The organism is Mammaliicoccus fleurettii (assembly GCF_002018435.1).
Classification (GTDB): Bacteria; Bacillota; Bacilli; order Staphylococcales; family Staphylococcaceae; genus Mammaliicoccus; species Mammaliicoccus fleurettii.
The window spans coordinates 57,672-115,342 of the sequence record NZ_MWJM01000005.1; the positions used below are offsets into that span (position 1 = coordinate 57,672).

Below are 57,671 nucleotides of genomic sequence, written 5' to 3' on the forward strand. Positions count from 1 at the left end.
GTACTCTTCCATCCAGTTTTCGGATCTTTCCAAGTTTGTCGACCTTTGACTTTTTGGATTCACTAGCCTGAGTGCTAGATGGTTTTGTTATACGTTATATATTATTATTCTTTGCTATACGCTAATTTTAGACACACTCACATATATTCAAAACCTTTTAATATCAATAGTTATAAAGGGTTAGTCTAAAAGTTGTAAGATATAATATTTACCTTTGACCTGCCATAATGATTCGTTAAGTCGGCTTATGACATCATTAGTAATATGATTTTAAATCGCCTTAAAACTTGTTCAAAGTTATCTAACAATATTATATGATTAAATTGAGTATGGATTGTATTGTTGAGATAATATAATTTGTTTTAAATAATTAATACACTTAAGAACAAATAGTTAACAGTTAAGGAATATTAAACATTTCTGAATTTAGCTATACTATAATAAACTTGTATTCAAAATATAATCTATAGTGGTATTTATAGATAAGTTTAAAGTATTTTGAAGTTTCATGGCATTATTTATTTTTGTTTCTAGTATTTTTTCTAATCCTGTTAATACTGAAATGAAAAGTGGAGATTATTATCAAGATCTAGGAGTTAAAATTTTAAATGGAAATTATAATAATTAGCTTATATATATTATTCGGCCTTAGTTGCTTTGCTTTAGTTCTCATATCAATATTGACTATATTTAAAATTCTAAAATTATATGAAATGAACATAAATTATCGATTGATATGGATCGTTACTTTGAGTATTCTCTTTATCTCTTTGATCATTTTAATATTATTAGGATATTTAGTTTAAATGTAAATATTATATAAAAATAACCCTCTAGCCTGAGTGCTAGAGGGTTTTGTTATATGTTATATATTATTGTTCTTCTTTGCTATACGGTAATTTTAGACATACCCACGCATATTCAATAACCTTTAATATCAGTAGTTATAAGAGGTAAGTCTAAAAAATACGAGATATGAATATTCATGTTAGTCCGCAACTTTGCGGATTTATTGTGGATTAAATTATCTCTTTTTATTAGACACATAAACTACTACTCATTTTTGAGTAACAGACATTTTTGTCCGTAAACTATTCTTTTTATATTGAACTTGCTCAAAATTGAGCGTGTTCCCCTATCACTCAAAGCGATTTCTAGGCGAGTTAGCATATAACTACCCACATAATAAGTATTAACTGTCCTTTTAATCACAATGAGCGAACGGTATTTATAATCTAAAGTCGCACTACCCTTGACCTGTCGTAGCAATTTGTGACGTCAGCTTATGAGGTCGTGATTTGCCCACCTACAACCTCACTATAATCTCACTATTATATACCCATCATTTATTACTAAACCTTGCACAAACCTTATCATTTTTTATCCCTATTTCATACCACTAAACCTTTGGTAAACCTTTTGATTTTCATATGCCAATTTATTTAAAACAATCATTCGCTTATAACTGTTGGTATGCTTGAGTTATACGCTTATTTTTCAATTATTAAATCCCTCTAAAAATTAGCATAAATTGACTTTAAATTATATGATATACCTATCCTAAAACTTTCCTATACACACATACTTTACTATAAATAAAAGAGATCACCATTATGGTAATCTCTCTATCATTACATTATATAATTGTCTCACACGCTCACCACTTAAATTAAAATACTTACCTACTTCTCTATAGGTCTTACCCTCACTCAACAATAAGAATATAAAATACTCTTTATCGCTTGCTACTTTCTCAATGATTGATTCTATTTCATTAAATCGTATATGCGCATCTAGATTTTGATTGTGTAATATATCTGTATCAGTATCATCAGTTAGATTAAAGAATGTATCTATATCTTCATCTTGATAGTTAATAGGCTTTGCTAACTTGTGGTAATTAGAGATAAACTCTTTCATTGCCTGCTTATCATCTATACAATGCATGCCTTATCCTCCACTTTAAACGTTGCTATTTGCTTTGTATCGCTTGTTTTTCGGCACGCTTTATATAAATCGACTTGTAACCTATCAATCACATCAAAGTCTTTTACACGTCCATTGGTAGCCATATAACGCATGATATTTCTTTGCTCTTGTAATGTATATGAACTGATTACTCGCTTTAATAACTTTAATCTTTCAGTAGACTTACGCTTGTAGTAGCTTAGTTTTTCTTTTTCTTCAATGATGTATATAACTAGCTTATCTAATGGGTACGAAACAGACACCATCATATCATTATCATCAGTGATTACATGCGACATATTTAAGTGATACATACACTCTATTTGCATATTCATAGCTTTAATCTTGCTATTAATAATCTTTGGGTTAAACTTCATCAATAACTCATACTCTGTGAACTTGTTTTTTTCAAAGTCTGGTAACATTTAACCACTCCTTTATTTAATTCGAACTAGATAATAAATTAAAATAACTTTCTATTTTGTCCTCTATGTTGTTATTACTACTCATGCCATCAATTTTTTTATTGAGTAGTTCAATTTCTTTTTGTATCTTACTTCCTTTAACAGTTGTTTCGAATGATAATTTATTTAAACCTTTTAAAGCACCTAGATAAGCGTTACTAGATGAATAAGAAATACCGTACTGATCTATATGATTTTTAGCTTTATTTAAAAGCCATAAATACTGGTGAATTGCTTCTTCTCTCGTCCATATAGACTTATTAATAAAAATATTCATTAACTCATTAAACCTATCCATTATCTTAGGCTTATTAAAGAGTTGAGATGCTTTATTATCAATATAAACATCGTTTTTGTTTTTAACGTTATACCCTGCACTAATATAGGCTTGGCGTTGTGATTTACCAGAAACTAAATAATTAACAAATAGTTCTTCTTTTGAAGTTAGCTTAGTCAAAATAACACCTCATTCTATTATTCAAAACCTTTTTTAAACTGTCTGAAATGTAAGGTTTTGACAGGTTATTATATTAATAAAGCCAAACCAATTAAGGCTTGGCTGTTATAATTATTTTTTTCTAATATTGATTTCTTGTGCTAAATCTTCTATTGAAGGTATGTTTTCCAAATTACGTGTTTCTTCAAAATTCACGTCTTCTTTGACTGATTCCAATAGTGCTAATCTTTGTTCATCTTCTAACTCCATATTGTTTATAGTTTCTAAAGTTTTACTGAATTCCATTACTTTACTACCTCCAATTTTTTATTTTCGTTAAATCTTATAATGTTAGGACTAATTAAATCATTCTCTATATACAGAGCGATTATTCTTCCGTATTCTTTTCTAAACACATCATCTTTTTTCATGTTATAACGGTCTATCCATGAATCGAATCTATGCATGTCTTTTGCATATTCTTCATTCAATGAATTTATTTCATCTAACACAATATTAAATTGAGCAATTGCTTTGTCTAGTTTATTCATTGCCTTCGACTTTTCATCATCATATAAACTTGGTAATGTTTTTCTGTTTAGTAATAATTCTCTAAGTTTTTCCATTTTCAAACTTTCTAGTAATTCATTTTTTGTAGATAACCGTTTTAGTGATTTTGCCTTACTATCCTCTAATATTTCAATTTCATTAAAAAGAGTATCTGCTTGTTCCTCATTACCATTTTTAACAAAATCCTTATATTTAGTAGACAGTTCTACAATTTTATCCTTAATTCTTCTGATGTCATTTTCTAATAAATTTATTTCATCATTATGTTTGTTTAATTCTTTATTGTACTCATCAAATAAATAATTAGATTTCACCATTAATCATCCTTTTCATCTTTTATTTCAATTGATTGTAATGCTTCTAAACGCTTAATATTACCTTTTATTATGCTTTCGATAGTGTCTATTGCCTCATCTTTATCTTGCTTACTTGTGATGATATAGTAGCCTCTCTTGTCCCTTGTACGACAACTACCAATCGGATAATTAAACCTTAATACTAGATCACTAATAATACTTGCTAACCAGCGATAATTTGCTTGATTAATTTCAAGACGTAATTGTCTTAAGACTTTGTCTCTTGTAATATACTTATTAGGTGCGTTTGTTATCACATTGAAAACTTGTCGGTGTTCTGTGGGTAATTCACGCGCCTTTTCTTTTTCTAGAGTTTTTACCATCTACATACCTTCTTTCTGTTTTTTAATTTTTTTATTTCTTATCAAGTTCAACTTGAATCTTGATAACCATTCATATAAAGCCCTCCTTATTGTTTAAATGTGTAACCAGCAATTTTGTTGATTTGTTCAACTTCTTTAATAACATTCTGTTTATTATCATTAATCACTGTTGGTGCGATTACTTGCAGCGCTTTAATTACATCTTCTATCTCTCTTAACGTTAAATCTCTTGAGTTTAAGTAAATGTATTTATTTAAATTCAATCTACTTGGTGCACATTCATCTCTTATTGGTATTTTTTTAAGTGAAGCCAATTCTGATTTCAATACACCATCTTTCGTCTTAGTCATTTTTCGATACACATACAATTTATTTAAGATTTCTAAGGCGTGATTTATTGGTTTAGTCATTTTTATTTTCTCCTTTTTGTGTTTTGTAACCGAAATACTTAGATTTGCAACCGAACGGGTATTTTTCAGTTACACCTTTCAGACTTACTGCCACATAGGTTTTAAGGAATTAAGTAACTGGTAACCGAAATTTTGAAATACTTCTTATACTTTTACTCCTACTCTATTTAGTAAAGTTATTTATTTTAAAAGTATTTTTATAATTTAGAGTTCTACGGTTACAACCAACCTACAAACCCCATGATATCAAGCGTTCAAGTCTGCAACTGAATTTATTTATTTCGGTTACCTTCAGTTACTTTAGTTACCCTAGATAATTTTCATCTTTTCATTCTCATATGATTTATAATTTTTTCCTTTAGCTGGAAAGTCTAGATCTATTCGCATATTATTTAAATCACCTATTTGTTCACATAAAACTTCCCAATCATATTTGCCCTGCGCATCTATATTCCAGCTTTCATCAAGATAACTTTTGAATTGTCTGTGGAATTTTCTTTCTGAAAGTGGATAATAACCGTTACTGTTACAAAACTCTTTATAAAATCCATAAACAATATATTTCGGTATTTTTCTAACTCCCCATTCATCAAATACACTCAACTTAAAATCGTATACTGGATCGTTGTCTTGTTTATATAATTCCATCATGTCTTGTGATGCCTTTGGTATGATGAATCTATCAAATTCTAAATTGATTGCTTTATTTAATACATATTCAAGAACTCGTTTATCTTTCAAATATATTTCTTTGATATCTGGATTCTCTTTTAAACCGTTAAAGTCTGCTTTGAAGGGTACGATAAGAAGCCGTCTATTAGTACCGCCCGTTTTATCTTTGAATTTCGGCATGCCATTAGTAGATTGAATAACAGTACACCTAAATTCCGCACGATAAGGCTGCTTGTTTTTCACGTTAACAAGTACAGAATCACCCGTTACAACACTTTTAAAATTAGAAGAATCTCCAATGTTCACTCCGACTGGTACATCATCACCTATAACGGCAGTTTTGCCTTCCAAAACGCTTAATTTGAATTCTTGTTCGAATTCATTCACTTTTAGGCTTGCTATATTATTGAAACCTATTAGGTTTGAGAGTAAGTTTTGTATACTGCCCTTCCCATTATTCCCATCACCAACAAAGAAGATTGCTTTTTTCCTTGCGTAATTCCCATTTATTGCGTCATTGATAACCTGCCATAACAATGTGGCTATCTCTTTGTCATTACAAGCTATCTCGTTAATCCACTCATCTATATCCCAACCATCAATTATAGGTTTCTCGGCATTATGAACGTAGTTAGTTGAGATTTTGGTAGTAAATACATAATCTGGCGTAAAGGGCTCAAGTAACTTTGATTTTCTGTTATAAATACCGTTTTTAACTGGTATTAAATCTGGTTCATTTGTCTTGGCAGACACTTCAACCATATTACCTAAATGATAAATAACTTCTTCTGCTTTTCTCTCATTCAGTCTAGGTTCTAACCATGAAATAACTCGCTTTATTAATGTTCTATTCTGTGTGTATATACCTTTTTCATTTTGGTACATGGCCAACTTAGTGTTTTCTTCTAAATCAAATAATTTAAAAGTTAATAACTCATTCAAAATATACGCACATCTATTAGTACCTATAGTTGTAGGTTTACGTCCATTCTTACCATTATCTTCCCATGCTTTCTCTAACATTTCTCGTTCTTCTCTACCTCTTACTTTTAACAATCCCTTAATTGAAGATTCATCTTTTAATTGAATATCATACGCATAAGCCTTTTTATACTCTGGATCATAAACATTATTACAACCTTCTATTGCTTTGTTTATGCTAATTTGACCATACGTTTCATTGCCACGTAATGTATCCCACTTTGGACGTATTAGGACTGAACTTCTAAATATTCTATCCATTTGAGCAGCATTTTTTTGCGTATAGAAAGCTAGGGCATTTAAAAGTGATAAATCAGCTTCTGATTGCGATTCGAATAAGTCTTGCCAACCACCACGCATTAATTTGCTTAACTTATCGGCATCTTTGCTGCTGGCCATTAATTCCATAACTTCCACATCATCAAGATTAGAAGGTGTTACATCATCATTGATAGTGTCGTTAGTAATGACTTCACGTTTAAAATATCTTTCTACTAATGTATCTATATATGATTGATCGCTTGAAATTTCTCTTGTGATACCGTCATTAACGCCTGTAAACGTCATAAATCTTGAATGTGAGTATAATTCCAAATGTTCACTTTTATTTTTACGCTTAGCTTCATCAGATAAAGCACCTTTGAAATATGCATGTATGCCTGTCCCAGACGGTGATACTTCCCAGAATGTTTTGTGCATCACTTCTTTTGCGATATCTGTCAAAGGCTCGTACGTTTCACTGTCTATGTGGATATCGTCCAAATCTAAAACTATATAATCATCATTCTTAGTGAGTACAAAACCTACACCGTCATACTCATTAAGTTGTTTAGCTGCTTTATCAAAACTTGACCATGAACTAGGATTGACTGATGATGCTTTTAATCCGATTAATTGATATGGTATTTTGTCGTACCCTTTCTTATCGTTCAGTTCTGCTTTCCATAACACCCATTGTTCTAGGTGAGCCATTTCAGTTGGTACTTTCTCTATATTCACTTTTAGTATTTGTTCTTTTGTTGTTATTGCCATCTAGGACTTCACCTCGTTTTATGTTAAAATTCAAGTACATATATTTTTTAAAATATTTGATGCCATTACTCATTTACTTTGGTCGGTGTATGAGTTTTGGCTCTTTTTGTTTCTGATAATAGAATTAGTACCCAGCATGTAATACTGCTTAATAAACAGGCAAAATAAATCGCTTGGATAGTCGATAATCCTATGAGCATGAGGGTTATACCTAAAATGCTCATCAATACTATAAGACATAAGTATTTAGCCATTTTCAGCACCTTCTTCATTCAATTTATTCAATTCTGAATCAAGCTTTAAAATTAATTCGTCCATTTCCTTCTGATAAACTTCAAGTAATTTTTGCGATTGAGTCAATCTAATTCGCTGTTCATGGTATCCTATCCCATGTTTCATCATTTCATCTTTACTCTTTAAACGATCAGCTACAAAATGTTCATCAATTAACCATTGATTACTTTGTATTAAATCCTCAAATTTTTCCTGCAGAATATCCATATCATCTTTCAAATTTATAATTTCAAATAATTCACTGTTCATTTTCAAATACCTCCACATCAATATTTCCGACAATCATTTCTAACGCCCATTCTAATATTCCAATAATATGACCTTTACGGTTTGTAGTGTGTTTTGTTTCGCCATTTTGGTCTATAACACTGTAGTAATAAACTTCTTGTTTTTCTGATAACACATCTCTAAAAGTCATTGTCACATCATCTAATATTTTAAATTCTTCGCTTTCATAATCTAATTCACTTAAAACGTTGAATAAATCTTTCCTAAATAGATTAATTGCTTTTTCTAAATAAGTTGCTTCTGAAATTCCTTGTTCAGTAAGAATGTTATAACCAGCCGTTAAGCTGCTACTGTGATTTATAACCCTTTCCATATCTCCAGTTATCTTTGATAATTGCTTTCTTTGATTTGTTTTCATTTTCCTATTCCTCCATTTATAAATGTTTTTTATTTCTAGCTTTCAGATACTTACGAAACGCATCAATATCAACTACAGTTAGTGTTGCAGAAAGCGAAAAATACAAATCTTCTACACTCTCATTGTTTAGATCATATTGATTGAGTATGCGACTTACTGTACTTCTGCTAATTCCGAATAGTTCTCCTATTTGTTTAGGTGTTGCGTAAAGTGGCTTTGTAATAACTTTCACATCATCAGTAATAACATTGTCCCTAGTTGGTAAGTGTTGTAGTTTTGTTTTTGGCATTGTCTGAATCCTCCTTGTTCTTAATTGATAAAAGTAATTCTTCACGCTCAACAAGTATTTTTCCTTTAATTTTTATATGAGGAATAACATTTTGTTGAATCAATTTGTAAACTTGTCTTTCGCTCATTCTTAATAGTTCTGCAGTCTCTTTCACAGTTAAAAACATAGAATCCCTCCCACTCTTTTTAGGAATATTAGGTCTTTTATTTATTTCCTTTAATTCCTTGTCATAAATATAGACTGAAATTTTAGGAAAGTCAAGGAATTTCTTGTATTATTTTTATTCCTAATATATTATTGTAATTGAGGTGATTAAAATGAACGAAACTGAACAAAATAATATTAAGTTGGAAATCGGAAGATTTTTAAAAAGTATTAGGGTATCTAAAAATAAAACTGCAAAACAACTTGGCGACAAAACAGAATACTCTCAAAGTCATATAAGTGGTATTGAAAACGGAAAGAAAACTATGCCAAGCAAACAATTTATAGAAAGTTATTTGATGTATCTAAAGGATAATTACGAGGAATACAACTATTATGTTGATAAGATAAATAGTATTTCTAAAGGTGAGATACAATTAAATAAAATTGTAGAATTTGATTCGAAAAAATTTTATGACTCATTAAATGCAATGTCTTTACCTTACCAATTTAATTTTTATGATCATAACGATGAAAAACAGGTTTCTATTTTTCAAGTTCCAATTAATGATATACACTTTCATTTATCTGACATAAATAACTTGAAATTTTACAAATCCATTAAAGTGACTGAAAAAGATAAAAAAAATATTGAAGAATTACTTGACCTATACTTTAAAAATAAAGCAAATATAATCAGAGAAATTAGAAACGAATTCACACACAAAGATATAGGTGCAAATGAACTAGAAAAGTCATATTCTGAAATAGAAAATAAATTAAACAAGGAGTGATATAAATGTGGGTGCGTGAAATAAGGGATAAAGGCGGCAATGTTAAGTATAGATATATTGAGCGATATATAAATCCATTAACTAACAAATATAAAGAAGTATCAGTTATACGTAATAAGAACAATGTACGCAGTCAAAAAGATGCACAATTAGAACTAAATAGAATCATTGAACAACGTATTAATGACCTAACTCCCAGCACGCTTAAAACACTCACATTTCATAATGCGTGTGATGAATGGCTGGAACATTACACTAAACACTCTGGCTCTAAAGAAACGACTATAAAAGAGAAGAAAAGCAATATACGTACAGTTAAGAAGGCTATTGCATCAGATATACTTATAAAGAAAATAACTCACAAATACTTGCAAGAAGTTATAAACAACTGGTCTAAAAGTGAAACTATGGGACGTTCTCATATACAAGCACTAATGATTGCTATACGTTCAGTATTCAAATATATAGATAAGTATTACGGTAATTTAGATATTTCTTTATTAGATAGGGTGGATATACCTAAAAAGGCTATTACTAGAGATGAATTACAAGCTAAAAGAGAGAATTACCTAGAGGATAGCGAACTAAAAGAGTTATTAGAGTGTATGGATTACCTCATTAAGAATAAAAAACATGCTGGTCGCAAGCGTAACTATATGATGGTTAAATCTATAATAGATTTTCAAGCTAAAAACGGTATGCGTATAGGGGAACTCCTAGCCATACAACCAGTTAACATAGATTTCGATAATAAGACATTGCTAATAGATGGTACTATTGTGTGGAAGAAAGATAATGAAACGGGTGCATTTGGCGTAAAAGACACCACTAAAACAACTGCTAGTTATCGTACTATTGGTTTAACTACTCAAAGTCTTGATTTGTTAAAATCAATCATGCTAGACAACAAAAAAGAGAATCAATGGAATGAGCAATTTATTGATAGAGGATTTATATTTACTAATACTGCTGGTAGTCCAATAGATCTAAATAAGATTAACAATATCATTGCAGAAGCAGTAGAGATTAGTTCTATTAAGAAACGAGTTACCACTCATACGCTACGACACCATCACATATCAACGCTGGCGCAGTTAGGCATAAACTTAAAAGCTATTCAAGATAGAGTAGGACATAGTGATTATAAGACAACTCTAGCCATATACACGCATGTTACGGATAAAATGGCACAAGATATGATGAATAAATTAGAGGGGATAGGGAGTTAGACATGACAAATAAAATTAACAATAGCTTATACAGTGCCTTTAAAACTTTTGATACTTTAAAAAAATCAGGGAATAAAAGATTTACTTATATAGATAGTTGGCAAAGTAATCAAGCTTTTTGGTTTAAAAAAGAGCATGATAATAAAATTAGAAAAACATACCATAAATTTGATAGAGGTACTATAGTATTTGTAAATTTCGGTGTAAATATAGGAAGTGAAATATCAGGACACCATTTTGCTGTTGTATTAAATACAAACGATTATAAGACTAAACCGACAATAACAGTAGTTCCTTTAACTTCTAAAAACAAAGACTTTTATATACCTCTTGATTCTACAGTTATAACAAATACAACTATTCATTTAAAAATGATGCTTAAAGAATTAATGAAAAGAAGTGACATAAACCAAGAAAAAATACAAGAACTCGATGAATTAGTAAGTTCAAAAATTTTAAAATTCACTAAATTATCATATATTCAATTAAAAATATTTTACTTATTAAGAGATACAAGAGAATTCTCTAATAGTATTAAACAACTTGAAAAAATCATTAAAATTTATACCAAATATAAAGATAATAGTTTCGCTGATGTGGGAAATATTCAAACAATAAGTAAACTTAAAATAAGAATTATAAACGAGTATGATCCATCTGGAAAAATTAAAGTAACTAACGATAACCTAAAGGATATTGAAACAGAAATTCAAAAGTTATTTCTTTCTAATTGACTGTTAATATTTTTTATAGTAAGATTTTATTCACACAGAGATTTAATCTCATAAAACTATACACGGAAATTAAATTTTCCATAACGGGCAAATTATTGCCCGTTTTTTTATGTTTTTTCACACTCTGCGGATTTATTGCGGATTTATTATAAATTTAGACACAAAAATAACCCTCTAGCCTGATTGCTAGAGGGTTTTGCTATACGTTATATATTATTGTTCTTCTTTAACGTATGGTAATAAAGCCATGTGACGTGAACGTTTAATAGCTATAGTAAGCAAACGTTGGTATTTCGCTGAAGTACCAGTTACACGACGTGGTAAAATTTTACCTCTTTCTGAGATAAACTTTTTAAGTAAATCAGTATCTTTGTAGTCGATATGTGTAATACCGTTTGCTGTGAAATAACAAACTTTTTTACGACGACGACCACCTCTTCTTGGTCCACCTGCCATGATTGTGTTCCTCCCTTCTTTTTAAATTTTTTTATTTATATTCGTTTCAATCAACTATTAGAACGGCAAATCATCATCACTGATATCAATTGGTCCATTAGCATTTGCAAATGGGTTACTTGATTGTTGATTATTGTTTGACTGTTGATTTGAAGGTGCTTTTTGTCCTTGTTGTTGGTTACCACCAAAGTCTTGTCCATAATTTTGGAACTCGTTATTATTTTGGTTATATGATTGGTTATCATTACCAGATTGACGTTGATTTGCGCCTTTAGGTTCAAGGAATTGAACACTGTCACAAACAACTTCAGTTACATAAACACGACGACCTTCTTGGTTCTCGTAGCTACGAGATTGTAGACGACCTTCAACACCTGCAAGACTACCTTTAGATAAGTAATTGTTTACATTCTCTGCGGGACGTCTAAATACAACACAGTTGATAAAGTCAGCTTCTCTTTCACCTTGCTGATTCGTAAAAGTACGATTGATAGCTAAGGTAAAAGTAGCAACTTGAACGCCTGAGGGTGTTACTCTGTATTCCGGATCTTTAGTTAATCGACCGACTAATACAACACGATTAATCATTTAATCTCCCCCATATCTTAAAAGTTAAATTATTTTTCTTCTTCACGTACAACGATGTGACGAATGATATCATCAGTGATTTTCGCTAAACGATCGAATTCGCTGATTGATTCGTCATTTTCAGACTTAACTCTAACGATATTGTAGAAACCTTCAGTGAAGTCTTGGATTTCATAAGCTAAACGACGTTTACCCCAATCCTTTTCTTCGACGATTTCTGAACCGTTTGAAGCTAAGATTCCTTTAAAACGTTCAACGACAGCTTTTCTAGCTTCGTCTTCGATATTTGGACGTACTACGTACATTACTTCATATGTTCTCATCAATTTACACCTCCTTGTGGTCTATGCGGCCTAATAACTTAGTATTAAGCAAGGAATAATTTTCATTACTCACAATCAAGAATTATAGCATAGAGTATTACTTTTTACAATGTTTTTTAGTCAATACTGCAACTATTAAGTAGTGACTATATCATTTAAAATATAAATGGTTTTAACACGCCTTCTGAGTACATGCTTTTAGAGGGTCAGTAAAAGCAGAAATTCAATCAAATCGCACGAAGACTTCAGAGATATCGTGCGATTCAAGCAAAATCCAATCAAAACGCACGAAGACTTCAGAGATATCGTGCGATTCAAACGAAATCCAACCAAAACGCACGAAGACTTCAAAGTTATCGTGCGATTCAAGCGAAATTCAGTCATATCGCACGAAGACTACAAACTTATCGTGCGATTTTCCTACCTAACTAGTCCATACCTTCATATTCAACTAGCAAATACAACGCCAAAAGAGGCCGAGACACAATGTCCCAGCCTCTTTAAAATTCTATCTCTTACACATTAAATCTAAAGTGTACAACGTCTCCGTCTTTCATTAGATATTCTTTTCCTTCTAATCTTACTTTACCCGCTTCTTTTGCACCGTTCATACCGTTATTATTCAATAAATCATCATAGCTTACTGTTTCTGCTCTAATGAAGCCTCTTTCGAAGTCTGTATGGATGATTCCGGCACATTGTGGTGCTGTCATGCCTTCTATAAATGTCCATGCTCTTACTTCTTGTTCTCCTGCTGTAAAGTATGTTGCTAGTCCTAACAGGTTATATGATGCGCGGATTAATTTGTCTAATCCTGCTTCTTCTACGCCTAAATCTTCTAAAAACATTTCACGGTCTTCATCGTCTAATGTTGCTAATTCTTCTTCGATTTTAGCTGAAATAACGATTACTTCTGATCCTTCGTTATTTGCGTATTCTTCTATTTTTTGTACATATTCATTGTCTTCTGGACTTGCTACTTCATCTTCTGCTACGTTTGCTACGTATAACATTGGTTTTGATGTTAATAAGCTTAAATGTTTCACGATTGATTTTTCATCTGATGAGAATTCTAAGCTTCTTACTGGTTCATTGTTTTCTAATGTTTCTTTTATTTTTGCTAATACTTTTTCTTCTGCTACTGCATCTTTATCTTTCTGTTTAGCCATTTTTGCTACTCTATCATAGCGTTTTTCTACTGATTCTAAATCTGCTAACACTAATTCCATATTAATTACTTCAATATCATCTATTGGATCTACTTTACCAGATACATGTGTTACATTTTCGTCTTCGAATGCACGTACAACTTGGCAAATTGCATCTACTTCACGGATATGTGATAAGAATTTATTCCCTAATCCTTCACCTTTAGATGCGCCTTTTACGATACCTGCTATATCTGTAAATTCGAAAGCTGTTGGAACTGTCTTCTTAGGTTTAACTAATTTCGTTAATTCTTGTAAACGATGATCTGGTACTTCTACGATTCCTACGTTTGGATCGATTGTTGCGAATGGATAGTTCGCTGCTAATGCTCCTGCTTTAGTAATTGCGTTAAATAGTGTTGATTTACCTACGTTAGGTAATCCTACTATGCCAGCTGTTAATGCCATATGTTATTCACCTTGTCCTTTTTCGATTATTTTTTTGATTTTTTTATTAAATTCTTGTCTAGGTAGCATAATGCTACGAGAACATTCTTCACATTTAATTCTAACATCTGCACCAAGTCTTATGATTTTAAATTTATTATAACCACATGCATGCTGCTTCTTCATTTCAACGATATCATTTAAATTATACGATTTAATCATATTACAGCCTCCCGATTAGATGATTATTGAATGTTATTAGGATTATAAGAAACCATAGTTGGTATTGGTGCTTGAATACCTTCTTTATCAAAGAACGATTTGATTTCTCTTCTTAATATTCTTGCACCTGTCGCATGTTCGTTAGGTTCTGTTTCGCCTGCGATTTTTATCGTTGCTTCTCCTGCTGTAACATTTTCTACACCTAAAATTTCAGGGTCTTTTATGAAAATTTGATATTTTTCTTTTAGTGTAGGTAAAAATTTATATAATTTACTTTCTAATTCATCTAAGTCTTCTTTTATGGATACAGGTACTTCCACAATAGCCATACCATTATGAATTGAGAAGTTTACAATCTCATTCATTGTACCATTTGGAAGAATCGTTAAATCCCCTGCAAATGATAAAATTCTCGTAGATCTCATCCCTATTGATTGTACAGTACCTTCAGCAACAGTTGTACCCGTAGTATTAATTTTTACATAGTCTCCAACATCAAATTGATTCTCAAAAATAATAAAGAAACCAGTTATGACATCTTTAACTAAAGTTTGAGCACCAAAACCAATTGCTAAACCTGCAACTCCAGCACCTGCAATAATACTTTCAACTCTTATTCCTACATTGCTTAATATTGTCGTAGCAACAATGAACCACACAACATATGAAATAATGTTTTGTAGTAGGTTTACCATTGTTTTAGCACGCTTGTTAGACTTCCCTACCCTCTTAGTTCCGTATTTCGTAGTAAAGAATTTCTCGACTAATTTATGAAGTATCTTAATTATAATAAACGCTAATATAATATAAAATATCCCGATGAAAATTTGTTCTATCCATTTTTGCCAATTATCTGGATCCATAAAAGGATCGATTAGTTTATGAATGACGCTCATAATTTTATTCATTTTCACACCTCTTATTCTTCTAACAATAATTCCATAATTCTTTTGTATTCTGCTTCAGAATTAAATTCAAGTGAAATTTTACCTGCTTTTTTTGTCTTTGAAATATCAATGTTCGTTCCATATTTCTCTTTCAACTGATATTCATGTTTAACTAAAAAGCTTGGTTTATTATGTTTTGGTTGTTTTGGTTTCTCTTGACCGTTAGCATTCAAAAATTTTATATATTCTTCTAACGCTCTAACGCTCATATTTTCTTTAATCACTTTTTTAGCAACTTGATTGATTTGATGCTTTTTCTCTATTCCAAGCAAAGTTCTGCCATGTGCACTTGATAATTTTTCTTCGTTGATTAAACTTTTCACGCTTGGAGGTAGATTTAGTAATCTTAAGACATTAGCAATATAAGATCTTGATTTACCTAATCTATCTGCTACGTCTTGTTGCTTTAAATTTAGTTCTGCCATCATTGTGGCATAACTCTTTGCTTCTTCTAATGGTTTAAGATTCTCACGTTGAAGATTCTCAATTATAGCGAGTTCTAACATTTCTTCATCAGTTAGCACTTTAATAATTGCTGGTACTGTGTCTTTCTCAGCTAATTGACTTGCTCTGAATCTTCTTTCGCCAACCACAATGTCATATCCTTTAATTGTTTCTCTTACTACTATTGGTTGTAATACACCATGTTGTGAAATAGACTGCGTTAAATCTTTTAAAGCTTCTTCATCAAAATAATCTCTAGGTTGATATGGATTTCTTCTTAATTTGTCTAAAGGAATCTCAACAATTTTATCATGACTAAAGTTATAAGAAATCTTTTCAACAAGTTCGTGATTTCTTTCTTTCATTTCATCACCACGTTAAATATTCTAATTTGTTTCACGTAAAACATCCAAATTAGATTATAACAATTTTGAAGATGATATGCACAAAAGAATAATTGACCGATAAATTAAAATATTCAGAAAAGTTGTTGACAAAAAAATATGCCCATAGTATTGTGTAATATATCAACAACGAAATATTAATTAAAAGCACGATAAAAAGGAAAGTAAATCTTAAACTGCAATTATCAGAGAGTTCCCATTTGCTGAAAGGGAATATTGAAAGAAAGATTGAAAATGGCCTTGGAGTGGTGACATCGATATTGAGGTGTCAACGGGATCGCCCGTTATAGCGATACAGTATTAAAGTCTCTTTAGTGTTGATGGCGTACTGGAATTTGTTCATATTTTTACTGCCATTATATACTCTTTTACAAGAGACCACGTACTTATAGAGGTAGTGTCAGTAATGTCATTACGAACAAAGGTGGTACCGCGAGCTAAGCTTTCGTCCTTTACATCCGATTAATATCGGGTTTAAAGGACGGAAGCTTTTTTTATTTTTAAATACATTAGGGAGGAAGGCTATTATGAAATCTACTCAACTCGCTCAAATTTCATTAACTAAAGATCATACAGGTGCAACCACAAATCCTATATATCTTTCAACAGCCTATCAACATGAAAAATTAGGATGTTCAACTGGCTTCGATTATACGAGGACTAAGAATCCAACTCGCTCACAATTCGAAGAAGCATTTGCCAAATTAGAAGGTGGAAAATACGCATTTGCAACTTCTAGTGGTATGGCAAGTATTCAATTAATATGTAACTTATTTAAACCAAATGATGAAATTCTCGTTTCATATGATTTATATGGTGGCACATTTAGAATCTTTGAATTTTATGAAAAACAATACAACATTAAGTTTAAATACATCGATTTTTCAAATATTGAAGAGGTCAATGCATCTATCAATGAGCATACGAGAGCTTTCTTTATAGAACCCGTATCAAATCCATTAATGTTCACAGTGGAATTAGAACCATTGTATGCAATAGCGAAGTCTAAAAATATTTTAACAATTATTGATAATACATTCTTAACACCTTACTTTTCTACACCATTAAAAGATGGAGCTGACATTGTATTACATTCTGCTACAAAATACATAAGTGGTCATAATGATGTATTAGCAGGCATTGTAACCGTATCAGACGATTATTTAGGTGAACTACTTGCTCAATTCCACAATATGATTGGTGCAACACTATCACCTTTCGACAGTTATTTATTACTAAGAGGTTTAAAAACATTACACATACGACTTGATCGCGCTACCGAAAATGCCCAAAAATTAGCCGCTGCTTTTCAGTCAATTGAAAGCATTGATGAAGTACTTTATTCAGGGCAAACAGGCATGTTAAGCATTAGATTAAACAAAGCTTACAGTGTTGATCGTTTTTTACAAAATATTGATTTATGTATATTTGCCGAAAGTCTTGGTGGCACTGAAACATTCATCACTTTTCCATATACACAAACGCATGTAGACATGGCCGATGAAGAAAAAGATAAACGTGGTATCGACGAACATCTACTTCGTCTATCAATCGGAATTGAAGACTATGAAGATATTTACGCAGATATACTTCAAGCTCTAAAAAAATCAAAGAAAGAAGGGGTGTCATTATGAGTTATTCAAAAGAAACGTCATTAATATTAGACTCCACTAGAGGTAATGAACATTTATCAAGCAACCAACCATTATATTATTCATCAACATATCACCAACAAACATTAGGTGGTCATACTGAATTTGATTACGCAAGAAGTGGTAATCCTAACAGAAAGTTACTCGAAGAAAAGTTAGCCGATTTAGAAGGCGGTAATTATGGATTTGCATTCAGTTCTGGGATAGCTGCAGTAACGGCTGTATTCCTTACATTAGAACCTGGAGATCACGTTATACTTCCTGATGATGTATACGGAGGTACTTTCAGATTAACAGAACAAATACTAAAAAAATTCAAAATCGAATTTACAACTGTCGACCAAACAGACTTACAACAAGTAGAAGACGCTGTACAGGATAATACAAAGCTTATCTATGTAGAAACACCATCTAACCCGCTATTTAAAGTAACTGATATTGATGGTGTTGGACAAATTGCTCGTAGAAATGAAGCACTTTTAGCCGTAGATAATACATTCATGACACCATTAGGACAGTCTCCTTTGAAACTTGGAGCAGATATTGTCATTCATTCTGCAACGAAATTCTTAGGAGGTCATAGTGACCTGATTGCTGGCGCTGTTATCGTAAATGATCCCCAACTTAAAAATGATATTTACTTAATTCAAAATGGAACTGGCTCAGGATTAAGCGTCTATGATTCATGGACACTTGCTAAGCATTTAAAAACATTACCAATTAGATTTAAACAATCTGTTAGCAATACTGAACAAATTTATAGATATTTAATTGAAAATGAAGCAATTGAAACTGTTTACTATCCAATAACAAATGACACACATTTAAGACAAGCTAAAAATGGTGGTGCCGTATTAGGATTCAGACTTAAAGATGAATCAAAAGCACAAGCATTTGTTGACCATCTAAATATACCTTTAGTTTCTGTAAGTTTAGGTGGTGTTGAAACCATTCTTTCTCACCCAGCTACAATGAGTCACGCAGCTATACCTGAAAGCATTAGAGCTGAACGTGGTATTACAAACGGCTTATTTAGACTATCAGTAGGATTGGAAGATGTCAGAGAATTGATTACAGATATCGATTGGGCATTAAAGGAGGCTATATATGAATCTGAAAGAAGCATTGAAGAACCGCATTTTAGTGGCTGACGGTGCAATTGGAACAATCTTTTACTCAGAAGGATTAGACACTTGCCCAGAAAGTTATAACCTTACTCACCCTAAAAAAGTAGAACAAATACACCGCTCATATATAGAAGCAGGTGCTGATATCATTCAAACGAACACTTACGGTGCTAATTTCGAAAAGCTAAAAGACTTCAATTTAGAGCATCGCGTCAAAGAAATACATCGTGAAGCTGTTCAAATCGCTAAAAAAGCAAGCAATAAAGATACATTTATATTAGGTACTGTAGGTGGCTTTCGTAACATAAAAAAGAGTGACTTATCTATAGAGGCTATTCAGTATCATACAGAAATTCAAATTGAAACACTTGTAAATGAAGGTGTAGATGGCATTCTATTTGAAACTTACTATGATTTAGAAGAGCTGCTTACCGTCTTAAAAGATGCAAAAGCGAAATATGACATTCCGATTATTGCTCAACTTACAGCAAGTAATACTAATTATTTAAGAAATGGTACACCTATACCTGACGCATTAGAGGCATTACTAAGAGAAGGCGCAGATGTTGTTGGTTTAAACTGTCACCACGGACCTTATCATATGATAAAGACGTATAAACATATTGAAATTCCTAACAGTGCATATCTTTCTTGTTACCCTAATGCGAGCTTGCTGGATTTAGAAGACAATGACTTGAAATACAATAACAATTCGGAATACTTTTCTGACGCAGCTAAAGAACTTGTCAATCAAGGTGTCAGATTAATAGGTGGTTGCTGTGGTACAACACCAGAACATATTAAAAAAATCAAAAATGTCGTTAAAGATTTAAAGCCTATCAAGCAAAAAAATGTTATTCCAATAGAGACAAAACAGTATAAAAAGCAAAATAAAAATGAACCTAGCATTAAAGAACTTGTTCAACAAAGACCGACCGTTATTGTTGAACTTGATACACCAAAACATTTAGATACGAATAAATTTTTCGATGGTATACAAGCTCTAGAAGACGCAGGTGTTGAAGCTGTAACACTTGCTGACAACTCATTAGCAAGCGTTAGAATTTCTAACATAGCAGCAGCTAGCATTATAAAGCAACAATATAAAATTAGACCCCTCGTACACTTAGCATGTCGAGATAGAAATTTAATTGGTCTTCAGTCACATCTAATGGGACTTTCGTTACTAGGTATTAATGATATTTTAACTATTACAGGTGATCCATCAAAAGTTGGTAATTTCCCTGGTGCAACAAGTGTATTCGATGTAAATTCTAGTGGATTAGCTGAAATGATTACCCAATTTAATCAAGGTATTAACGCAGATGGAGACACATTAAGAAGTAATACTAACTTCTCTGTAGCAGGCGCTTTTAATCCAAATGTAAGACGTCTTGAACCAGCAGTTAAAAGATTAGAAAAAAAGATAGAGTCTGGAATGGAATACTTCATTACACAACCTATCTATGAACCTGAAAGAGTTAAAGAAATATATGAAGCAACAAAACATATAGATGCACCAATCTTTATTGGCATCATGCCAATTACAAACTATAATAACGCCCTATTTTTACACAATGAAGTTCCCGGTATTAAATTATCAGAAACTGTGCTCAACGCTTTTGAAAAAGTTAAAGACGATCGAGACGCAACTCGTAAGCTCAGTATTAACTTGAGCAAGCAATTGATTGATGCGATACACCAATATTTTAATGGTCTGTACATCGTTACACCATTTTTAAAATATGATTTATCCGTTGAATTAGCAAATTATTCAAAATCAAAAACTGAAACACAAACCAAGGAGGCAATATTATGACAATTAAAACAGCAAATTTAGGATTTCCAAGACTAGGTAAAAAAAGAGAATGGAAGAAAGCCATTGAAAGCTACTGGGCTAAGAAAATAGATAAAGCTGAATTAGATCAAACATTGCAAGGTCTACATAAAGAAATTTTAACAATTCAAAAAGAACATCATGTCGATCAAATTCCTGCTGGTGATTTCTCATTATATGACCATGTACTTGATACATCATTATTATTTAATATCATTCCAGAGCGTTTCCAAGGACGTCCTGTTGATGATGAATTATTATTTGATATTGCAAGAGGTAATAAAGAACACGTTGCAAGTGCACTTATCAAATGGTTTAACACAAACTATCACTATATCGTACCTGAATGGGATAACGTTACGCCTAAAGTAAATAACAATGTGTTACTAGAAAAATTCAACTTTTCTAAAGAAACGGGTGTAACATCTCATCCAGTAATCGTAGGACCTGTGACTTATGTTGCTTTATCAAAAGGCGGAGACCAAAGTTTTGAGGAAAAAGTTAGAACACTGTTACCATTATATAAAGAAGTATTCGAAAGTTTAACTGAAGCTGGTGCAGAATATATCCAAGTAGATGAACCAATTTTAGTAACTGACGAAGCTAAAGAACTTCAAGATATTACTAAAGAAGCATATGAATTCTTTAATAAAGAAGTTCCATCTACAAACTTAGTATTACAAACATACTTCGAACGTGTTGATTTAAACTTTGTAGGACAATTGCCTGTCTATGGTCTTGGTTTAGATTTCGTCCATGATAATGGATTTAACTTACAACAAATTAAAGATGGTTTATTCCCTAAAGAAAAGGCACTATTTGCTGGTATTGTTGATGGTAGAAATGTTTGGGCAACTAACATTGAAGCTAAAAAAGAACTAATCGCCTCTTTACAACCATATACAAATGAATTAGTTATTCAGCCTTCTTCTTCATTATTACATGTACCAATTACTTTAGAAGAAGAAACATTAGATGATTCAGTTCGAGAAGGTTTAAGCTTTGCCACTGAGAAATTAGATGAACTATATGCTTTAAAACAATTATTTAATGAAAATGATGACACTTTATACAATGAATTAAAAACTCAATTTGAACGATTTGAAAGTCAATCATTCAAACAACTTGAATACGATTATGATTCCGTGAAATCAGAACGTAAAACGCCATTTAAAGAGAGAAAAGTTTTACAAGATGAAGTATTAAACTTACCTGATTTACCAACAACGACGATAGGTTCATTCCCTCAATCAAGAGAAGTAAGAAAATATCGTGCAGATTGGAAAAACAATAGAATTTCAGACGAAAAATATGAAGAATTTGTACAAAATGAAATTAAGCGTTGGATTGATATTCAAGAAGATATTGGTTTAGATGTATTAGTACATGGTGAATTCGAACGTAATGACATGGTAGAATTCTTCGGTGAAAAATTAAATGGATTCTTAGTAACTAAGTTCGGTTGGGTTCAATCATACGGTTCTCGTGCTGTTAAACCACCAATCATCTATGGTGATGTTAAATGGACAGCTCCACTAACAGTTAAAGAAACACTATATGCTCAAAGCTTAACTGACAAACCTGTTAAAGGTATGCTTACAGGTCCAGTTACAATCTTAAACTGGTCATTCGAACGTGTTGATATTCCTCGTAGCGAAGTTCAAGATCAAATCGCTTTAGCTATAAACGAAGAAGTATTAGCACTTGAAGAATCAGGCATTAAAGTGATTCAAGTAGACGAACCAGCATTGCGTGAAGGCTTACCTTTACGTTCAGAATATCATGAAGATTACTTAGATAAAGCTGTTCGTTCATTCAGATTATCAACATCTTCAGTCCAAGATTCAACACAAATTCATACGCATATGTGTTACTCTCAATTTGGACAAATCATCCATGCTATCAAATCACTTGATGCCGATGTTATTTCAATTGAAACATCAAGAAGCCATGGCGATTTAATCCAAGACTTTGAAGATATCACATACGATTTAGGAATTGGTTTAGGCGTATATGACATTCATAGTCCGCGTATACCTACAGAAGAAGAAATTACTGTAGCAATCGATAGAGCACTTAAAGAAATTGACCGTTCTCTATTCTGGGTAAACCCTGACTGCGGATTGAAAACAAGACAAGAAGATGAAGTTAAACAAGCTTTAACTGTACTAGTAAAATCAGTAGAAAAATTACGTAAAGATAGCACAGTAAAACAACCAAATTAAACGAACTACCAACACACGGTTCAGTTATATTAGCCATTAGTTCCAAATCTAATAACACTGCCATATAATATTTTTGAGCGAGTACTATATGGCAGACTTCCTTCCCTATATTAAATATATAAAATAAGAACCTTTCGGTGGAGACCGAAAGGTTCTTATTATGATGTTTAGTATTTTGAAACTGTTGCAGATCCAATTTGATGATCGATTTCAATCGCATTTTCACTGTTTTTACGATATAAATAATAGAAATACATACTCCATAAAATTGTAAGACCTACTGATAACCAGTAGCTTAGAGATAAATCCATTCCAAAACCAATCGGCTGACTTAAAATATAAGTGAATATATTCCATGTCATAAACAATGCAGGAATCAATGCTACATAGAAATTCTTTTTAGATAACAATAGATACATTGCACCGATCCACAGCGCTATTGTAGCTGTAGTTTGGTTTGCCCAAGAGAAGTATCTCCATAAGATTGTAAAGTCCACTGTTGTTAAAATGAAACTAATAATAAACATTGGTATTGCTATTGCAAATCGTTTCCACATTTTCTTTTGACCAAATTTAAAGTAATCTGCAAGAATCATTCTAGCACTTCTAAATGACGTATCACCACTCGTAATTGGTAATACAATAACACCAAGAATTGCTAATGTACCAAACACTGAGCCTAATAACATTGTAGATGCTTCACTAACTACAAGAGCCGCTTCACCTTTAGCTAATACTTCTTGAAGTCCGCCATAACCACCGAATAAACTCATTGCCGCTGCAGCCCAAACCATAGCGATAATACCTTCAGCAATCATCATGCCATAAAATATTTTACGGCCATTCTTTTCATTATTTGTCGTTCTAGAAATAATTGGCGATTGCGTCGCATGGAAACCAGATAAAGCACCACACGTGATAGTAAAGAATAATAATGGGAATATCGGTGCAGAATCAGGATGCATATTCTTTAAAGTTAATTCTGGAATCTCTGCTCCTGTCATCAATAACCTCACGAAAATACCTACTGCTGAAATCATGAGAATTAAACCAAATATCGGATATACCTTACCAATAATTTTATCAATCGGTAAAATTGTAGATAAGAAATAATATAAGAAAATAACAAAGATAATAATACCTAAAGCAATTTTTCCATCCATTAGTGAATGTAGAAGTAATGCTGGACTAGTAACAAACACAGTACCAGTCAATAAAAGTAGTAATAACGTAAACACATTAACCAAATGTTTCATCACATTACCTAAGAATTTACCAGCTAATTCAGGTAAGTGAGCCCCTTTGTTACGAATTGAAATCATACCCGTTAAATAATCGTGAACAGCACCAGCAAATATAGAACCTAATACAATCCATAAAAAAGCAACCGGACCATATAAAGCACCCATAATTGGACCAAAAATAGGTCCAACACCAGCGATATTCAACAATTGAATCAATGAATTCTTATTCGTCGTCATTGGAACATAATCAATATTATCCCTTTGATCATGAGCCGGTGTCGGACGTTCATCCTTAACACCAAACATCTTTTCGATATACTTACCATATGTAAAATAACCTACAATCAATAATACTATTGAAACTAAAAATGTAATCATTGAAATCCCCCTTTGTAAGTGCAAGCGTTTACATAATTATAAATGAGTTTTTTAGGAAATACAATGCTACATGTGTAAAGGTTTCGTACTTGTAAATAAATATAAAAACAAGATTTATTTTTAAAATTCTCCTTTTTTAATCTTTTTTATTACTTTTATTATTAAAACAACAAAAGAAGATAATAGAAACGATTGAATAAACATGCCAAAATATGTTGTTATTTTAATATTTTTACTAAATTCAAATACTGATGTACTTGATTGAATGGTATTATTTTCAATAATTTGCATTGGTGTTATCGTTATTAATATATATTCCAAAATTGCATATATGATTGAACCTATTAACATATATAACCAAAGTAATTTTTTCCCATATGCCACTCTACCTATTAATATCGCTAGTAACAAAGAAGGCATTATTTCTATGAAAATCATGTGTTGAAAAATATTAAAATCACTCATAAATATTATGCTTAAGACTAATTCAGATACAAAGATAAATATAATTATAGAATTTATTTTCATTATTTTAGACCTTCGACTATATTTTTATTTGCAGCAACCATAGCAGGAATAATACTAAATAGTACGCCAAAAATGGCTGTAGCTAAAAATGTTATGATAATTTGTAAAATGGTTAAACTAGCTACAAAACCTAGCACATTCATTATAAAGATAAATATAAGTGATAGAACTATGCCTATTACACCACCTATAGTAGAAAGCAAAGTACCTTCTATAATATATGATAATTGAATATCGCTCTTTTTAGCTCCTAGAGAGCGCCGAATTGCTATTTCTTTAGACCGTTCACTAATGGATGAAAGCATTGCATTCATTACTCCAAATCCTGCCACAAATATTGAAATACTTGAAAGCATTGCAATGAAGTTCAACATTGTTTCTGACTGTGCTTTTGTTTCTTCATAAACACCTTTATTGTCTGTATATGTATAACTTCCCTTTTTCTTATATGTTCCATACCTATCTAGAAAAGCTAATGCTTTATTTATATCTGTTTGATTCTGTGTAAATATAATCATTTCATCATAATATATTTTGTTTTGCATAATATCTTTCTTCGTTTGTTCCGAAACAATTAACGAAGGTACTATTTCATTTATAGTTGATGCTTTATAAATTGTACTTATTTTGTAGTTTTTATTTTTAATTTTTATATTGTTATTAATAAATTTTTCTATATTATTTTGGCGTGTTAGATTTATTAACGCCTTATCACTTATTGCTACTTCATTTGATTTATCATTTAATATTCCTAGCTTCTTTCCTTTTACAACCTCTGGAAAATTCACTTCATTTTTCTTTAAATCTTCTAATGTTCTGTAGCTAAGAATTTGTTTAGTATCATTCAAAAATACATTCACATTTATTCCGTAAGAACTCGATACTAGTTGGGCTTTATTCTTAATTAACTTTTCTATTGAATTTTTGTCATCTTCAGTAAATCCTGTCGCTTCTATTAGGTTTTCTCCTACAAAATTAAGTGTAGTTTGATTTTGATCTATATGAAGATTGTCTGATAAAGACTGATTTGTAAATTCGCTACTTGCTTGTACAAATAGAACAACAAAACTAGCAATTGCTATAGCTATAGCTGTTAAAATGCTTTGTCGCTTGTTCCTTAATAGCAATTTGAATACATCTTTATACAAGTTAATTGTTTTCATCGCACACCTCTTGCTCTGAATAAAGTAACCCATCTTTCATAACGTATTTCTTATTTGATAATTGAGCTACTGTCGGGTCGTGTGTCACTAATATAATGGTCATACCTTCTTGATGAATATCCCTCAAGATATTTAATATTAAATTACGATTCTTTTCATCAAGAGACCCCGTAGGCTCATCAGCGATAATGATGTTAGGCTTATTTGCTAAAGCCCTAATTATCGCAACTCTTTGCTTTTGTCCACCAGATAAGTTACAAGCATATTCGTTTATTTGTTGCTCTAAGTTTAGCTTTTTGATCAAATATTGAATGTACTCTTTATTAATTTTTTGATCAGAATATAAAAATGGTAAGTAAATATTTTCTAACATTGTATATTCATCTATTAAATTAAAATTTTGAAAGATAAAACCAATTTTCTGATTTCTTAATTTAGATTGTTGCAGATCACTTGTTTTATCGATTGCTTTTTCTTCTAATAAATATTCTCCAGAATAGTCTGCATCTAACAAACCTATAATATTTAATAAAGTAGACTTACCTGAACCTGATTTTCCAACTATTGAAACAAAGTCACCTTTATAAACATCTAATGAAATACCTTTCAAAATATTTAAGGTTTTTTTACCTACAATATAATTTTTTGTTATGTGATTTAACTTTATTACGCGCTTCAAATTAGACCCCTCATCACAAATCAATATATTAACCTTTTTATATTTGACAATATTTTACTTCTATAAAAAACATTTTGTCAAGTTTTATTTTATAAAAATAATGTTATATATAATTTAATATTATTTTTTAAATGTTAGGTTCCTCAAATACTGTAAACAAATATTGTGATTTATTGTCACACAAATTACTTTTAAAATAAAAAAGAGGTTGAGACAATTAATTTGTCTCAACCTCTTATCATTGTATTGGCAGTAGATGACTGGATTGAAAGTGCGCTTATATCAAGCTTCTTCAATTCTAGTCATCCTTGCCGGGGTGGGACAACGAAATCTTTTTTTAAAATTAGATTTCTGTCCCACTCCCTCTTTCATTATTTTCTTTTATACACTTTAATCGTAATTTCGTAGAAGTCTTTATGTTCTTCATCGATTCGTTTTACTTTAATACCTTCTTTTTCAACATTTTTAATGCTTTGTCCGAGTGTATCAAGTGCTTCTGTAATATCTTGTTCGAATTGAAATTGTTTAGCTTTTACTTTTTCAGATCCTCGTATTTTTTTAACACGATCTTCTGTTTGTTTTACGTTTAAATTTTGTGATTGAATTGCTGTTAAGACATCTTGTTGACCATCGTCATCTAAACCTAACATTGCTCTTGCATGTCTTTCAGTTATTTCACCTTTTTGTAATGAAATTATGATTGGTTCTGATAATTTAAGCAATCTTAATTTATTCGCTATGAATGATTGACTTTTTCCCATGCTTGCGGCTAAATCTTGTTGTGTTATACCTTCTAGATCAAGCAATTTTTTATATGCTTCCGCTTCTTCAATAGCTGATAAATTTTCTCGTTGAATATTTTCAATTAATGCAACTGCTGCTGTTTCTTTATCGTTTAACGGTTTAATGATTACTTCAGTCTCAGGTAAATCGTTATGTTTTATTGCACGAAATCTTCGCTCTCCAGCAATGATTTCATACATACCTTCTTCAATTGGACGAACTACAATAGGCTGTAATAATCCATGTTCTCTTATAGATTGTGCCAATTCTTTAATTTTTGATTCATCAAATACTTTTCTCGGTTGGTAACGGTTTGGCACAATTCTTTCTGTTGAAATTATCGCTACATTACCTTCAGCTCTAGCTTCTTCTATATGTTCTAATTCTTTGTCTTTAAGTCCAAATAATTTAGAAAAAGGCTTTTTCATCTCAATATACCTACTTTCGTTCATACATATTTCCCAGGAATTATTTTGTTATAGGTTCTTTGTTTGGTGTTCCTGGTTTTCTTGGATATTTCTTAGGTGTTTGTCTTAATTTATCTATCGTAATAATTTGTCTCATACTTTCTTCTAAAGGTAAAGTGAAGTCATATACTTCATTCACTTGACCACCTAGGACAGAAATAGCAAATTGTGCATCTTCTAACTCTTCATTGCCTTGTGCACCTTTTAGAGCTACAAATTGGCCACCTTTTTTAACTAAAGGTATGCAAAGTTCACTTAGTACTGATAATCTTGCGACTGCACGAGCTGTTACAAGATCAAAACTTTCACGATAACTACTTTTTCCAAATGTTTCAGCTCTATCATGAACAAAGTTTACTTTGTCTAAGTCCAAGGCAGCTGCTAATTCATTTAAAAATTTAATTCGTTTATTTAATGAATCTACTATTGTAATTTGCAAATGCGGATAAATTATTTTTAATGGAATGCTTGGAAATCCTGCTCCTGCACCTACATCACATACAGACTCAATTTTATTGAAATCTATATAAAAGCTAGGTGAAACAGAATCAAAAAAGTGCTTCAAATAGACTTCTTCTTTTTCAGTCACTGCTGTTAAATTAATTTTTTCATTCCACTCTACTAGCGTTTCAAAATAAATTTCAAATTGCTTTAATTGTTTATCTGTAATTTCTATACCTGATTCTTTTAATGAATTAATAAATGTTTGTTCGTTCATCTATTTCACCTTCTGAATTTTACCTTGTTCAATATAAACAAGCAATATTGAAATGTCTGCAGGATTAACACCTGAAATGCGTGAAGCTTGTGCAATATCTAATGGGTTTACTTCTTTAAGTTTTTGACGTGCTTCAGTAGCTAAACTGTTAATTGCATCATAATCTATATTTTCAGGTATTTTTTTATCTTCCATACGTTTCATTTTTTCAACTTGTGCTAATGATTTTTGGATGTAACCTTCGTATTTAGTTTGAATTTCAACTTGTTCTTGAACATCTGCACTAACTGGAGATTCTTCTTCTAAGATTTCCATAATAGCATCATAGTCCATTTCTGGTCTACGTAATAAATCTAATGCTAAAATACCATCTTTAAGTGCTGCGCCTCCACGACTTTCAATAACACTTTGTGTGTGTTCATTCGGTTTAATACGAATACCTTTTAATCTGTCTTGTTCTCCGCTGATCGCATCACGTTTTTGGTTAAATTTAGCATAACGTTCTTCAGAAATCATGCCTAATTCATAACCAATATCCGTTAGTCTTAAATCTGCATTGTCATGTCTTAATAATAGACGGTGTTCAGCACGTGAAGTTAATAAACGATAAGGCTCATTTGTACCTTTCGTCACTAAATCATCAATTAATACACCAATATATGCATCTGAACGACGTAAAACAACATCCTCTTTACCTTGTACTTTACCTGCAGCATTAATACCAGCCATTAATCCTTGACCAGCCGCTTCTTCATAACCTGAAGTACCATTAATTTGGCCTGCAGTGAATAAATTAGTTACAAGTTTCGTTTCTAATGTTGGCCATAATTGAGTTGGAACAATTGCATCATATTCAATTGCGTATCCTGCACGCATCATATCTGCTTTTTCAAGACCTGGGATTGTCTCTAACATTTTACGTTGAACGTCTTCCGGTAAGCTTGTAGATAAGCCTTGTACATAAACTTCTTGAGTTTGGCGTCCTTCTGGTTCTAAGAACAATTGATGTCTTGGTTTATCGTTAAATCTTACGAATTTGTCTTCAATTGAAGGACAATATCTTGGACCAGTTCCTTTAATCATACCTGAGTACATTGCAGATAAATGTAAATTATCATCAATAACTTTATGTGTATGTTCATTAGTATAAGTTAACCAACAAGGTAATTGATCTAAAATATATTCTGTCGTTTCATAACTAAATGCTCGTCCGACATCATCACCTGGTTGAATTTCAGTCTTGCTGTAATCTATAGTATTTCCATTTACACGTGGTGGTGTTCCAGTTTTGAAACGAACTATTTCAAAGCCTAATTCTTTCAAATGATCAGCTAATTTTAGTGATGGCATTTGATGATTTGGACCACTTGAATATTTTAAATTTCCTAAAATGATTTCGCCACGTAAGAACGTACCTGTAGTTAATACAACTGCATCAGCTTCATAAGTTGATCCAATAACCATTTCTACGCCTTTAATTTTATTATCTTCTATAATTAAACGTTCTACCATACCTTGCATAATATCAAGGTTAGGTTCGTCTTCTATCACACGTTTCATTTCTTGTTGATATAACACTTTATCAGCTTGTGCACGCAATGCTCTAACAGCTGGACCTTTACCAGTGTTTAACATACGCATTTGAATATGTGTTCTATCAATTGTCTTAGCCATTTGACCACCAAGTGCATCGATTTCTCTCACTACTATACCTTTAGCTGGTCCACCTACTGATGGGTTACATGGCATAAATGCTACACTATCTAAATTGATTGTAAGCATAAGTGTTTTTGCGCCACGTCTAGCTGAAGCTAATCCTGCTTCTACCCCAGCATGCCCTGCTCCGACAACAATAACGTCATATTTTTGTGTCAAAATTTTTCCTCCTTTTTATTTTCCTAAACAGAATTGACTAAATAGTTGATCGATTAGCGAATCACTCGCCTCTTCACCTATTACTTCTCCTAGCAATTCCCAAGTTTTAATTAAATCAATTTGTACGATATCTATAGGTACGCCGTCTTCAGCTGACTGAATTGCATCATTAATTGAATTTTTTGCATCTTTTAAAAGTGCAATGTGCCTAGAATTAGAAACATATGTCATATCTTGAGACTGAACTTGTCCACCAAAGAATAGTTCTGAAATTTTTTGTTCAAGTTCTTCTATTCCTTGTTGTTCTATCATCGACGTTTGTACTAATGGATGGTCACCTATCATGTCTTTTAATTGATCCATGTCTAAGTTTTGTTCTAAGTCCATTTTATTTATTATAACAATAACATCTTCATCTTTAATGACATCAAATAATTGATAATCATTTTCTGTTAATGCCTCATTGTAATTAAGTACAAATAAAATTAAATCTGCTTCTGATAATGCTTTTCTAGATCTTTCGACACCGATTTTTTCTACTATATCTTCAGTTTCACGAATACCAGCTGTGTCTACAAGTCTTAGCGGTACACCACGAACATTAACATATTCTTCTAATACATCACGTGTAGTTCCTGCAACTTCAGTCACGATAGCTTTATTATCTTGAATTAAGTTATTAAGCATCGAACTTTTACCTACATTAGGCTTCCCTACTATTACTGTAGATAGACCTTCACGCATGATTTTTCCTTGTTGGCCAGTTCTTAATAATTGATCAATTTCATTCTCAATATACCTAGATTCCTTTAAAAGGAATTGCGCAGTTGCTTCTTCGACATCATCATACTCTGGATAGTCTATATTTACTTCCACTTGTGCAAGGATTTCTAAAATAGATTGTCTTAGACCTTTAATTAGATTACTTAGACGCCCTTCCATCTGCCCTAAGGCTACCTTCGATGCGCGTTCCGTCTTAGATCTTATGAAATCCATGACCGCTTCTGCTTGTGATAAATCAATACGTCCGTGTAAAAATGCTCTCTTTGTGAATTCACCTGGTTCAGCCATTCTTGCACCATTTGATAAAGTTAATTCGAGTACACGATTAACAGTTACAAGACCACCATGACAGTTAATTTCAACGATATCTTCTCTTGTAAAAGTCTTAGGTGCTTTCATTACGGCTACCATTACTTCTTCAACAACTTCTTCTGAATCAGGATCAATAATATGACCATAATTTATTGTATGCGATGCTACTTCATTGAGTTGTTTCTTTCCTTTATAAATACGATCAGCAATATTTAAGGCATCCGGGCCACTTAATCGCACTATTGCTATTGCACCTTCACCCATAGGCGTTGAGATACTTGTAATTGTATCTAATTCCATGTTTTTCTCCTCCACCATTAGTAACTATTCTATTGATTGTAAATGGTTTTGTTCTATTTTTCGAATATATTGTTCGAAAAAATGCGGAGCGAGATCACTCACTCCGACTATTATCATTTATTCTTAATGACTAAATATCGATGTGGTTCTCTTCCTTCAGAGTACGTTTCGATATTTTCAATCTTACTAACTGCTTGATGCATTATTTTTCGTTCGAAATTTGGCATCGGCTCTAATTTAACGGGTTTCTTTGTCTGGATAGCCTTTTTAGCCATATTAATTGCCAACTGTTCTAAAGTTTCTTTACGCTTTTCTCTATAAGATTCTATATCTAATATAAGCGTATAATAACCTTTCACAAATTGATGCATATAATTTTGTCCTACAATTTGAAGCGCATTTAAAATTTGTCCACGCTTACCTATTATATAAGCAGCATTATTTGAAGTCATATTAATATAAATTGTATGAGATTTAACTTCATACGAACCATCTACATCAATATTCATTTCTCTTACTATTTTAAGTACATATTCTAATGTATCTTGTGCTACTTCATTTAATGAATCTTTTTTCTGATTACTGTGTTCATGTATATCTTCTTCTGACTGAATATCATTTTGAACATCATCTTTACGCTCTTGAACCGTTTCTTCTTGCTGAGTATGAACATTATTTGATGATTCATCAACCTCTTCAAGTTGTTGATGACGATTTTTTAATGCTTCAATTGATTCAAACTGTTTAAGTTCTGGATCAATTACAGTTAATTCAATTTGTGCATCCTGTTTCATAAATCCAAAAATACCTTTTTTACCTTCTTTAATAACATCAATTCTTACTTGTTGTTCTTGAACATCCAAATCTTCTAAACCTTGTTGTAGTGCTTGTTCTACTGATTGTCCTTCATAGCGTGATTTAAGCATCCTGCAACCTCCTAGTAATATTTCAATACTTAAGGAATACGTTTATTAAAAACTTTAGCAATCTTCAATACATGCTCTAAACTCTTCTGTGTTTCAAGTACATCTAAATCAACAGCTTGGTTTCGAGCGATAACAATGATGTCTTTAGGAATAATATTTTCTTTATGATTCTTAAAACATTCTCTAATAGACCTTTTTATTCTATTTCTAGTAACAGCATTTCCTAATTTCTTTGAAACACTTATGCCTAATCTGAAATGTTCATTATCATTTTCTGCTGTATAAATAACAAACTGTCTATTAGCAACTGACTTACCTTTTTTATAAATTCTTTGAAAATCATTATTTCTCTTAATACGATAAGCCTTTTCCACAAACATCCACTCCACAATACATCACTTAATTATTGTTCATTATACAAAACAATTACATCAATTAAAACAAAAAAAAGACCACTGCTCTTCAGTGATCTTAAGCTGATAATACTTTTCTACCTTTACGACGACGGCGAGCTAATACTTTACGACCGTTTTTAGAACTCATGCGTGCACGGAAACCGTGTACTTTACTGTGTTTACGCTTATTTGGTTGATACGTACGTTTTACCATTTAAGAGCACCTCCATTATTTATTCGTTAGTATCTAATTTATAGTTAGATAATTGTTTGTATGATATTCATTTATATATATCAGATCAGAAGATTAGTTTCAAAATTATTTATACCATACATGTGATTTGTCACAATTTCAATAACTACTAAACTATAACAAAACAGTTTTTAAAAATCAAGAAGAAATTTATCGTAATCAAAAAATCGAGTTATCCACTTATTCACAATGCATCACAAACATTTTGTGGATAATCATATAACTATTTTTTCTTATTCACAGCATAATATTATCTTTCTGCACATATTCACATGTATTTGACAACTTGTTTTGTTTAAAAGTATAATTGTGTGGATAAGTTATACAAAGTATTGATACTACTATGATTACTACATGAAAATATTAGTGTAAAGATTGTGGACAAGAGAATTATAAAGTTGAGTTATCCACCGTTTGTGTGTAAGTTGTGGATAATTATTCACACCTTGTGGTTTTCTTTATCAACAGTCTTATTTTATGTGTATAACTCAATAAATTTAAATTAGAAAGAGGACTTTTATGAATTCAAAAGAAGAAATCTGGGAGCAAGTGTTATCCATTGCTGAAGATCAAATCGCTTCTGCTGGTTATAATACTTGGTTCAAAGGCACTTACTTACATCAAATAGATAGTAATCGTGCAATAATCGTTGCACAAAGTCCTTTTGTTGCTGAGTGGTTAACCAATAAATATCATGAACATGTCATTAATTTCATCTATGATGTCATTGGCGACAAAGTTCAAGTTAAATTTATTTCAGAAGAAGATTTGCAAAGTGAAGATTTCGCTGTGCAACCGAAAAAATCAAAAGAAATCGAAGAGCATGAAGAAGTAATAAACAGCCAACTTAATAGTAACAACACGTTTGATACATTTGTTATTGGACCTGGTAACCAGTTTCCACACGCTGCTTCATTAGCTGTTGCTGAAGAACCAGCCAATGCTTATAATCCACTGTTTATATATGGTGGTGTTGGTTTAGGTAAGACACATTTAATGCATGCGATTGGTCACTACGTACTTGAACAGAATCCAAATGCAAATGTACTATATACATCTAGTGAAAAATTCACAAATGAATTTATTAAGTCTATTAGAAAAAATGATACTGAAAGCTTTAGAGACAAGTATCGTAATATAGATGTTCTACTAATAGACGATATTCAATTCATTCAAAAGAAAGAACAAACTCAAGAAGAATTTTTCCACACATTTAATGATTTACACCAAAATAAAAAGCAAATTGTTATCTCAAGTGATCGTCCACCTAAAGAAATTCCTACTTTAGAAGATCGTTTAAGAACACGCTTTGAATGGGGTTTAATTGTAGATATTACACCGCCTGATTTTGAAACACGAATGGCTATTCTACAAAAGAAAATTGAAGAAGAAAACTTAGATTTACCGGTAGAAGCTCTGACTTATATCGCAAATTCAATTCAATCTAATATTCGTGAATTAGAAGGTGCTTTAACAAGAGTGTTAGCCTATTCTAAGCTTAGAAATAAACCAATTAATACTGATTTAGTAGCAGAAGCACTTAAAGATATTATTTCTACACCTAGATCAACCAAAATTACTATTCAAGACATTCAGCAAATAGTTGGTAAAATGTATAATATCCGTATAGAAGACTTTGCTGCCAAAAAACGTACAAAATCTATTGCATATCCTAGACAAATTGCGATGTATCTTTCTCGCGAACTTACAGATTTCTCATTACCAAAAATTGGTGAAGAGTTTGGTGGTCGAGATCATACAACAGTAATTCATGCACATGAAAAGATTAAAAAAGATTTAGTAAACAATCCAGAACTCAAATCTGATTTAGAACAACTAGAAAAACAAATCCGTGGATAATGTGGATAAGTTGTGCACAGCCATACACAGTTTATTAACATGTGAATAACTTTTGTATCACCTTTTTAAACCACTTATCCACCAATCCACAGCCCCTATGACTATTACTATGATTTTAAAAGATATATAATTAAATATATAACGACTGGAAGGAGTTTTATAAGTTATGAAATTTACTATTCAACGAGATTACTTTCTTAATCAATTGAATGACACATTAAAAGCAATTTCACCAAGAACAACATTACCAATACTTACAGGTATAAAAATCGATGCTACCGATAGAGGCATCATATTAACAGGATCAGACTCTGAGATATCGATAGAAATAACAATAAATCAAAATATTGATGGTGAAAAAATTGTAGATATTGAAGAAAAAGGTTCTGTAGTACTTCCAGGACGTTTCTTTGTAGATATCGTTAAAAAATTACCAGGTAAAACAGTTAATCTATCAACAAACGATCAATTCAAAACACTTATCACTTCAGGACATTCAGAATTTAACGTTAGTGGTTTAGATCCAGATCAATATCCTTTATTACCACAAGTATCCGAAGATGATGCAATCAAATTACCAATCAAGGTATTAAAAAATATAATCGCGCAAACAAACTTTGCAGTGTCCACGTCAGAAACACGCCCAGTGTTAACAGGTGTAAACTGGTTGATACAAAACAATGAATTAACCTGTACTGCAACAGATTCACACAGACTTGCATTAAGAAAATTAAAACTTGAAGATGAAGAAATAGAAGACAAAAATGTTATTATTCCAGGTAAAGCTTTATCTGAATTAAATAAAATAGTTTCGGATTCTGAAGAAGATATCAATATATTCTTTGCAAGCAACCAAGTTTTATTCAAAGTAGGTCATATAAACTTTATTTCACGTTTGCTTGAAGGCAATTATCCAGATACGACAAGATTATTCCCTGAAAACTATGAAACTAAATTAACTTTGGATAATAGTGAGTTCTATCACGCTATTGATCGTGCATCATTATTAGCACGTGAAGGTGGAAATAATGTTATTAAATTATCAACTGATGTAGATAAATTAGAATTATCATCAACTTCACCAGAAATTGGTACTGTAAAAGAAGATGTGTCTACAGATAACGTTGAAGGTGAATCGTTAAAGATTTCGTTCAACTCTAAATATATGATGGATGCATTAAAAGCAATTGATAATGATGAAGTACAAGTAGAATTTTTTGGAACGATGAGACCATTTATTCTTAAACCAAAAGATGATGAAACATTAATTCAACTAATTTTACCGATTAGAACATACTAATAATTTTTTTAAGAAACTTGCTGTAATTAGTGAGTTTCTTATTTTTTTGTCGTTAATTGTCAAGTAAACTTGACATAGAGTACTAAATATTTTATTGTAAAGTTAACTTGACAGGAAGTGATGAATTGAAAAATAAAGTTTATGAATATCGAACGAGTAGAAAAATGACTCAAAGTGAATTATCTCGATTGGTCAATGTGTCGAGACAAACGATTAATTCTATTGAGCGTTATAAATTTAATCCGACATTAGTATTAGCACATAAGCTTTCTCAAGTATTTGAAATTTCCATTGATGAATTATTTATTTTTGAAAATGATGAAAATATAGACATTTCAGAAATAAAATCCAACAAAAAGGAGTAAAAGTTATGACATTACTAATTAAAAATGTTTCTAAAAAATTTAATGACTTTGTAGCTGTACATGATGTTAATTTGGAAGTTCCAAAAGGGACAATGTATGGATTTTTAGGTGGAAATGGTGCAGGTAAAACAACTACTTTCCGTATGATTCTAGGTTTATTACCTAAAACAACTGGTGTCGTTTCTTTTGATGACAAACCGATTGATTATTCAATGACTAATACAGTTGGTTATTTGCCTGAAGAAAGAGGTCTACACCCGAAACTTAAAGTTTGGGAACAAGTGCAATATTTAGCAGAATTAAAAGGTATGAGAAAAAAAGACATCGAAAAAGAGCTAGATTATTGGTTGAAAAGATTTGATGCATTTGAAAATAAAGAAAAAAAGATCGAAGCATTATCAAAAGGTAATCAGCAAAAAGTTCAATTAATCGCAGCTATTATTCATAAGCCAGAATTACTAATTCTTGATGAACCATTTAGTGGTCTAGATCCTGTAAATGTTGAATTACTTAAGTCGGCAGTTAAAGATCTTAAAGACCAAGGCACAACGATTATATTTAGTTCTCACAGAATGGAGCATGTTGAAGAACTTTGTGATTACATTTGCATTATGAGTAAAGGGAAAGCGATTGTCTCAGGTTCTATAGACAAAGTTAAAGATGATTTCGGAAAGAAAGATATTTTCATTGAAGGTGCTCATAATTTTGAATTTTTAAAAGAATTTGAAGGTGTCGAAGATTTCAAAGAGACTAAAAAAGGCGTTAAAATCACAATTTCTGATGAAACATACGCAGAAAATATATATCAAAGTGTTACTAAATTAGGATATCTTAAACGATTCCAAGTTGCTGAACCATCACTAAACGATATATTTATTGCTAAGGTGGGTGAGAAACATGAATAAATTTTGGACAACATTTAATTTAACGTATATGCAAAAAGTGAAAAGTAAATCTTTTATCATAATGACAGCGATTTTTATGATTTTTGTATTTGCATTAAGTAATGTCGATAAAATTATTGATTTCTTCGACAACGATAGTAAAACAGTAGCGATTCAATCAGATAACGATATGATTTATAAAGTACTGGAAAAACAATATAAACAAAATGATGATATAGAAAAAGTCGAAAAAGTAACTCTTGAAAAAGGTAAGAAGGGCGTTAAAGATGAAAAGTATAAACGTCTTATTGAAGTTAAGGTAAAAGGTGAAAAAGTAGACGGTAAGATTTACGAAAAAGGTAATGTTAGTGAAAGCGAAAAAATGACTTTGCAATCAACACTTAGCCAAATGCAATCATCATTAACAGCTCAAAAATTAAATTTATCAGAAGATGATTTAAAAACATTGAATACACCTAGTGATGTAAAAACAGAAGAAATTAAATCTGACAAAGATAAACAATCGAGTGATGTTAACCCGAAAGTTCAAGCGTTAAATTCAGCTGTTGTTTATATCATCATCTTCTTATCATTCTTTATAACTATAAATTATGCTAACCAAATAGGTTCAGAGATTGCGACTGAGAAGACTACTCGCGTAATTGAAATGATTGTAACGAGTGTGAAGCCTTCAGTACACGTTACAGCTAAGATATTAGCTATTATATCTGTCGCATTCACTCAAATATTCTTTATTGTTCTCGCAATCGTAATTAGTATCTTTGCATTTGATTTAAAAGGTCTATTCGAGTCAGCTGGTGTTGAATATGGTCCTGAGACAACTAGAATCATCGTATATGGAGCTATATTCTTAATTTTAGGGGTGATATCCTATATTTCATTAGCGGCTATTCTAGGGGCATTAACGAGCCGTATAGAAGATCTTGCTCAATCTATGATGCCTGTCACATTTATATCATTAGGCGCTTTCTATATTGCAATATTCAGCATATCTAATCCTGATACAATGCTTGTTAAAATAACGAGCTTCATTCCAATGCTATCGCCAATGGTAATGTTGCTAAGAACAACTTCTGAAAGCACACCTGAATGGCACTTAATTTTAGGAATTGTGATTTCAATCGTTACTTGCATTATTTTACTTTTATTCGCAGCTAGAACATATCGAGGCAGTGTACTTACGTATGAAAAAGGTATTATTAAAAATCTAAAGAATGCATTAAATATTACTAAATAACTTTAAAAACCATATAAAAAGCCAATTTGTCACAAAACCTTAATGAATTTTTAGTGAATAATATAGAATTTCTTTGTATGATAGTATAAAATTTATATTATCAACATAAGAGATTGAGGGGTAAATATGGCGAATAAAAATAGTAATAGTAATATTATGTTTCTGATGATAGCAATACTTGTAGTGGTAGTAGGTATTGTATTACTAGTTGTGTTTGGTGGAAGCGGCAGTGACAATAAAGAAGAAAGTCTATTTGATAGAACTGTTAAAGCAACAGATTTATCAAAAGATACAAAAGATAATCCAACACAGAAAAAAGATAAAGCTAAAGTTCAAATTATTGAATTTGGAGACTTTAAATGTCCAGCATGTAAAGCATTCGAAACAAACTACATGGATCAAATAGAAAAAGACTATATCGATAAAGATAAAGTTGAATATAGATTCGTTAATGCACCATTTCATGGTGAAGGTTCAGAATTAGGAGGTGCTTCAGCACACGCTGTGTATAAAGTAGCACCAGATGCATATTGGGATTATCATAGAGCATTATTTGAAGCTCAACCAGATGATCATAATGCTGAAACTGATGACGAATGGTTAGATTTGAAGGTAGTTAAAAAAGCAGTAGATGGTTTAGATATTGATCAAAGTAAAAAAGATCAAATCATGAAACTAGTAGAAGATAGAAATTCAGAATCGTATAAACAAATGAAAAATGATTCAGACTTAACAAATAAATATGATGTAGATATCACACCTACAGTTGTCATAGATGGTAAAGTGTTGTCAGACCCAATGGATTATGACAAAGTATCTAAAGCAATCGATCAAGCAATCGAAAAGAAAAATAAATAAAAATAGGTGATATATTTGAAGCAGCAATATGCACTATTTATTTCCTGGGTTATAGCTTTATTAGCTATGTTAGGTAGTTTATATTTCAGTGAAATACAAGGATTTATACCATGTACGCTTTGTTGGTATCAAAGAATATGTATGTATCCTTTAGTCATTATTTTAGGAATCGGATCGTTCCAAAACGATTATAGCGTTAAGAAAATAGCACTTCCATTTTCAATAATTGGACTATTAATCTCAACATGGCACTACTTAGAACAAAAAGTACCTGGCTTTGCTGAAATTAAACCATGTACACAAGGTGTTCCGTGTTCATCAGAATATATAAATATATTTGGATTCATAACAATACCGTTTTTAGCAGGAATAGCATTCTTATCAATCAGCTTGTTATTAATATTCTCTAAAAAAGATAAAGAAATTTAATGACGTAAGTCCAGACATATTTCTATTATCAAAAATATCCCAATCCGTTAAAATTTAATTTCGGATCGGGATATTTTTTTAGTTTGAATATAAATTTTTTGAAGATTTATTTATCTTAAAATGAATTGTACATAAAACATGATTTTTTAGTAAAAAAAAGGTATAATATAGAGATGACTAATTAAGATTGGAGTGAAGATAGTGGTACAAGATATCTCAGTTGAAGACGATATAACTTTAGGTCAATTCCTAAAAAATGAAGGCGTCATTGGAACGGGTGGTCAAGCTAAATGGTTCCTCCAAGATGAAGAAGTATTAATAAATGGTGAACGTGAGATTCGTCGTGGAAAAAAATTACATGATGGTGACTTAATTGAAATTCCTTCAGAGGGCAAATTTCGTATTAACCATCAAAGTGAATAAATTATGATACTACAAAAGCTTACTTTAACTAATTACAGAAATTATGATAAATGCACACTTCAATTTAATCCAAATGTGAATATTTTGATCGGTGAGAACGCTCAAGGTAAGACGAATTTATTAGAATCTATTTATACTTTGGCATTAGCTAAAAGTCATAGGACTTCAAATGACAAAGAACTCATACAGTTTGGTGAAGAGTATGGTAAAATAGAAGGTGAACTAAGTTATCGCCATGGATCGATGCCTATTTCTTTAATCATTACGAAAAAAGGCAAAAAGGCGAAAGTCAATCATCTAGAACAGAGTCGTTTAACGCAATATATTGGCCATTTAAATGTGGTATTGTTCGCACCAGAAGATTTAAATATTGTAAAGGGTAGCCCGCAAATCAGACGACGTTTTATTGATATGGAACTCGGTCAGATGTCTGCGGTCTATTTAAATCATTTATCTAATTATCAGAGATTACTTAAACAAAAAAATCATTACCTCAAAATGTTACAAATTGGGAGAATGAAAGATCGAACAATGTTAGAAGTATTCAACGATCAATTTTCAGAAGCGGCAGCAAATGTGACTTTGAAACGTGCACACTTTATTAGTGAATTAGAAAAGATTGCAGAAGTGATTCATCAAGGTATAACGAGTGATAAGGAAAGTTTAATGGTTCATTACGAACCTAACATTAAGCTTGCTGAAACACATCACAATGTAGCTGATTTAAAGAATGCTTTTTGTGAGTTGCTTAATGAATCTATGGATAAAGAGATTGAGCGTGGAAGTGCAAGGTTTGGACCACATAGAGACGACATTAGTTTTCATGTTAATGATATGAATGTACAGATTTATGGTTCACAAGGACAGCAACGTACAACAGCATTATCTATAAAGCTTGCAGAGATTGAGTTAATTAATCAAGTTGTTGGAGAATATCCAATTTTATTATTAGATGATGTGTTGAGTGAACTTGATGATAAACGACAAACCCATTTATTAAGTACAATTCAAGAAAAGGTTCAAACTTTTGTTACGACAACATCTGTTGATGGAATTGAACATGAGATTATGAAAGATGCCAAGGTATTTAATGTATCTAAAGGCAACATTATTGAGTAGATGAAAGTGAAGGTGGAAATACGTGTCAGAACAAAATAACGGTACAAGTTATGGTGCAGATCAGATACAAGTATTAGAAGGTTTAGAGGCAGTCCGTAAACGCCCTGGTATGTATATTGGTTCTACAGCTGCAAGAGGTTTACATCATCTAGTTTGGGAAATTGTTGATAATAGTATTGACGAAGCTTTAGCTGGGTATGCAGATCATGTAGAACTTGTGATTGAAAAAGATAATTGGATTAAAGTAACGGATAACGGTAGAGGAATACCTGTAGATATTCAAGAGAAAATGGGTCGTCCTGCTGTAGAAGTTATATTAACCGTTCTACATGCTGGTGGTAAATTTGGCGGTGGCGGATACAAAGTATCTGGTGGTTTACATGGTGTAGGTTCATCTGTCGTAAACGCACTATCTTCTGAACTAGAAGTTTACGTTCACCTTAATAATAAAATATATCATCAAGCATACGAAAGAGGCGTACCAGCATTTGATTTAAAAGTCATTGGCGAAACAGAACATACAGGTACGACTATTCGTTTTAAAGCAGACAGTGAAATCTTCACTGAAACAACTGAATACGACTATGAAACATTACAAAAGCGTATACGTGAATTAGCATTTTTAAATAAAGGTATTCAAATTTCATTGAAAGATGAAAGAGACGAAGAGAATATTCAAGAAGATTCTTACCATTACGAAGGTGGTATTAAATCTTACGTTGAAATGTTAAATAAATCTAAAGATGTATTATATGATGAGCCAATTTATATTCACGATTCAAAAGAAGATGTAGAAGTTGAAATTGCAATTCAATATAACGGTGGTTTTGCTACAACATTACTTACGTATGCCAATAACATTCATACTTATGAAGGTGGTACACATGAGGATGGATTTAAACGTGCTTTAACACGTGTGATTAATAGCTACGGACTGAAGAACAAACTTCTTAAAGAAAACGAAGAAAAGCTTTCTGGTGAAGATGTGCGTGAAGGTATGACAGCTGTTGTATCTATCAAACATAGTGATCCTCAGTTCGAAGGTCAAACTAAGACTAAATTAGGTAATTCAGAAGTACGTCAAATTGTTGATAAACTTTTCTCTGAACTATTTGAAAGATTCTTATTAGAAAATCCAAACGTAGCAAGAATTATTGTTGATAAAGGTGTTATGGCATCTAGAGCTCGTCTTGCTGCTAAGAAAGCAAGAGAAGTAACGAGACGTAAATCAGCTTTAGAAGTTTCAAGTTTACCGGGTAAACTTGCTGACTGTTCAAGTAAGAAGCCTGACGAATGTGAATTATATATCGTTGAGGGTGACTCTGCTGGTGGGTCTGCGAAATTAGGTAGAGACTCTAGAACACAAGCCATCTTACCTTTACGTGGTAAAATTTTGAATGTTGAAAAAGCACGTCTAGATAGAATTCTAGGCAACAATGAAATCCGTGCAATGATTACGGGTCTTGGTACAGGTATTGGTGGAGAATTTGATATTAGTAAAGCTAGATATCATAAACTAGTTATTATGACAGATGCTGACGTTGATGGTGCTCATATTAGAACGTTATTATTAACATTCTTCTATAGATTTATGAGACCACTTATTGAAGCGGGATATGTGTATATTGCACAACCACCTTTATATAAAGTCGAACAAGGTAAGAAAAAATATTACGTATTTAACGATAGAGAATTAGATAAATTAAAAGAAGAACTTAGCTCAACACCAAAATTATCTATAGCACGTTATAAAGGTCTTGGAGAGATGAATGCTGATCAATTGTGGGATACAACAATGAATCCTGAACATCGTTCAATGCTTCAAGTAACACTAACTGATGCGATAGAAGCTGACGAAACTTTTGAAATGCTTATGGGAGATGTTGTTGAGTTTCGTCGTCAATTTATTGAAGAAAATGCCGAATACGCAACGTTAGATATATAAAGCATCATTTACGATTTAAGGAGGATATGATTAATGGCTGAAATACCACAATCAAGAGTTAGTGAACGTAACATCAGTAAAGAAATGAAAGAATCATTTTTAGATTATGCAATGAGCGTAATTGTATCTCGTGCTTTACCAGATGTTAGAGACGGTTTGAAACCAGTTCATAGACGTATTTTATATGGTATGAATGATCAAGGTATGACTTCAGATAAACCATACAAAAAATCTGCACGTATTGTTGGTGACGTAATGGGTAAGTATCACCCTCATGGTGACTCATCTATTTATGAAGCAATGGTACGTATGGCACAAGACTTTAGTTATAGATATCCATTAGTAGATGGCCAAGGTAACTTTGGTTCTATGGATGGTGATGGTGCTGCTGCAATGCGTTATACAGAAGCACGTATGTCTAAAATTACAGGCGAATTATTGAGAGATATAAACAAAGATACAATTGATTTTCAAGATAACTATGATGGTAATGAAAGAGAGCCAGTAGTCTTACCTGCAAGATTTCCTAACTTATTAGTAAATGGTACTTCAGGTATAGCTGTTGGTATGGCTACAAACATTCCACCACATAACTTAAATGAGGTCATTGACGGAGTATTGGCATTAAGTCATAATCCAGAAATTACAACGAATGAGTTAATGGATATCGTTCAAGGTCCTGATTTTCCAACTTCTGGTTTAATTATGGGAAGAAGCGGAATTAGACGTGCTTATGAAACAGGTCGTGGTTCCATCATAATGAGAGCTCGTTCTGAAATAGAAGTTATGAAGAACGGTAAAGAGCGTATCGTAGTAAGTGAAATTCCTTACCAAGTTAACAAAGCAAGATTAATTGAAAAAATTGCTGAGTTAGCACGTGATAAGAAAATCGAAGGTATTACAGACTTAAGAGATGAAACAAGCTTAAAAGTCGGCGTTCGTATCGTTATTGAAGTAAGAAAAGATGCTAATGCGAATGTTATTTTAAATAATTTATATAAACAAACGGCATTACAAACTTCATTTGGTGTAAATATGATTGCTTTAGTAAACGGTAAGCCTAAATTATTAGGATTACGTCCAGTACTATTCCACTATTTAGAACATCAAAAAGAAGTCGTAACAAGACGTACTAAATATAACCTTAAAAAAGCACAAGATAGAGCACATATTCTTGAAGGTTTAAGAATTGCGTTAGACCATATCGATGAAATCATTGCATTAATTCGTGAGTCACAAAGTGATTCAGAAGCTATGGATGGATTACAAAATCGCTTTAATTTATCAGAAAGACAAGCACAAGCGATATTAGATATGCGTTTACGTCGATTAACTGGATTAGAACGTGGCAAAATCGAAAATGAATATCAAGAGTTACTTAAACTGATAGAAGAGTTAATAGAGATTCTTAAAGATGAAGAAAAGTTACTTGAAATCATTAGAGAAGAGATTATTGAAATAAGAGATAAATATGGCGACAAACGTCGTACTGAAATTACTGCAGCCGGTCTTGATCAAATAGAAGATGAAGACTTAATTCCTGAAGAACAAATTGTTATTTCATTAAGTCATAATAACTATATTAAACGATTACCAGTTTCTACATATCGCTCTCAAAATAGAGGTGGTCGTGGTGTACAAGGTATGAATACTATAGAAGACGACTTTGTTAGTCAGTTAGTAACATTAAGTACGCACGATAATGTCTTATTCTTTACGAATAAAGGCCGTGTATACAAACTTAAAGGCTATGAAATTCCAGAGATGTCTAGACAGTCTAAAGGGTTACCAATTGTGAATGCTTTAGAAATAGATAAAGATGAAATGATTAGTACAATGATAGCAGTCAAAGATTTATCAAGTGAAGAAGACTTCTTAGTATTTGCTACTAAACATGGTACAGTTAAACGATCTAAACTATCTAATTTCTCTCGTATAAATAAAAATGGTAAAATCGCAATCAACTTTAAAGAAGGCGATGAACTTATAGCGGTTAGACTGACGGACGGTACTAAAGAAATTATTATTGGTACTAAACATGCTTCATTAATTAGATTTGATGAAACTAAGTTACGTCCATTAGGTAGAACAGCAGCGGGTGTAAGAGGTATTTCATTAAGAGAAGGTGACGAAGTAATAGGACTAGACATCACAGATGAAGAACAACAAGATGAAATCCTGATCGTAACTGAAAATGGTTATGGTAAACGTACATCAGCAGACCAATACCGTATCTCAAATAGAGGTGGTAAAGGTATTAAGACTGCTACCTTAAATGAGAAAAATGGTGATCTCGTTTGTATCACAACAGTTGCAGGTGATGAAGACTTGATGATCGTTACAAACTCAGGCGTAATCATAAGACTTCATGTCTCAGATATTTCTCAAAACGGACGAAGCGCTCAAGGTGTTAGATTAATCCGTTTAGGCGATAACCAACACGTTGCAACAGTTGCAAAAGTTGAACCAGACGAAGAAGAAATAGCAGAAACTCCAGTAGAAGGTGTATCAGAAGAAACGGTAGATACAGAAGTTACTGAAGAAGAGAATGAAGGTAAAGAAGATTTAAGAGAAGACTTCATTGAACGAGTAAATGAAGATATCGAAGAACAAGATAACGACGAAGAATAATATATAATAATGATAAAAGGCTGAGACAATTAACTTGTCTCAGCCTCTTTTTGCATTTAAATATAGAATTTATGGTCTGTTTCTAAGACTCAAATGATTTCATAGCATATGGGATTTCATCTATAAGTTTGGATGGTGGGACGATATACATGTCTTTAGCTAATTTTTCACCGATATAGCTGTGTATATAACACGCATTTATAACCGCTTCTTCTAAATCAAATTGTCCTACGAAACTTGTGATCATGCCTGCTAATGTATCTCCCATTCCACCTGTAGCCATAGCTGGGGTACCAATTGATAATTTATATTCATGGTCTTTAAAGAACAACTCTGTACCATGCTTTTTTAATACTACAGTCGCATTCAAAGCTTCGACTGCTTCTTTATTTTTTTCATATGTTTGTTCTTCTATAGGAATATTGCTCAGTCTTTCCCATTCTTTTTGATGAGGAGTGAAGATAATTTCACATTCTGGTAAAGTATGCTTTAATTTACTCAAAATTGTAATAGCATCTCCATCAATAATTAAAGTTTGGTGTGGCTGAATATTTTGGAATAGAAATGTTAATGTATTATTCCCTTTAAAATCTAAACCGAGTCCTGGACCAATTAAAATACAGTCCGATAGTTCGATTAATTTAGATAGCTTTTTTAAATCAGTTATATCTGAAACCATTGCTTCAGGACAACGTGAATGTAAAGCAGCAAAGTTTGATGAATGTGTGGAAACTGTGATAAGACCACTACCACTAAATACACAAGCTCTTGCAGCTAACATAATTGCGCCACCTAAATTAGCGTTACCACCGATTAATAATATCCTACCATAATCCCCTTTGTGAGACTCTTGTTCTCTTTTTGGAATTGTGACAGATGAAATTGTCTTCATATTAACCCACCTTCAAATAATTGTACGACTTATTATGCCACTTAAAGTTGAAATTGAACAGTGTAATTTCTAAAACATTACAAAGAAATCACTTTAACAAGCTAATATATTAATCAATCACTGAATTACGGATGTATTAAAAACTATTGTCATAAAAATTTTGAAAGCGTATACTAAATGTAAATATAGACATTAGATATTAGACGAGATAGGAGCTTCTACATGACTGAACAGATATCGATTGGAAAGTACGCTACATTATTAACTATTACAGATGAGCAGACTGCTAAACAGCTGATGCCCCAGTGTAAAGAAATGCAATTTTTAGTAGGCAAAATTGGAACAATGTCGTTGAACAAAATTATTGCATCGGTTGAAACAGCGGCTAGAAGAGAAGGTATTATTTCAGAAAGTCATTATAGAGAAACTCATGCTTTATATCATGCAATTTTAGAAGCAGTTAATGGTATAACGAGAGGTGAATTATCTATAGGTGAAATCATGCGAACAGTTGGCTTAAGATTTGCTATTGTACGTGGTTATCCATATAAAGATGTTGGAGAAGGTGAATGGATAGCAGTTAGCTTATACGGTACAATTGGTGCACCTATCAAAGGTAAAGAACATGAAACAATCGGATTAGGTATAAATCATATATAGACATAGAAACACCTACTAGACATTAGCTATAAGAAAGGTGCAACAAATGGTTATTTGTTGTATTTTTTTGTGTCCTGAAAAGGAGTGTTTTAAATGGCTTTAGTACTAAATGGTAAAGATTTAACAATTCAAGATATTAAAGAATTTTTAAAAGAAAATGGTCAAATTACGATTTCAGAAGAAGCATTAGTAAATGTTAGAAAAAGTCGTGAAACAGTTGAAAGAATCATTAAAAATAAAGAAACGATCTATGGTATCACAACTGGATTTGGATTGTTTAGTGATGTATTAATAGAAAAAGAAAAATATAACGATTTACAAGTAAACTTAATTCGTTCACATTCATGTGGTATTGGTAAAGCATTTCCTAACGATGTGTCACTAGTCATGATGGTCTTAAGACTAAACACAATGTTAAAGGGACACTCTGGTGTTACAGAATCACTCGTGGAATTACTTGTAGAATTTATCAATCGAAGAATTATACCTGTTATACCAGAGCAAGGTTCACTAGGTGCATCTGGAGATTTAGCACCGTTATCTCACTTAGCATTGGCATTGATTGGTGAAGGAGATGTTCAATACGAAGGTGTAACGCGTAATGCGAAAGAAGTGTTACATGAAGTCGGACTAGAACCTCATTCATTACAAGCTAAAGAAGGATTAGCACTTATTAATGGGACACAAGCAATGACATCACAAGGGGTAATTGCTTATATAGAAGCAGAAAATATTGCTTACAATGCTGAATGGATTTCTTCATTAACACATCAAGCACTTAACGGTATTGTAGATGCTTATGATGAACATGTGCATATTGTGAGAAATTTTGAAGAACAAGTTGAAGTAGCCGAAAGAATGAGAGACTGGTTGGAAGGATCTAAGTTAACAACCCGTCAAGGTGAAGTTCGCGTCCAAGATGCTTATACATTAAGATGTATTCCACAAATTCATGGGGCAAGCTTCCAAGTACTTAATTACGTAAAAGAAAAATTAGAACTAGAAATGAATGCAGCAAACGACAATCCTCTTATCTTTGATAATGATGATGAAACACTTGTTATTTCAGGTGGTAACTTCCATGGTCAACCAATTGCATTTGCAGTCGATTTCTTAAAAATTGGTGTTGCAGAGTTAGCTAATGTATCAGAAAGAAGACTTGAGAGACTTGTAAACCCTCAGTTGAATGGTGGTCTACCAGCCTTCTTAAGTCCAGAACCAGGATTACAAAGTGGCGCGATGATTATGCAATATGCAGCTGCTTCATTAGTATCAGAAAATAAAACATTAGCTCACCCAGCAAGTGTAGATTCAATTCCTTCTTCAGCAAATCAAGAAGATCATGTTTCTATGGGGACTATTGGAGCAAGACATGCTTATCAAATCATTCAGAATGTAAGAAGAGTGATTTCTATAGAGTGCATCATTGCATTACAAGCTGTAGAAATCAAAGGTGTGGATAAATTATCACCTAAGACAAAAGCGAAATACGACGAACTAAGAGCAGTCGTTCCTTCCATCACACACGATAGAGTATTCCATCATGATATAGAAAAAGTTTGTGAATATTTAAGATAATTATTGAACAAACAAAGGGGTGTTATGGTGAATAATCAGAAATTAGACAACAAAGGTAAGGATATGTGGAGATTTTATGTATTTAGCTTATTAGGAATTGTGTTGTTCTTTATACCGATGGAGATTGGTGGACAGAGTACGATTTTAGTCGATCATATACATCTAGGTATACGCAGTTTACTTGGTGATTTTATGGCTTATTATGCACTCATCATTATTTTAATAGGTGCGATATTACCAATTGTACGTATGGACTTTAAGAAATCTATAACTGACTTTATATTAGTATTGTTTAAAGTTATGGGAGCAGTAATTGGGTGTATGTATGTCTTTAAGGTAGGACCACAATTACTCTTTAAACCGGATTATGGGCCGTTTCTTTTTGATAAATTAATGTTACCACTTAGTGTACTTATACCTGTTGGTGCAATTGCTTTATCATTCTTAGTTGGTTATGGACTATTAGAATTTATCGGTGTGCTGATGCAACCAATTATGAGACCAATATTTAAGACGCCTGGTAAGTCTGCCGTCGATGCAGTTGCTTCATTTGTAGGAAGTTATTCTTTAGGATTACTCATTACAAATAGAGTTTATAAAGACGGAATGTATAACAAAAAAGAAGCGGTTATTATTGCAACTGGATTTTCAACTGTATCGGCTACATTTATGGTTATCGTAGCTAATACTTTAGATTTAATGAGTATGTGGAATTTATTCTTCTGGAGTACATTGGTTATTACTTTTATTGTAACGGCAATTTCTGCACACTTACCACCAATTTCAGGTGAGTCAGAATCTTATTATAATAATCAAGAAGGTCAAAAAGAAGTTAAAGTTAAAGGCAATTATTTTAAGGCAGCTTACAGAGAAGCAAAGCTTCAATCACATCAATCATTAACATTATTTAAAAACATCATGGCAAATTTAAAAGATGGTATAGAAATGACAATGGCAATATTACCTTCAATCTTATCAATTGGATTTTTAGGATTAGTGTTAGCTAATTTTACGCCTATTATTGACTGGTTAAGTTATATATTCTATCCGTTTATATATCTGTTCCCAATCGATGATAAAGCATTATTAGCAAAAGCTTCTACAATATCAATCATAGAAATGTTCTTACCATCATTACTTGTTGTGAAAGCAGCGATAGAAGTTAAGTTTGTTACAGCTATTACAAGTATCTCAGCAATTATATTCTTCTCTGCTTTGGTACCTTGTATTTTGGCAACAGATATCAAAATTCCAATTTGGAAATTGGTAGTAATTTGGTTTATTCGTGTCGCACTCACATTATTAATTGCGATACCGTTCAGTTTATTAATTTTTTAGAAAAGGGGAAATGACAAATGTCTAGAGAAATTAAAGCTAAAAAAGGTTTAGAAATTGAATGTAAAGGTTGGGAACAAGAAGCGGTACTTAGAATGTTATATAACAACCTTGATCCTGAAGTGGCAGAACACCCAGAGAAATTAGTTGTGTATGGTGGTATTGGTAAAGCGGCTCGTAACTGGGAAAGCTTTGATGCGATTGTTGAAACGTTAAGAAGATTAGAAAGCGATGAAACAATGCTTGTACAATCAGGTAAGCCAGTAGCTGTATTCAAAACTCATGAAGAAGCACCAAGAGTATTATTATCAAACTCTGTACTTGTACCTAAATGGGCAAATTGGGAACATTTCCATGAATTAGATAAAAAAGGGCTTATGATGTATGGTCAAATGACTGCAGGTAGTTGGATTTATATCGGTTCTCAAGGTATCGTTCAAGGTACTTTTGAAACATTTGCAGAACTTGCAAATCAACATTTTGGTGGTTCATTAAAAGGTACAATCACTTTAACTGCTGGATTAGGTGGAATGGGCGGTGCTCAACCATTAGCAGTAACAATGAATGAAGGGGTAGTAATTGGTGTAGACGTCGATCCTTCAAGAATCGAAAAGAGAATTGAGACTAGATACTGTGATATTATTACGGAATCTTTAGATGAAGCTTTAGAAAAAGCTGAAGAAGCTAAAAAAGCAGGCAAACCACTTGCAATAGGTTTAGTAGGTAATGCAGCTGAAGTACATCATGAAATCTTAAATAGAGGATTTAAGATTGATATCGTAACAGACCAAACTTCAGCACATGATCCTTTAAATGGATATGTTCCAGAAGGTTATTCATTAGAAGAAGCGGACAAATTACGAGAAAGTGATCCTAAAAAATACGTTAAATTATCTTCAGCATCTATGAAAAAACATGTCGATGCAATGTTGAAATTCCAAGAAAAAGGTTCAGTAGCTTTTGACTATGGAAATAATATCCGACAAGTAGCATTTGATGAAGGTTTAGAAAATGCTTTTGACTTCCCAGGATTTGTACCTGCTTATATTCGTCCATTGTTCTGTGAAGGTAAAGGTCCATTTAGATTTGCAGCATTAAGTGGAGATCCAAAAGATATTGAAAGAGCAGATCAACTAATGAGAGAGTTATTCCCAGAAGATGAAAAATTAATGCGTTGGTTAGACATGGCAGCTGAAAAAATCGCATTCCAAGGGTTACCTTCTAGAATTGCATGGTTAGGATATGGAGAACGTGCAAAAATGGGCTTAGCTTTAAATGAACTTGTTAGAAATGGTGAAATTTCAGCTCCAATTGTAATTGGTCGTGACCACTTAGATTCTGGATCTGTAGCATCTCCAAACAGAGAAACAGAATCAATGAAAGACGGATCAGACGCTGTAGGTGACTGGGCAATATTAAATGCACTTGTTAATACTGCGGCAGGTGGCTCTTGGATTTCAGTTCACCATGGTGGTGGCGTAGGTATGGGTTATTCATTACATGCTGGTATGGTAGTTGTAGCAGATGGTAGTGAACGTGCTGATAGACGTCTAGGAAGAGTATTAACAACAGATCCGGGTATGGGTGTAGTAAGACATGCAGATGCAGGTTATGACATTGCAATCGATACTGCAAAAGAAAAAAATGTAGATATTCCAATGTTAAAGGAGAAAGATAACAATGAATGATATTTTAATTCAAAACATAGGCGAATTAATTTTACCAAAAAAGACTGACCGACCTCTTAAAGGTAAAGAATTAAACGAATTAACAGTAATTAAAAATGGTACTGTAGCTGTTAAAGATGGCAAAGTTATATATGCAGGGGAGCATTCTGAAGAATATGAAGCAAAAGAAGTAATAGATGCTTCAAACAAAGTTGTCTCTCCAGGTTTAATAGATGCACATACACATTTAGTGTTCGGTGGGTCTAGAGAGCATGAAATGGCGCTTAAACAACAAGGTGTGAGTTACTTAGATATATTGAAACAAGGTGGCGGTATTTTAAGTACAGTTGAATCAACGCGCAAATCAACTGAAGAAGAACTTTACAATAAATCTAAAAAAGAAATTGTTAGAATGATCCAATTTGGCACAACGACAGTTGAAGCTAAAAGCGGTTATGGATTGGATAAAGAAACCGAATTAAAACAATTAAATGTTGCGCATCAATTGGATAAAGATACACCTATCAGAATGAAACACACTTTCCTCGGACCACACGCAGTTCCTAAAGATGCTAAAGATAATGCTACATTTTTACAAGAAATGATAGATTTATTAGATGATGTGAAAGATAAAGCTGATTTTGCAGATATATTCTGTGAAACTGGTGTATTCACAATTGAAGAATCAAGAAGTTATATGAAAGCAGCAAAAGAAAAAGGATTAAAAGTTAAAATCCATGCTGATGAAATTGATCCTCTTGGTGGATTAGGACTAGCAATTGATGAAGGTGCAATTTCAGCAGACCATCTTGTTGCTTCAAGTGAAGAAGATAAAGCTGCTTTAAAAGATAGTAATACAGTTGCTGTATTATTACCTGGTACAACATTCTATTTAGGCAAAGATCAATATGCAGATGCTAGAGGGATGATTGATCAAAATGGTGCAATTGCAATTGCGACAGACTTCAATCCGGGTAGTTGTGTAACAGATAACCTTCAACTAGTGATGAGTATTGCTGCTTTAAAATTAAAGCTTACGCCTAATGAAATATGGAATGCTGTTACAGTGAATGCTTCTAAAGCAATAGATGCTGATGCAGGAACTCTTGAAAAAGGCGATCAAGCTGATGTTGTCGTTTGGGATATTCCAAACCATGAATATTTACCTTATCATTACGGAGTTAATCATGCTCAAACCGTTATTATCAATGGTAAAAAAGTGTACGAAAATACAGGCTTATTAACTGAATCATAAGTATATCTTGAAAATGTGATGTCGATTTGATATATTTAGGTTAATTTAATATCCATATTGTTTAGGAATAAGTAATTTAAGACGTAATGTAAAGAGAGCTTGTGGTTGGTGGAAACAAGACATGAAACTTAAATGAATCTATCCTTTTAAGAATAACAATCGGTTTAAACCGTTATATGACTTAGAGTGCAGTCTTAGTGACTGTTAAATAGGGTGGCAACGCGTAAGCACCACGTCCCTTGTGTAATAACAAGGAACGTGGTGCTTTTTTTCTTAAACAATATTGGAATAAGAGGGAGGAAATATTATGTTAGACATTAGGTTAATTAGATCTGAACCAGAATTCGTTAAAGACAAAGTAGCAAAAAGAGGTGATGACCCAAAAGTCATCGATGAAATTCTAGAACTTGATAAAAAACGTCGTGAGTTAATTGCTCAAACAGAAGAACTTAAATCTCGTCGTAATAAAGTAAGTGGAGAAATCGCTCAGAAAAAACGTAATAAAGAAAATGCGGATGATGTTATTTTAGAAATGCGTCAAGTTGGAGACCAAATTAAAGAAATAGATCAAACTTTAAATCAATTAAATGATGATGTTACTTATAAATTAGTTAGAATCCCTAATTTAATTAGTGACGAAACACCAGTTGGTAAAGATGAAAATGACAATGTAGAAGTTCGTAAATGGGGTACACCTAGAACATTTGATTTCGAATCTAAAGCACATTGGGATTTAGTTGAAAGCTTGAAAATGGCAGATTTCGAAAGAGCTGCTAAAGTCTCTGGTGCACGTTTCGTATTTTTAACTGGTAAAGGTGCACAACTTGAAAGAGCACTTATGAATTTCATGGTAACGATGCATACAACACAACATGGTTATACTGAAATGATGGTGCCACAACTTGTAAATGCTGATTCTATGTTTGGAACTGGTCAACTACCTAAATTTGAAGAAGATTTATTCAAAGTTGAAAAAGAAGGATTATATACAATTCCTACAGCAGAAGTACCGTTAACGAATTTCTATCGTAATGAAGTACTACAAAATGAACAATTCCCTATTAAATTTACAGGGCAGTCAGCATGTTTCAGAAGTGAAGCAGGTTCAGCTGGTAGAGATACAAGAGGCTTAATTAGATTACATCAGTTTAATAAGGTAGAGATGGTAAGATATGAAAGACCTGAAGATTCATTTAAAGCATTAGAAGAGCTTACAGAGCATGCTGAGAATATCCTTAAAACGTTAGAATTACCATATAGAACAGTTAATCTATGTACAGGTGATATAGGCTTTGGAAGTACTAAAACATACGATATAGAAGTATGGTTACCAAGCTACAATGATTACAAAGAAATTAGCTCATGTTCAAATATGACTGATTTCCAAGCAAGAAGATCAAATATTAGATTTAAACGTGATAAAGATGCGAAACCTGAATATGTACACACATTAAATGGTAGTGGTTTAGCAGTTGGTCGTACATTTGCAGCAATCGTTGAAAATTATCAAAATGAAGATGGATCAATCACTGTCCCTGAAGCATTAGTACCATTTATGGGCGGACAAAAAATAATTGAATTATAATTGAATTAAAACTTTGAAAAAGGGTAATCATATATTGGTTACCTTTTTTTAGATTTAATGCTTGAATATACTTTTTATACCTGATATACTAAGTATACAATATAAATAAAGGGAGTTTTGACACATGACTAATTTCAATTTTGACAAAGCACACAGTAGTTTAGAATTTACAGTAAAACATTTAATGGTATCTCGCGTAAAAGGTACTTTTGAAGATTATGATGTAGCAGTATCAGGAGATATAAATGATCTTTCATCATTAAAAGCAACAGTAACAATTAAATCAAACTCAATTAACACTAAAAATCCTGACCGTGACGCACACTTAAAATCAGCAGATTTCTTCAGTGCAGATGATAATCCAAACATTACGTTTGAAACAAAATCTATTAGTGAAGATTCAATCACTGGTGATTTAACAATGGCTGGTACAACTCATGAAGAAACATTCGATGTTGACTTCAATGGCGTTAGTAAAAACCCATTAAACGGTGAAACAGTTACAGGTTTCGTAGTTAACGGTAAAATTGATCGTGAAAAATATGGCGTATCATTTAACCAAGCACTAGAAACTGGTGGCGTAATGATCGGTAGAGAAGTTAAATTCGAAGCAAGTGCAGAATTCGGTTTAAGCGAATAATTTAAAATAGATTATTTAATGATTAGAGAGTTTAGGACATGAATCCTAACTCAAAATAAATAAGCATATCACGTAACTGATTTTATATAGGTTACAGTGATATGCTTATTTTTTATACAAACTTACGATTTTGTAAAGTGCATGCTTGCCTAGGGTATGGCTCGAGCCTGTAGTCTCTCACACATACTATTCCCTCAGGCGTCCGCACTATACAAAATCGTTACTAATAATCTGTTTTTATAAAATCTTACGATTTTGTATGTGCATGCTTGCCTAGGGGTATGGCTCGAGCCTGTAGTCTCTCACACATACTATTCCCTCAGGCGTCCGCACTATACAAAATCATTAATAATATCTATTTTTATAAAATCTTACGATTTTGTACGTGCATGCTTGCCTAGGGTAGGGTACGGTTCTGTAGTTTCTCACTCATATTTTTTCCTCAGGTGCCTTTTTTTAGGCAAGAAAGGTTATGAAAATTGATTTAATATACAATCAGGTCTTATTGCTAAAGTGTGGTATGTATGATAAAAATAAGACATATTTAAAAATAAAAAAAGAGATAAGTCAGACTGAGGTTAGACAAACGTTAGACTAACCTGATTGGCGTTATGTAGTTTGGAGGTAGGCAATTGACCAGTTCTAGTATGACGAATAAAACTTTATTTCTTCAAGGTGTTAAAGATTGTATACCTACGATGCTTGGATATTTTAGTGTTGCATTAGCATTTGGAATTGTAGGTGTTTCATCAGGCTTATCTATTTTAGAAATTGCTTTGTTATCTATCTTTGTATATGCAGGTGCGGCTCAATTTATTATTTGTGCGTTAGTTGCAATTCAATCTCCTATATCAGCTATTTTATTAACTGTATTCTTTGTTAATTCTAGAATGTTTCTTCAAAGTTTAGCGTTAGTCCCAGCGTTTAAAGGTAATGGATTTTGGTCTAATATCGGTATAGGAACACTCGTGACCGACGAATCATTTGGTGTTGCAATAACAAAATATGCTAAAGAAAAAGC

Annotated in this window: 57 protein-coding genes and 2 other annotated features (1 of these 59 only partly in view); of the genes, 26 read left to right on the top strand and 31 right to left on the bottom strand. The window is 32.2% G+C overall.

Going from position 1 to position 57,671, the window contains the following annotated elements; translation table 11 throughout:
• Positions 1–1,611: 1,611 nt before the first annotated feature.
• From B2G86_RS05590 to B2G86_RS05640, 12 genes are all read right to left on the bottom strand, one after another.
• Positions 1,612–1,947, bottom strand: a complete 336-nt coding sequence (locus B2G86_RS05590) for a hypothetical protein (protein WP_078357150.1) — start codon at positions 1,945–1,947, stop codon at positions 1,612–1,614.
• Complete coding sequence (locus B2G86_RS05595) at positions 1,935–2,393, bottom strand: pathogenicity island protein (RefSeq protein ID WP_078357151.1); 459 nt, start codon at positions 2,391–2,393, stop codon at positions 1,935–1,937. The genes B2G86_RS05590 and B2G86_RS05595 overlap by 13 nt, the downstream gene beginning before the upstream one ends.
• Before the next feature lie 16 nt (positions 2,394–2,409).
• Positions 2,410–2,889, bottom strand: a complete 480-nt coding sequence (locus B2G86_RS05600; RefSeq protein WP_158079023.1) for a terminase small subunit — start codon at positions 2,887–2,889, stop codon at positions 2,410–2,412.
• 111 nt (positions 2,890–3,000) lie between these two features.
• Positions 3,001–3,174: a hypothetical protein gene (locus B2G86_RS13375; protein ID WP_198931319.1), complete on the bottom strand. Its 174-nt coding sequence runs from the start codon at positions 3,172–3,174 to the stop codon at positions 3,001–3,003.
• Positions 3,174–3,752: a hypothetical protein gene (locus B2G86_RS05605; protein ID WP_078357249.1), complete on the bottom strand. Its 579-nt coding sequence runs from the start codon at positions 3,750–3,752 to the stop codon at positions 3,174–3,176. Before B2G86_RS05605 ends, B2G86_RS13375 begins: the two co-directional genes overlap by 1 nt.
• Before the next feature lie 2 nt (positions 3,753–3,754).
• The gene (locus B2G86_RS05610; protein WP_078357153.1) at positions 3,755–4,117 is read right to left on the bottom strand and encodes a hypothetical protein; all 363 of its coding nucleotides are present in this window, start codon (positions 4,115–4,117) and stop codon (positions 3,755–3,757) included.
• Positions 4,118–4,203: 86 nt separating this feature from the next.
• A complete protein-coding gene (locus tag B2G86_RS05615) occupies positions 4,204–4,527 on the bottom strand; it encodes a hypothetical protein (protein WP_078357154.1) in 324 nt (107 codons plus the stop codon).
• A gap of 309 nt (positions 4,528–4,836) precedes the next feature.
• Positions 4,837–7,212 (bottom strand): phage/plasmid primase, P4 family, encoded by a 2,376-nt coding sequence (locus B2G86_RS05620; protein WP_078357155.1) that lies wholly within the window; start codon positions 7,210–7,212, stop codon positions 4,837–4,839.
• Positions 7,213–7,458: 246 nt separating this feature from the next.
• Complete coding sequence (gene tscT, locus B2G86_RS05625) at positions 7,459–7,755, bottom strand: type II toxin-antitoxin system toxin TscT (RefSeq protein ID WP_078357156.1); 297 nt, start codon at positions 7,753–7,755, stop codon at positions 7,459–7,461.
• Positions 7,745–8,152, bottom strand: a complete 408-nt coding sequence (locus B2G86_RS05630; RefSeq protein ID WP_078357157.1) for a pathogenicity island protein — start codon at positions 8,150–8,152, stop codon at positions 7,745–7,747. The genes tscT and B2G86_RS05630 overlap by 11 nt, the downstream gene beginning before the upstream one ends.
• Positions 8,153–8,168: 16 nt before the next feature.
• Positions 8,169–8,441: a helix-turn-helix domain-containing protein gene (locus B2G86_RS05635; protein ID WP_078357158.1), complete on the bottom strand. Its 273-nt coding sequence runs from the start codon at positions 8,439–8,441 to the stop codon at positions 8,169–8,171.
• Positions 8,407–8,607 (bottom strand): helix-turn-helix domain-containing protein, encoded by a 201-nt coding sequence (locus B2G86_RS05640; protein ID WP_078357159.1) that lies wholly within the window; start codon positions 8,605–8,607, stop codon positions 8,407–8,409. The genes B2G86_RS05635 and B2G86_RS05640 overlap by 35 nt, the downstream gene beginning before the upstream one ends.
• 151 nt (positions 8,608–8,758) lie before the next feature.
• Here B2G86_RS05640 and B2G86_RS05645 point away from each other — a divergent pair, with 151 nt between their 5' ends.
• Genes B2G86_RS05645 through B2G86_RS05655 form a run of 3 tightly spaced genes read left to right on the top strand, consistent with a single transcriptional unit; the run spans position 8,759 to position 11,342 of the window.
• Positions 8,759–9,379, top strand: coding sequence for a helix-turn-helix domain-containing protein (locus B2G86_RS05645; protein ID WP_078357160.1), 621 nt, complete (start codon positions 8,759–8,761; stop codon positions 9,377–9,379).
• 5 nt (positions 9,380–9,384) lie between these two features.
• A complete protein-coding gene (locus B2G86_RS05650) occupies positions 9,385–10,608 on the top strand; it encodes a tyrosine-type recombinase/integrase (RefSeq protein ID WP_078357161.1) in 1,224 nt (407 codons plus the stop codon).
• A gap of 2 nt (positions 10,609–10,610) precedes the next feature.
• Positions 10,611–11,342 carry a type II toxin-antitoxin system PemK/MazF family toxin gene (locus B2G86_RS05655; protein WP_078357162.1) on the top strand — a complete coding sequence of 244 codons (732 nt, stop codon included), beginning with the start codon at positions 10,611–10,613 and terminating at the stop codon, positions 11,340–11,342.
• Positions 11,343–11,555: 213 nt separating this feature from the next.
• Here the strand turns inward: B2G86_RS05655 and rpsR are convergent, their stop codons facing one another.
• The 7 genes from rpsR to B2G86_RS05690 all read right to left on the bottom strand — a co-directional run bounded on the left by rpsR (position 11,556) and on the right by B2G86_RS05690 (position 16,282).
• Positions 11,556–11,798 carry a 30S ribosomal protein S18 gene (gene rpsR, locus B2G86_RS05660; RefSeq protein WP_078357163.1) on the bottom strand — a complete coding sequence of 81 codons (243 nt, stop codon included), beginning with the start codon at positions 11,796–11,798 and terminating at the stop codon, positions 11,556–11,558.
• A gap of 57 nt (positions 11,799–11,855) precedes the next feature.
• Positions 11,856–12,386 (bottom strand): single-stranded DNA-binding protein, encoded by a 531-nt coding sequence (gene ssb / locus B2G86_RS05665; RefSeq protein WP_078357164.1) that lies wholly within the window; start codon positions 12,384–12,386, stop codon positions 11,856–11,858.
• 29 nt (positions 12,387–12,415) lie between these two features.
• Positions 12,416–12,709 (bottom strand): 30S ribosomal protein S6, encoded by a 294-nt coding sequence (gene rpsF, locus B2G86_RS05670; RefSeq protein ID WP_078357165.1) that lies wholly within the window; start codon positions 12,707–12,709, stop codon positions 12,416–12,418.
• Positions 12,710–13,224: 515 nt separating this feature from the next.
• Positions 13,225–14,325, bottom strand: coding sequence for a redox-regulated ATPase YchF (gene ychF, locus B2G86_RS05675; protein ID WP_078357166.1), 1,101 nt, complete (start codon positions 14,323–14,325; stop codon positions 13,225–13,227).
• A gap of 3 nt (positions 14,326–14,328) precedes the next feature.
• Positions 14,329–14,526 carry a DUF951 domain-containing protein gene (locus tag B2G86_RS05680; protein ID WP_078357167.1) on the bottom strand — a complete coding sequence of 66 codons (198 nt, stop codon included), beginning with the start codon at positions 14,524–14,526 and terminating at the stop codon, positions 14,329–14,331.
• A 23-nt stretch (positions 14,527–14,549) separates the two neighbouring features.
• Positions 14,550–15,434 carry a mechanosensitive ion channel family protein gene (locus B2G86_RS05685; RefSeq protein WP_078357168.1) on the bottom strand — a complete coding sequence of 295 codons (885 nt, stop codon included), beginning with the start codon at positions 15,432–15,434 and terminating at the stop codon, positions 14,550–14,552.
• Between the two features lie 11 nt (positions 15,435–15,445).
• Positions 15,446–16,282 (bottom strand): ParB/RepB/Spo0J family partition protein, encoded by an 837-nt coding sequence (locus B2G86_RS05690; protein WP_078357169.1) that lies wholly within the window; start codon positions 16,280–16,282, stop codon positions 15,446–15,448.
• Positions 16,283–16,464: 182 nt separating this feature from the next.
• Positions 16,465–16,777, top strand: a binding site (T-box leader).
• Between the two features lie 71 nt (positions 16,778–16,848).
• Here B2G86_RS05690 and B2G86_RS05695 point away from each other — a divergent pair.
• The 4 genes from B2G86_RS05695 to metE are packed head-to-tail and all read left to right on the top strand — an operon-like array spanning position 16,849 to position 23,162.
• A complete protein-coding gene (locus tag B2G86_RS05695) occupies positions 16,849–17,955 on the top strand; it encodes an aminotransferase class I/II-fold pyridoxal phosphate-dependent enzyme (protein WP_078357170.1) in 1,107 nt (368 codons plus the stop codon).
• Positions 17,952–19,124: a cystathionine beta-lyase MetC gene (gene metC / locus B2G86_RS05700; protein ID WP_078357171.1), complete on the top strand. Its 1,173-nt coding sequence runs from the start codon at positions 17,952–17,954 to the stop codon at positions 19,122–19,124. Before B2G86_RS05695 ends, metC begins: the two co-directional genes overlap by 4 nt.
• Positions 19,081–20,919: a bifunctional homocysteine S-methyltransferase/methylenetetrahydrofolate reductase gene (locus B2G86_RS05705; RefSeq protein ID WP_078357172.1), complete on the top strand. Its 1,839-nt coding sequence runs from the start codon at positions 19,081–19,083 to the stop codon at positions 20,917–20,919. Before metC ends, B2G86_RS05705 begins: the two co-directional genes overlap by 44 nt.
• Entirely contained in the window at positions 20,913–23,162 is a 2,250-nt protein-coding gene (gene metE / locus B2G86_RS05710) for a 5-methyltetrahydropteroyltriglutamate--homocysteine S-methyltransferase (protein WP_088368995.1), read from the top strand. The genes B2G86_RS05705 and metE overlap by 7 nt, the downstream gene beginning before the upstream one ends.
• A 167-nt stretch (positions 23,163–23,329) precedes the next feature.
• Here metE and B2G86_RS05715 read toward each other — a convergent pair whose 3' ends face one another.
• From B2G86_RS05715 to rpmH, 11 genes are all read right to left on the bottom strand, one after another.
• Positions 23,330–24,784, bottom strand: a complete 1,455-nt coding sequence (locus B2G86_RS05715) for a carbon starvation CstA family protein (RefSeq protein WP_078357174.1) — start codon at positions 24,782–24,784, stop codon at positions 23,330–23,332.
• A gap of 120 nt (positions 24,785–24,904) precedes the next feature.
• Entirely contained in the window at positions 24,905–25,312 is a 408-nt protein-coding gene (locus B2G86_RS05720) for a hypothetical protein (RefSeq protein ID WP_078357175.1), read from the bottom strand.
• Positions 25,312–26,475, bottom strand: a complete 1,164-nt coding sequence (locus B2G86_RS05725; protein ID WP_078357176.1) for an ABC transporter permease — start codon at positions 26,473–26,475, stop codon at positions 25,312–25,314. The genes B2G86_RS05720 and B2G86_RS05725 overlap by 1 nt, the downstream gene beginning before the upstream one ends.
• On the bottom strand, positions 26,462–27,154 hold the full coding sequence (locus B2G86_RS05730) for an ABC transporter ATP-binding protein (RefSeq protein WP_078357177.1): 693 nt from the start codon (positions 27,152–27,154) through the stop codon (positions 26,462–26,464). The genes B2G86_RS05725 and B2G86_RS05730 overlap by 14 nt, the downstream gene beginning before the upstream one ends.
• A 371-nt stretch (positions 27,155–27,525) precedes the next feature.
• Positions 27,526–28,365 (bottom strand): nucleoid occlusion protein, encoded by an 840-nt coding sequence (gene noc, locus B2G86_RS05735; protein ID WP_078357178.1) that lies wholly within the window; start codon positions 28,363–28,365, stop codon positions 27,526–27,528.
• A gap of 40 nt (positions 28,366–28,405) precedes the next feature.
• On the bottom strand, positions 28,406–29,122 hold the full coding sequence (rsmG, locus tag B2G86_RS05740; protein WP_078357179.1) for a 16S rRNA (guanine(527)-N(7))-methyltransferase RsmG: 717 nt from the start codon (positions 29,120–29,122) through the stop codon (positions 28,406–28,408).
• Positions 29,123–30,997, bottom strand: a complete 1,875-nt coding sequence (gene mnmG, locus B2G86_RS05745) for a tRNA uridine-5-carboxymethylaminomethyl(34) synthesis enzyme MnmG (RefSeq protein ID WP_078357180.1) — start codon at positions 30,995–30,997, stop codon at positions 29,123–29,125.
• A 15-nt stretch (positions 30,998–31,012) separates the two neighbouring features.
• The gene (gene mnmE / locus B2G86_RS05750; protein ID WP_078357181.1) at positions 31,013–32,392 is read right to left on the bottom strand and encodes a tRNA uridine-5-carboxymethylaminomethyl(34) synthesis GTPase MnmE; all 1,380 of its coding nucleotides are present in this window, start codon (positions 32,390–32,392) and stop codon (positions 31,013–31,015) included.
• Between the two features lie 113 nt (positions 32,393–32,505).
• The gene (gene jag, locus B2G86_RS05755) at positions 32,506–33,318 is read right to left on the bottom strand and encodes an RNA-binding cell elongation regulator Jag/EloR (RefSeq protein ID WP_078357182.1); all 813 of its coding nucleotides are present in this window, start codon (positions 33,316–33,318) and stop codon (positions 32,506–32,508) included.
• Positions 33,319–33,347: 29 nt separating this feature from the next.
• The gene (gene rnpA / locus B2G86_RS05760; protein ID WP_078357183.1) at positions 33,348–33,692 is read right to left on the bottom strand and encodes a ribonuclease P protein component; all 345 of its coding nucleotides are present in this window, start codon (positions 33,690–33,692) and stop codon (positions 33,348–33,350) included.
• A gap of 97 nt (positions 33,693–33,789) precedes the next feature.
• Positions 33,790–33,927, bottom strand: coding sequence for a 50S ribosomal protein L34 (rpmH, locus tag B2G86_RS05765; protein ID WP_016999186.1), 138 nt, complete (start codon positions 33,925–33,927; stop codon positions 33,790–33,792).
• Between the two features lie 558 nt (positions 33,928–34,485).
• On the opposite strand from rpmH, the gene dnaA reads away from it, so the two are divergent.
• The 11 genes from dnaA (at position 34,486) to gyrA (ending at position 47,038) form a co-directional block, all read left to right on the top strand.
• Positions 34,486–35,826 carry a chromosomal replication initiator protein DnaA gene (gene dnaA / locus B2G86_RS05770; RefSeq protein ID WP_078357184.1) on the top strand — a complete coding sequence of 447 codons (1,341 nt, stop codon included), beginning with the start codon at positions 34,486–34,488 and terminating at the stop codon, positions 35,824–35,826.
• A gap of 166 nt (positions 35,827–35,992) precedes the next feature.
• Positions 35,993–37,126 (top strand): DNA polymerase III subunit beta, encoded by a 1,134-nt coding sequence (dnaN, locus tag B2G86_RS05775; RefSeq protein ID WP_078357185.1) that lies wholly within the window; start codon positions 35,993–35,995, stop codon positions 37,124–37,126.
• Positions 37,127–37,251: 125 nt separating this feature from the next.
• Positions 37,252–37,491, top strand: a complete 240-nt coding sequence (locus B2G86_RS05780) for a helix-turn-helix transcriptional regulator (protein WP_078357186.1) — start codon at positions 37,252–37,254, stop codon at positions 37,489–37,491.
• 5 nt (positions 37,492–37,496) lie between these two features.
• Entirely contained in the window at positions 37,497–38,396 is a 900-nt protein-coding gene (locus B2G86_RS05785; RefSeq protein WP_078357187.1) for an ABC transporter ATP-binding protein, read from the top strand.
• Positions 38,389–39,633, top strand: a complete 1,245-nt coding sequence (locus B2G86_RS05790; protein ID WP_078357188.1) for an ABC transporter permease — start codon at positions 38,389–38,391, stop codon at positions 39,631–39,633. Before B2G86_RS05785 ends, B2G86_RS05790 begins: the two co-directional genes overlap by 8 nt.
• Before the next feature lie 126 nt (positions 39,634–39,759).
• Complete coding sequence (locus B2G86_RS05795) at positions 39,760–40,491, top strand: DsbA family protein (RefSeq protein WP_078357189.1); 732 nt, start codon at positions 39,760–39,762, stop codon at positions 40,489–40,491.
• Between the two features lie 15 nt (positions 40,492–40,506).
• Positions 40,507–40,920 carry a disulfide oxidoreductase gene (locus B2G86_RS05800; protein ID WP_078357190.1) on the top strand — a complete coding sequence of 138 codons (414 nt, stop codon included), beginning with the start codon at positions 40,507–40,509 and terminating at the stop codon, positions 40,918–40,920.
• Positions 40,921–41,112: 192 nt separating this feature from the next.
• The gene (yaaA, locus tag B2G86_RS05805) at positions 41,113–41,343 is read left to right on the top strand and encodes a S4 domain-containing protein YaaA (protein WP_239701244.1); all 231 of its coding nucleotides are present in this window, start codon (positions 41,113–41,115) and stop codon (positions 41,341–41,343) included.
• Between the two features lie 3 nt (positions 41,344–41,346).
• On the top strand, positions 41,347–42,462 hold the full coding sequence (recF, locus tag B2G86_RS05810; protein ID WP_078357192.1) for a DNA replication/repair protein RecF: 1,116 nt from the start codon (positions 41,347–41,349) through the stop codon (positions 42,460–42,462).
• A 22-nt stretch (positions 42,463–42,484) separates the two neighbouring features.
• Complete coding sequence (gene gyrB / locus B2G86_RS05815) at positions 42,485–44,407, top strand: DNA topoisomerase (ATP-hydrolyzing) subunit B (protein WP_078357193.1); 1,923 nt, start codon at positions 42,485–42,487, stop codon at positions 44,405–44,407.
• Positions 44,408–44,440: 33 nt separating this feature from the next.
• Positions 44,441–47,038, top strand: a complete 2,598-nt coding sequence (gyrA, locus tag B2G86_RS05820; protein WP_078357194.1) for a DNA gyrase subunit A — start codon at positions 44,441–44,443, stop codon at positions 47,036–47,038.
• 82 nt (positions 47,039–47,120) lie between these two features.
• On the opposite strand, the gene B2G86_RS05825 is transcribed toward gyrA, so the two are convergent.
• On the bottom strand, positions 47,121–47,930 hold the full coding sequence (locus tag B2G86_RS05825) for an NAD(P)H-hydrate dehydratase (RefSeq protein WP_078357195.1): 810 nt from the start codon (positions 47,928–47,930) through the stop codon (positions 47,121–47,123).
• Positions 47,931–48,152: 222 nt separating this feature from the next.
• On the opposite strand from B2G86_RS05825, the gene hutP reads away from it, so the two are divergent.
• The 8 genes from hutP to B2G86_RS05865 all read left to right on the top strand — a co-directional run.
• On the top strand, positions 48,153–48,590 hold the full coding sequence (gene hutP / locus B2G86_RS05830; protein ID WP_078357196.1) for a hut operon transcriptional regulator HutP: 438 nt from the start codon (positions 48,153–48,155) through the stop codon (positions 48,588–48,590).
• Between the two features lie 93 nt (positions 48,591–48,683).
• Positions 48,684–50,168, top strand: coding sequence for a histidine ammonia-lyase (gene hutH / locus B2G86_RS05835; protein ID WP_078357197.1), 1,485 nt, complete (start codon positions 48,684–48,686; stop codon positions 50,166–50,168).
• A 24-nt stretch (positions 50,169–50,192) separates the two neighbouring features.
• Positions 50,193–51,506, top strand: coding sequence for a YjiH family protein (locus B2G86_RS05840; RefSeq protein ID WP_078357198.1), 1,314 nt, complete (start codon positions 50,193–50,195; stop codon positions 51,504–51,506).
• A 17-nt stretch (positions 51,507–51,523) separates the two neighbouring features.
• Positions 51,524–53,191 carry a urocanate hydratase gene (gene hutU / locus B2G86_RS05845; protein ID WP_078357199.1) on the top strand — a complete coding sequence of 556 codons (1,668 nt, stop codon included), beginning with the start codon at positions 51,524–51,526 and terminating at the stop codon, positions 53,189–53,191.
• Positions 53,184–54,425, top strand: a complete 1,242-nt coding sequence (hutI, locus tag B2G86_RS05850; protein ID WP_078357200.1) for an imidazolonepropionase — start codon at positions 53,184–53,186, stop codon at positions 54,423–54,425. The genes hutU and hutI overlap by 8 nt, the downstream gene beginning before the upstream one ends.
• A 48-nt stretch (positions 54,426–54,473) precedes the next feature.
• Positions 54,474–54,668 (top strand) — a binding site (T-box leader).
• A gap of 64 nt (positions 54,669–54,732) precedes the next feature.
• Positions 54,733–56,010 carry a serine--tRNA ligase gene (serS, locus tag B2G86_RS05855; protein ID WP_078357201.1) on the top strand — a complete coding sequence of 426 codons (1,278 nt, stop codon included), beginning with the start codon at positions 54,733–54,735 and terminating at the stop codon, positions 56,008–56,010.
• Positions 56,011–56,134: 124 nt separating this feature from the next.
• Positions 56,135–56,650, top strand: coding sequence for a YceI family protein (locus B2G86_RS05860; RefSeq protein WP_078357202.1), 516 nt, complete (start codon positions 56,135–56,137; stop codon positions 56,648–56,650).
• 647 nt (positions 56,651–57,297) lie between these two features.
• A protein-coding gene (locus B2G86_RS05865) for an AzlC family ABC transporter permease (RefSeq protein WP_078357203.1) crosses the window boundary here: on the top strand, positions 57,298–57,671 show its 5' portion. 322 nt of this gene lie beyond the right edge of the window; the window shows 374 of its 696 coding nt (coding positions 1–374); its start codon is at positions 57,298–57,300; its stop codon lies off the right edge, out of view.

Excerpts from the sequence above, each read along its gene's own strand:
- B2G86_RS05840 (WP_078357198.1), top strand. The coding sequence starts at position 50,193 with ATGGTGAATAATCAGAAATTAGACAACAAAGGTAAGGATATGTGGAGA.
- rpmH (WP_016999186.1), bottom strand. The coding sequence starts at position 33,927 with ATGGTAAAACGTACGTATCAACCAAATAAGCGTAAACACAGTAAAGTA.
- B2G86_RS05860 (WP_078357202.1), top strand. The coding sequence starts at position 56,135 with ATGACTAATTTCAATTTTGACAAAGCACACAGTAGTTTAGAATTTACA.
- B2G86_RS05595 (WP_078357151.1), bottom strand. The coding sequence starts at position 2,393 with ATGTTACCAGACTTTGAAAAAAACAAGTTCACAGAGTATGAGTTATTG.
- B2G86_RS05590 (WP_078357150.1), bottom strand. The coding sequence starts at position 1,947 with ATGCATTGTATAGATGATAAGCAGGCAATGAAAGAGTTTATCTCTAAT.
- B2G86_RS05640 (WP_078357159.1), bottom strand. The coding sequence starts at position 8,607 with ATGTTTTTAACTGTGAAAGAGACTGCAGAACTATTAAGAATGAGCGAA.
- hutU (WP_078357199.1), top strand. The coding sequence starts at position 51,524 with ATGTCTAGAGAAATTAAAGCTAAAAAAGGTTTAGAAATTGAATGTAAA.
- B2G86_RS05680 (WP_078357167.1), bottom strand. The coding sequence starts at position 14,526 with ATGATTAAATCGTATAATTTAAATGATATCGTTGAAATGAAGAAGCAG.
- rsmG (WP_078357179.1), bottom strand. The coding sequence starts at position 29,122 with ATGAACGAACAAACATTTATTAATTCATTAAAAGAATCAGGTATAGAA.
- hutI (WP_078357200.1), top strand. The coding sequence starts at position 53,184 with ATGAATGATATTTTAATTCAAAACATAGGCGAATTAATTTTACCAAAA.
- rpsR (WP_078357163.1), bottom strand. The coding sequence starts at position 11,798 with ATGGCAGGTGGACCAAGAAGAGGTGGTCGTCGTCGTAAAAAAGTTTGT.
- B2G86_RS13375 (WP_198931319.1), bottom strand. The coding sequence starts at position 3,174 with ATGGAATTCAGTAAAACTTTAGAAACTATAAACAATATGGAGTTAGAA.
- dnaA (WP_078357184.1), top strand. The coding sequence starts at position 34,486 with ATGAATTCAAAAGAAGAAATCTGGGAGCAAGTGTTATCCATTGCTGAA.
- B2G86_RS05690 (WP_078357169.1), bottom strand. The coding sequence starts at position 16,282 with ATGAAAGAAAGAAATCACGAACTTGTTGAAAAGATTTCTTATAACTTT.
- B2G86_RS05610 (WP_078357153.1), bottom strand. The coding sequence starts at position 4,117 with ATGGTAAAAACTCTAGAAAAAGAAAAGGCGCGTGAATTACCCACAGAA.
- jag (WP_078357182.1), bottom strand. The coding sequence starts at position 33,318 with ATGCTTAAATCACGCTATGAAGGACAATCAGTAGAACAAGCACTACAA.
- hutH (WP_078357197.1), top strand. The coding sequence starts at position 48,684 with ATGGCTTTAGTACTAAATGGTAAAGATTTAACAATTCAAGATATTAAA.
- B2G86_RS05825 (WP_078357195.1), bottom strand. The coding sequence starts at position 47,930 with ATGAAGACAATTTCATCTGTCACAATTCCAAAAAGAGAACAAGAGTCT.
- B2G86_RS05705 (WP_078357172.1), top strand. The coding sequence starts at position 19,081 with ATGAATCTGAAAGAAGCATTGAAGAACCGCATTTTAGTGGCTGACGGT.
- B2G86_RS05695 (WP_078357170.1), top strand. The coding sequence starts at position 16,849 with ATGAAATCTACTCAACTCGCTCAAATTTCATTAACTAAAGATCATACA.
- gyrA (WP_078357194.1), top strand. The coding sequence starts at position 44,441 with ATGGCTGAAATACCACAATCAAGAGTTAGTGAACGTAACATCAGTAAA.
- hutP (WP_078357196.1), top strand. The coding sequence starts at position 48,153 with ATGACTGAACAGATATCGATTGGAAAGTACGCTACATTATTAACTATT.
- B2G86_RS05785 (WP_078357187.1), top strand. The coding sequence starts at position 37,497 with ATGACATTACTAATTAAAAATGTTTCTAAAAAATTTAATGACTTTGTA.
- B2G86_RS05685 (WP_078357168.1), bottom strand. The coding sequence starts at position 15,434 with ATGAATAAAATTATGAGCGTCATTCATAAACTAATCGATCCTTTTATG.
- B2G86_RS05645 (WP_078357160.1), top strand. The coding sequence starts at position 8,759 with ATGAACGAAACTGAACAAAATAATATTAAGTTGGAAATCGGAAGATTT.
- B2G86_RS05720 (WP_078357175.1), bottom strand. The coding sequence starts at position 25,312 with ATGAAAATAAATTCTATAATTATATTTATCTTTGTATCTGAATTAGTC.
- B2G86_RS05635 (WP_078357158.1), bottom strand. The coding sequence starts at position 8,441 with ATGCCAAAAACAAAACTACAACACTTACCAACTAGGGACAATGTTATT.
- B2G86_RS05650 (WP_078357161.1), top strand. The coding sequence starts at position 9,385 with ATGTGGGTGCGTGAAATAAGGGATAAAGGCGGCAATGTTAAGTATAGA.
- metC (WP_078357171.1), top strand. The coding sequence starts at position 17,952 with ATGAGTTATTCAAAAGAAACGTCATTAATATTAGACTCCACTAGAGGT.
- rpsF (WP_078357165.1), bottom strand. The coding sequence starts at position 12,709 with ATGAGAACATATGAAGTAATGTACGTAGTACGTCCAAATATCGAAGAC.
- noc (WP_078357178.1), bottom strand. The coding sequence starts at position 28,365 with ATGAAAAAGCCTTTTTCTAAATTATTTGGACTTAAAGACAAAGAATTA.
- ssb (WP_078357164.1), bottom strand. The coding sequence starts at position 12,386 with ATGATTAATCGTGTTGTATTAGTCGGTCGATTAACTAAAGATCCGGAA.
- tscT (WP_078357156.1), bottom strand. The coding sequence starts at position 7,755 with ATGAACAGTGAATTATTTGAAATTATAAATTTGAAAGATGATATGGAT.
- B2G86_RS05620 (WP_078357155.1), bottom strand. The coding sequence starts at position 7,212 with ATGGCAATAACAACAAAAGAACAAATACTAAAAGTGAATATAGAGAAA.
- B2G86_RS05630 (WP_078357157.1), bottom strand. The coding sequence starts at position 8,152 with ATGAAAACAAATCAAAGAAAGCAATTATCAAAGATAACTGGAGATATG.
- B2G86_RS05615 (WP_078357154.1), bottom strand. The coding sequence starts at position 4,527 with ATGACTAAACCAATAAATCACGCCTTAGAAATCTTAAATAAATTGTAT.
- B2G86_RS05715 (WP_078357174.1), bottom strand. The coding sequence starts at position 24,784 with ATGATTACATTTTTAGTTTCAATAGTATTATTGATTGTAGGTTATTTT.
- mnmE (WP_078357181.1), bottom strand. The coding sequence starts at position 32,392 with ATGGAATTAGATACAATTACAAGTATCTCAACGCCTATGGGTGAAGGT.
- serS (WP_078357201.1), top strand. The coding sequence starts at position 54,733 with ATGTTAGACATTAGGTTAATTAGATCTGAACCAGAATTCGTTAAAGAC.
- B2G86_RS05790 (WP_078357188.1), top strand. The coding sequence starts at position 38,389 with ATGAATAAATTTTGGACAACATTTAATTTAACGTATATGCAAAAAGTG.
- ychF (WP_078357166.1), bottom strand. The coding sequence starts at position 14,325 with ATGGCATTAACAGCTGGCATAGTAGGATTACCTAACGTAGGTAAATCA.
- recF (WP_078357192.1), top strand. The coding sequence starts at position 41,347 with ATGATACTACAAAAGCTTACTTTAACTAATTACAGAAATTATGATAAA.
- dnaN (WP_078357185.1), top strand. The coding sequence starts at position 35,993 with ATGAAATTTACTATTCAACGAGATTACTTTCTTAATCAATTGAATGAC.
- B2G86_RS05655 (WP_078357162.1), top strand. The coding sequence starts at position 10,611 with ATGACAAATAAAATTAACAATAGCTTATACAGTGCCTTTAAAACTTTT.
- B2G86_RS05795 (WP_078357189.1), top strand. The coding sequence starts at position 39,760 with ATGGCGAATAAAAATAGTAATAGTAATATTATGTTTCTGATGATAGCA.
- B2G86_RS05725 (WP_078357176.1), bottom strand. The coding sequence starts at position 26,475 with ATGAAAACAATTAACTTGTATAAAGATGTATTCAAATTGCTATTAAGG.